57 protein-coding genes, 1 pseudogene and 2 riboswitches (1 of these 60 running past the window's edge) are annotated in these 57,671 nt (G+C 43.4%); of the genes and pseudogenes, 47 read left to right on the top strand and 11 right to left on the bottom strand.

The genetic code is table 11. The features are described 5' to 3' along the window. The 4 genes from moaC to tatC all read left to right on the top strand — a co-directional run. Positions 1 to 143 carry the end of a cyclic pyranopterin monophosphate synthase MoaC gene (gene moaC, locus D4N35_RS10940; RefSeq protein WP_120073455.1) on the top strand. The gene continues 343 nt to the left of window position 1, outside the view, so only the last 143 of its 486 coding nucleotides appear in the window; its start codon lies off the left edge, out of view; its stop codon occupies positions 141 to 143. Between the two features lie 93 nt (positions 144 to 236). Then, positions 237 to 917: a redox-sensing transcriptional repressor Rex gene (locus D4N35_RS10935; RefSeq protein WP_120073453.1), complete on the top strand. Its 681-nt coding sequence runs from the start codon at positions 237 to 239 to the stop codon at positions 915 to 917. 45 nt (positions 918 to 962) lie between these two features. After that, positions 963 to 1,142: a sec-independent protein translocase protein TatAY gene (gene tatAY, locus D4N35_RS10930; RefSeq protein ID WP_120073451.1), complete on the top strand. Its 180-nt coding sequence runs from the start codon at positions 963 to 965 to the stop codon at positions 1,140 to 1,142. A 13-nt stretch (positions 1,143 to 1,155) separates the two neighbouring features. Beyond that, a complete protein-coding gene (gene tatC, locus D4N35_RS10925; protein ID WP_120073449.1) occupies positions 1,156 to 1,914 on the top strand; it encodes a twin-arginine translocase subunit TatC in 759 nt (252 codons plus the stop codon). 396 nt (positions 1,915 to 2,310) lie between these two features. Here the strand turns inward: tatC and D4N35_RS10920 are convergent, their stop codons facing one another. The 6 genes from D4N35_RS10920 to D4N35_RS10895 form a co-directional block, all read right to left on the bottom strand. Further along, complete coding sequence (locus D4N35_RS10920) at positions 2,311 to 2,508, bottom strand: YdiK family protein (RefSeq protein ID WP_120073447.1); 198 nt, start codon at positions 2,506 to 2,508, stop codon at positions 2,311 to 2,313. Next, entirely contained in the window at positions 2,505 to 3,248 is a 744-nt protein-coding gene (locus D4N35_RS10915; protein ID WP_120073445.1) for a CPBP family intramembrane glutamic endopeptidase, read from the bottom strand. The genes D4N35_RS10920 and D4N35_RS10915 overlap by 4 nt, the downstream gene beginning before the upstream one ends. An 89-nt stretch (positions 3,249 to 3,337) precedes the next feature. Beyond that, positions 3,338 to 4,243, bottom strand: coding sequence for an AEC family transporter (locus D4N35_RS10910; protein ID WP_120073443.1), 906 nt, complete (start codon positions 4,241 to 4,243; stop codon positions 3,338 to 3,340). 119 nt (positions 4,244 to 4,362) lie between these two features. Beyond that, on the bottom strand, positions 4,363 to 5,085 hold the full coding sequence (locus D4N35_RS10905) for an amino acid ABC transporter ATP-binding protein (RefSeq protein WP_120073441.1): 723 nt from the start codon (positions 5,083 to 5,085) through the stop codon (positions 4,363 to 4,365). Beyond that, entirely contained in the window at positions 5,082 to 5,816 is a 735-nt protein-coding gene (locus D4N35_RS10900; RefSeq protein ID WP_235870366.1) for an amino acid ABC transporter permease, read from the bottom strand. The genes D4N35_RS10905 and D4N35_RS10900 overlap by 4 nt, the downstream gene beginning before the upstream one ends. Positions 5,817 to 5,866: 50 nt before the next feature. Continuing rightward, a complete protein-coding gene (locus D4N35_RS10895; RefSeq protein ID WP_120073439.1) occupies positions 5,867 to 6,670 on the bottom strand; it encodes a basic amino acid ABC transporter substrate-binding protein in 804 nt (267 codons plus the stop codon). A 413-nt stretch (positions 6,671 to 7,083) separates the two neighbouring features. Here D4N35_RS10895 and groES point away from each other — a divergent pair, with 413 nt between their 5' ends. The 13 genes and pseudogenes from groES to D4N35_RS10820 all read left to right on the top strand — a co-directional run bounded on the left by groES (position 7,084) and on the right by D4N35_RS10820 (position 24,643). After that, positions 7,084 to 7,368, top strand: coding sequence for a co-chaperone GroES (groES, locus tag D4N35_RS10890; protein WP_120073437.1), 285 nt, complete (start codon positions 7,084 to 7,086; stop codon positions 7,366 to 7,368). Between the two features lie 59 nt (positions 7,369 to 7,427). Continuing rightward, on the top strand, positions 7,428 to 9,059 hold the full coding sequence (gene groL, locus D4N35_RS10885; RefSeq protein ID WP_120073435.1) for a chaperonin GroEL: 1,632 nt from the start codon (positions 7,428 to 7,430) through the stop codon (positions 9,057 to 9,059). 379 nt (positions 9,060 to 9,438) lie between these two features. Then, positions 9,439 to 9,915 (top strand): cell wall hydrolase, encoded by a 477-nt coding sequence (locus tag D4N35_RS10875; protein WP_120073433.1) that lies wholly within the window; start codon positions 9,439 to 9,441, stop codon positions 9,913 to 9,915. Between the two features lie 23 nt (positions 9,916 to 9,938). Beyond that, complete coding sequence (gene gerQ / locus D4N35_RS10870) at positions 9,939 to 10,400, top strand: spore coat protein GerQ (protein WP_120073431.1); 462 nt, start codon at positions 9,939 to 9,941, stop codon at positions 10,398 to 10,400. 397 nt (positions 10,401 to 10,797) lie between these two features. Continuing rightward, entirely contained in the window at positions 10,798 to 11,700 is a 903-nt protein-coding gene (locus tag D4N35_RS10865) for an endonuclease/exonuclease/phosphatase family protein (protein WP_120073429.1), read from the top strand. Between the two features lie 160 nt (positions 11,701 to 11,860). Further along, on the top strand, positions 11,861 to 12,475 hold the full coding sequence (locus D4N35_RS10860; protein WP_235870364.1) for a Uma2 family endonuclease: 615 nt from the start codon (positions 11,861 to 11,863) through the stop codon (positions 12,473 to 12,475). A gap of 1,302 nt (positions 12,476 to 13,777) precedes the next feature. Then, the gene (locus D4N35_RS10850; protein ID WP_120073425.1) at positions 13,778 to 16,444 is read left to right on the top strand and encodes a DEAD/DEAH box helicase family protein; all 2,667 of its coding nucleotides are present in this window, start codon (positions 13,778 to 13,780) and stop codon (positions 16,442 to 16,444) included. 105 nt (positions 16,445 to 16,549) lie between these two features. Continuing rightward, positions 16,550 to 17,353: a MerR family transcriptional regulator gene (locus D4N35_RS10845; RefSeq protein WP_120073423.1), complete on the top strand. Its 804-nt coding sequence runs from the start codon at positions 16,550 to 16,552 to the stop codon at positions 17,351 to 17,353. A 544-nt stretch (positions 17,354 to 17,897) separates the two neighbouring features. Next, positions 17,898 to 18,755, top strand: a complete 858-nt coding sequence (locus tag D4N35_RS10840) for a MerR family transcriptional regulator (RefSeq protein ID WP_120073419.1) — start codon at positions 17,898 to 17,900, stop codon at positions 18,753 to 18,755. Positions 18,756 to 18,970: 215 nt separating this feature from the next. After that, a pseudogene (locus tag D4N35_RS10835) lies at positions 18,971 to 20,589 on the top strand (amidohydrolase). Positions 20,590 to 20,646: 57 nt separating this feature from the next. After that, entirely contained in the window at positions 20,647 to 21,993 is a 1,347-nt protein-coding gene (locus D4N35_RS10830; protein WP_120073416.1) for an APC family permease, read from the top strand. A 26-nt stretch (positions 21,994 to 22,019) separates the two neighbouring features. Beyond that, complete coding sequence (locus D4N35_RS10825; protein ID WP_120073414.1) at positions 22,020 to 23,651, top strand: amidohydrolase; 1,632 nt, start codon at positions 22,020 to 22,022, stop codon at positions 23,649 to 23,651. Between the two features lie 212 nt (positions 23,652 to 23,863). Continuing rightward, a complete protein-coding gene (locus D4N35_RS10820) occupies positions 23,864 to 24,643 on the top strand; it encodes a class I SAM-dependent methyltransferase (RefSeq protein WP_120073412.1) in 780 nt (259 codons plus the stop codon). A gap of 181 nt (positions 24,644 to 24,824) precedes the next feature. Here the strand turns inward: D4N35_RS10820 and D4N35_RS10815 are convergent, their stop codons facing one another. Continuing rightward, complete coding sequence (locus D4N35_RS10815; protein ID WP_120073410.1) at positions 24,825 to 25,397, bottom strand: NADPH-dependent FMN reductase; 573 nt, start codon at positions 25,395 to 25,397, stop codon at positions 24,825 to 24,827. Positions 25,398 to 25,538: 141 nt separating this feature from the next. Then, the gene (locus D4N35_RS10810; protein ID WP_120073408.1) at positions 25,539 to 26,381 is read right to left on the bottom strand and encodes a pirin family protein; all 843 of its coding nucleotides are present in this window, start codon (positions 26,379 to 26,381) and stop codon (positions 25,539 to 25,541) included. A 132-nt stretch (positions 26,382 to 26,513) separates the two neighbouring features. Here D4N35_RS10810 and D4N35_RS10805 point away from each other — a divergent pair, with 132 nt between their 5' ends. The 10 genes from D4N35_RS10805 (at position 26,514) to D4N35_RS10760 (ending at position 36,103) form a co-directional block, all read left to right on the top strand. Beyond that, a complete protein-coding gene (locus D4N35_RS10805; protein WP_120073406.1) occupies positions 26,514 to 26,867 on the top strand; it encodes a winged helix-turn-helix transcriptional regulator in 354 nt (117 codons plus the stop codon). A gap of 334 nt (positions 26,868 to 27,201) precedes the next feature. After that, a complete protein-coding gene (locus D4N35_RS10800) occupies positions 27,202 to 28,512 on the top strand; it encodes a C40 family peptidase (protein ID WP_120073404.1) in 1,311 nt (436 codons plus the stop codon). A gap of 90 nt (positions 28,513 to 28,602) precedes the next feature. Continuing rightward, on the top strand, positions 28,603 to 30,216 hold the full coding sequence (locus D4N35_RS10795) for a helix-turn-helix domain-containing protein (protein ID WP_120073402.1): 1,614 nt from the start codon (positions 28,603 to 28,605) through the stop codon (positions 30,214 to 30,216). A 79-nt stretch (positions 30,217 to 30,295) separates the two neighbouring features. After that, on the top strand, positions 30,296 to 31,747 hold the full coding sequence (locus tag D4N35_RS10790) for an aldehyde dehydrogenase family protein (protein WP_120073400.1): 1,452 nt from the start codon (positions 30,296 to 30,298) through the stop codon (positions 31,745 to 31,747). Positions 31,748 to 31,777: 30 nt separating this feature from the next. Next, entirely contained in the window at positions 31,778 to 32,713 is a 936-nt protein-coding gene (locus tag D4N35_RS10785) for an NAD(P)-dependent oxidoreductase (RefSeq protein WP_120073398.1), read from the top strand. Positions 32,714 to 32,760: 47 nt separating this feature from the next. Continuing rightward, positions 32,761 to 33,570, top strand: a complete 810-nt coding sequence (locus D4N35_RS10780; RefSeq protein ID WP_235870363.1) for a DUF3100 domain-containing protein — start codon at positions 32,761 to 32,763, stop codon at positions 33,568 to 33,570. Then, positions 33,567 to 34,007, top strand: coding sequence for a hypothetical protein (locus tag D4N35_RS10775; RefSeq protein ID WP_235870362.1), 441 nt, complete (start codon positions 33,567 to 33,569; stop codon positions 34,005 to 34,007). The genes D4N35_RS10780 and D4N35_RS10775 overlap by 4 nt, the downstream gene beginning before the upstream one ends. 245 nt (positions 34,008 to 34,252) lie before the next feature. Next, positions 34,253 to 34,753 carry a DUF1648 domain-containing protein gene (locus D4N35_RS10770; protein ID WP_120073396.1) on the top strand — a complete coding sequence of 167 codons (501 nt, stop codon included), beginning with the start codon at positions 34,253 to 34,255 and terminating at the stop codon, positions 34,751 to 34,753. Positions 34,754 to 34,907: 154 nt separating this feature from the next. Continuing rightward, positions 34,908 to 35,885, top strand: coding sequence for an RpnC/YadD family protein (locus D4N35_RS10765; protein WP_120073393.1), 978 nt, complete (start codon positions 34,908 to 34,910; stop codon positions 35,883 to 35,885). Between the two features lie 17 nt (positions 35,886 to 35,902). Further along, complete coding sequence (locus D4N35_RS10760; RefSeq protein ID WP_128205405.1) at positions 35,903 to 36,103, top strand: RpnC/YadD family protein; 201 nt, start codon at positions 35,903 to 35,905, stop codon at positions 36,101 to 36,103. A gap of 333 nt (positions 36,104 to 36,436) precedes the next feature. Here D4N35_RS10760 and D4N35_RS10755 read toward each other — a convergent pair whose 3' ends face one another. After that, complete coding sequence (locus tag D4N35_RS10755; protein ID WP_120073389.1) at positions 36,437 to 37,393, bottom strand: NAD(P)H-dependent flavin oxidoreductase; 957 nt, start codon at positions 37,391 to 37,393, stop codon at positions 36,437 to 36,439. 139 nt (positions 37,394 to 37,532) lie between these two features. Between D4N35_RS10755 and ltaE the strand changes: the two genes are divergently transcribed. From ltaE to D4N35_RS10655, 19 genes are all read left to right on the top strand, one after another. Further along, positions 37,533 to 38,579 carry a low-specificity L-threonine aldolase gene (gene ltaE, locus D4N35_RS10750; protein WP_120073387.1) on the top strand — a complete coding sequence of 349 codons (1,047 nt, stop codon included), beginning with the start codon at positions 37,533 to 37,535 and terminating at the stop codon, positions 38,577 to 38,579. A gap of 201 nt (positions 38,580 to 38,780) precedes the next feature. Beyond that, positions 38,781 to 39,419, top strand: a complete 639-nt coding sequence (locus D4N35_RS10740; RefSeq protein ID WP_120073385.1) for an O-methyltransferase — start codon at positions 38,781 to 38,783, stop codon at positions 39,417 to 39,419. Between the two features lie 56 nt (positions 39,420 to 39,475). Continuing rightward, complete coding sequence (locus D4N35_RS10735) at positions 39,476 to 40,705, top strand: MFS transporter (RefSeq protein ID WP_120073383.1); 1,230 nt, start codon at positions 39,476 to 39,478, stop codon at positions 40,703 to 40,705. Continuing rightward, a complete protein-coding gene (locus D4N35_RS10730) occupies positions 40,698 to 41,213 on the top strand; it encodes a hypothetical protein (protein ID WP_120073381.1) in 516 nt (171 codons plus the stop codon). Before D4N35_RS10735 ends, D4N35_RS10730 begins: the two co-directional genes overlap by 8 nt. Before the next feature lie 69 nt (positions 41,214 to 41,282). Further along, on the top strand, positions 41,283 to 41,534 hold the full coding sequence (locus D4N35_RS10725; RefSeq protein WP_120073378.1) for a hypothetical protein: 252 nt from the start codon (positions 41,283 to 41,285) through the stop codon (positions 41,532 to 41,534). After that, a complete protein-coding gene (locus D4N35_RS10720; RefSeq protein ID WP_120073376.1) occupies positions 41,535 to 41,810 on the top strand; it encodes a type II toxin-antitoxin system RelE/ParE family toxin in 276 nt (91 codons plus the stop codon). A 232-nt stretch (positions 41,811 to 42,042) separates the two neighbouring features. Next, positions 42,043 to 42,152: riboswitch (SAM riboswitch) on the top strand. 67 nt (positions 42,153 to 42,219) lie between these two features. Beyond that, a riboswitch (SAM riboswitch) is annotated at positions 42,220 to 42,334 on the top strand. Positions 42,335 to 42,407: 73 nt separating this feature from the next. Beyond that, a complete protein-coding gene (locus tag D4N35_RS10715) occupies positions 42,408 to 44,204 on the top strand; it encodes a PLP-dependent aspartate aminotransferase family protein (RefSeq protein ID WP_120073471.1) in 1,797 nt (598 codons plus the stop codon). 69 nt (positions 44,205 to 44,273) lie between these two features. Further along, positions 44,274 to 44,432, top strand: a complete 159-nt coding sequence (locus tag D4N35_RS10710) for a hypothetical protein (RefSeq protein ID WP_208646296.1) — start codon at positions 44,274 to 44,276, stop codon at positions 44,430 to 44,432. Positions 44,433 to 44,446: 14 nt separating this feature from the next. Next, positions 44,447 to 46,141: an acetate--CoA ligase gene (acsA, locus tag D4N35_RS10705; protein WP_120073374.1), complete on the top strand. Its 1,695-nt coding sequence runs from the start codon at positions 44,447 to 44,449 to the stop codon at positions 46,139 to 46,141. A 2-nt stretch (positions 46,142 to 46,143) separates the two neighbouring features. After that, positions 46,144 to 46,626, top strand: coding sequence for a free L-methionine (R)-S-oxide reductase MsrC (locus D4N35_RS10700; RefSeq protein ID WP_120073372.1), 483 nt, complete (start codon positions 46,144 to 46,146; stop codon positions 46,624 to 46,626). Positions 46,627 to 46,718: 92 nt separating this feature from the next. After that, positions 46,719 to 47,003 carry a hypothetical protein gene (locus D4N35_RS10695; protein ID WP_120073370.1) on the top strand — a complete coding sequence of 95 codons (285 nt, stop codon included), beginning with the start codon at positions 46,719 to 46,721 and terminating at the stop codon, positions 47,001 to 47,003. Positions 47,004 to 47,028: 25 nt separating this feature from the next. Next, on the top strand, positions 47,029 to 48,411 hold the full coding sequence (locus D4N35_RS10690) for an LLM class flavin-dependent oxidoreductase (RefSeq protein ID WP_120073368.1): 1,383 nt from the start codon (positions 47,029 to 47,031) through the stop codon (positions 48,409 to 48,411). A 197-nt stretch (positions 48,412 to 48,608) separates the two neighbouring features. Further along, positions 48,609 to 49,769 (top strand): MFS transporter, encoded by a 1,161-nt coding sequence (locus tag D4N35_RS10685; RefSeq protein ID WP_120073366.1) that lies wholly within the window; start codon positions 48,609 to 48,611, stop codon positions 49,767 to 49,769. Positions 49,770 to 50,211: 442 nt separating this feature from the next. Then, positions 50,212 to 50,892 (top strand): response regulator transcription factor, encoded by a 681-nt coding sequence (locus D4N35_RS10680; RefSeq protein ID WP_120073364.1) that lies wholly within the window; start codon positions 50,212 to 50,214, stop codon positions 50,890 to 50,892. Then, positions 50,885 to 52,291 (top strand): HAMP domain-containing sensor histidine kinase, encoded by a 1,407-nt coding sequence (locus D4N35_RS10675; RefSeq protein WP_164876343.1) that lies wholly within the window; start codon positions 50,885 to 50,887, stop codon positions 52,289 to 52,291. The genes D4N35_RS10680 and D4N35_RS10675 overlap by 8 nt, the downstream gene beginning before the upstream one ends. Before the next feature lie 109 nt (positions 52,292 to 52,400). Next, complete coding sequence (locus tag D4N35_RS10670) at positions 52,401 to 53,516, top strand: S1C family serine protease (RefSeq protein WP_235870361.1); 1,116 nt, start codon at positions 52,401 to 52,403, stop codon at positions 53,514 to 53,516. A gap of 124 nt (positions 53,517 to 53,640) precedes the next feature. After that, positions 53,641 to 54,045, top strand: coding sequence for a type VII toxin-antitoxin system MntA family adenylyltransferase antitoxin (gene mntA, locus D4N35_RS10665; protein ID WP_120073358.1), 405 nt, complete (start codon positions 53,641 to 53,643; stop codon positions 54,043 to 54,045). Next, a complete protein-coding gene (gene hepT / locus D4N35_RS10660; protein WP_120073469.1) occupies positions 54,041 to 54,448 on the top strand; it encodes a type VII toxin-antitoxin system HepT family RNase toxin in 408 nt (135 codons plus the stop codon). Before mntA ends, hepT begins: the two co-directional genes overlap by 5 nt. Before the next feature lie 86 nt (positions 54,449 to 54,534). After that, positions 54,535 to 55,869 carry a short-chain fatty acid transporter gene (locus D4N35_RS10655; protein ID WP_120073355.1) on the top strand — a complete coding sequence of 445 codons (1,335 nt, stop codon included), beginning with the start codon at positions 54,535 to 54,537 and terminating at the stop codon, positions 55,867 to 55,869. A 120-nt stretch (positions 55,870 to 55,989) separates the two neighbouring features. Here the strand turns inward: D4N35_RS10655 and D4N35_RS10650 are convergent, their stop codons facing one another. Both D4N35_RS10650 and D4N35_RS10645 read right to left on the bottom strand, forming a co-directional pair. After that, on the bottom strand, positions 55,990 to 56,304 hold the full coding sequence (locus tag D4N35_RS10650; RefSeq protein WP_120073353.1) for an AzlD domain-containing protein: 315 nt from the start codon (positions 56,302 to 56,304) through the stop codon (positions 55,990 to 55,992). After that, positions 56,297 to 56,989, bottom strand: coding sequence for an AzlC family ABC transporter permease (locus D4N35_RS10645; RefSeq protein ID WP_120073350.1), 693 nt, complete (start codon positions 56,987 to 56,989; stop codon positions 56,297 to 56,299). The genes D4N35_RS10650 and D4N35_RS10645 overlap by 8 nt, the downstream gene beginning before the upstream one ends. Before the next feature lie 105 nt (positions 56,990 to 57,094). On the opposite strand from D4N35_RS10645, the gene D4N35_RS10640 reads away from it, so the two are divergent. Further along, the gene (locus D4N35_RS10640) at positions 57,095 to 57,664 is read left to right on the top strand and encodes a helix-turn-helix domain-containing protein (protein ID WP_120073348.1); all 570 of its coding nucleotides are present in this window, start codon (positions 57,095 to 57,097) and stop codon (positions 57,662 to 57,664) included. The last annotated feature ends 7 nt before the right edge of the window (positions 57,665 to 57,671 follow it).

Raw genomic sequence — 57,671 nt, 5'->3', positions numbered from 1 at the left:
AGATGGAAGCTTTGACAGCAGTGTCCGCTGCTGCGCTCACTGTTTATGATATGTGCAAGGCCATTGATAAGGGAATGGTGATCGGACCGACTTTTTTAATAGAAAAAACAGGCGGAGTGTCCAGTAAAGATTATCGTCGCTAGTGCGATGCCAGTTTGTACTAGGCGCGTTTTGCTTTACCTTAATATGAACAGGCGCTTTCGCTTTTCTTACATCTAGTCTTGGAGGATTGGATAATGAACGAAGAAACAACAAAAATACCACAGGCAACAGCCAAACGGCTGCCGCTTTACTACAGGTTCTTGAAAAATTTGCATGCTTCGGGAAAACAAAGGGTTTCATCCGCTGAACTGAGTGAAGCGGTCAAGGTTGACTCCGCCACAATTCGAAGGGATTTTTCTTATTTTGGGGCGCTTGGGAAAAAGGGATATGGGTATAATGTAAACTATCTTCTCACTTTCTTCCGGAAAACATTGGATCAGGACGAGCTTTCGAAGGTCGCATTGATTGGCGTCGGCAATTTGGGAACGGCCTTTTTACATTATAATTTTCTAAAAAACAATAATACAAAGATTGAAATGGCATTCGATGTGGATAAAGAAAAGGTCGGAAAAGAAATTTGCGGTATCCGGATTTACGATATGGATGAGTTGGAGGAAAGGCTAAAGCAGGAAGATATTACGGTTGCCATTTTGACCGTTCCTGCAAGCGCTGCCCAGACGATTACCGACCGGATTAAAAAGACAAATGTAAAAGGCATTTTGAACTTTACGCCGGCACGGCTCAATGTCCCGCCTTCCATTCGGGTCCATCATATCGACTTGGCAGTTGAGCTTCAATCGCTCATCTATTTCTTGAAAAATTATCCTAACGATGACACGGAAAATTCACAGGATAAAACGAATTTAAATGGCTAAACGGACGAGTTTCCGTTAAAATAATAGTATGAGGAGGTGGACCCTATGGGAGTAGGTCCTGGAAGTTTGATTATTATCGCTTTTGTCGCTCTCTTGGTTTTTGGTCCAAAAAAACTGCCCGAATTAGGCAAAGCAGCAGGAAACACATTGCGCGAATTCAAGAATGCAACTAAAGGGCTGGCGGAAGACGATGAAAAGGACAAGAAGAAAGACACCGGCCAGTGATAGGATGAACGACATGGATCAGAAGAATATGACGATTCTTGATCATATAGAAGAATTAAGAAAACGGCTGGTCATTATAGTCGTTTTCTTTGTGCTGGCGGTTATTGTCAGCTTTTTTTTATCACAGCCGCTTATAAAATGGCTCCAGCATGCAAGCATCGTCCATGATATAACGATGAACGCCTTTCGGGTGACTGATCCGTTCAAGGTGTTTATGCAAATGGCGTTTGTGCTGGCTTTCATTATGACCTCTCCGGTCATTTTATACCAGCTGTGGGCATTTATCAGCCCTGGTTTATTAGAGAAGGAACGAAGAGTGACGCTCAGCTATATCCCCGTTTCTGTCACGTTATTTCTGGCGGGAGTGCTTTTTGCGTATTTCGTCCTTTTCCCGTTCGTCATTCGCTTCATGCTTGGCTTATCGGGCAATATGGACATTCAGACGACGATCGGAATCAATGAGTATTTCCATTTTCTGTTTCAGATCACGATACCATTTGGCGTGCTTTTTCAATTGCCGGTTGTAGTGTTGTTCCTGACGCGGCTCGGAATTGTAACGCCGGCATTTCTCCGGCAGGTCCGGAAATACGCCTATTTTATTTTGATCGTGGTAGCGGCATTCATTACGCCTCCAGACGTCATTTCACATATGATGGTGACGGTTCCCTTGCTTCTCCTGTATGAAATCAGCATATGGATTTCAAAAATAGGCTACAAAAAGGCGCAGGCTTCCCAAGCGGAGCAGGAGCGCGCAATAAATGAACCACAATAAAGAAAAGCGCAAGCGCCTTGCCCATCGACGTACAGACTGGAGTGCCTCCGACGAGATAAAGGATAAGGAAAGGCGGAGAGTGCCTGCTTATCGGCGACAAGCATAAGACGAGCGCTGAAGAAGGCGTAGTTTGCCTTCAGCAGCGATTGGCTTATGACCTCGAGCCGATGGCACTCGCAGCCGGACAACACGGCGAGGAACGAGCCGATGTTGACTTATCGTAGGAGGAGGTGCGAAGTTTGCTAGTCGATAGGCGCTGGAGCTAGACAACAAAAGGCTTTGTTCAAAATTTTAAAGCTAAAACATCTTATACTTTCTTACTTAGTGAAAAAAGCGCAAGCGCCCGTTTAGCTGCGGCATTTTGAAGAGAAAAGAGACATCGCCAGTGATGTCTCTTTATTTTCTTTGTTCATTTTTCAATCTAAAGTGGAGGAAGATCAGTCGAAAGCCTGCCCCGAAATCGAAGGTGGCCAAAATAATCAATAAGTAAACTATGAAACCCCACTCGTTTAATTTTACTTGTTGAACGGCAAAAAATGTGAATACAATTCCAAGCATAATATAGATCATGCCGGAAAACAACGGTGACCTCATGAAAAGAAACCTCCCATCCACTGCACCAAGTGTATAAAGCTTTGAATGTTTTTCTCCAGATCTTCAGGGATAAAGCGCTGTGCCACTACGACAAGTGTATTCATCATGACATGTGCGATGATGGGAACGATGATTCTTTTTGTCTGTACATACAAAAAAGCGAAAACAAATCCCATTGCCGTATATAAAATCAAGTGGATCGGCTCCATATGCGCAAAAGCAAAGATGACGGAACTGATCACTGCTGCCATTCCAAACGGGAGCCGGTTATAAAGCGTCCCGAAGATGACTTTTCTAAAAACGATCTCTTCCAGGATCGGCCCGATAATTGAGCTGATCAACACAATTGCAGGAAAAAGGTCGATAAGCTGCAATATCTCCTGTGTATTTTCAGAGCCCGGCTTTACGCCAATCATCTGTTCAATGCCCACTGCGATGATCTGTGCAAAAAAGGCCATGAAAATCCCGATTGCAGCCCAGACAAGGGACCACCCTAGTGGAAGGGGGGCAGCCCGGTCAATTTTATTATGTTTTTCATCTTTCCTAAGCAAAAACAATACAATGGCCAGTCCAACAAAAAAGCTGAACACAAGCCAATATCCTGTCGCTTGGATTTTCGCTTCCTGAGAAGGGAGATGCAAAAGTTTCGTTCCAATGGCATATAAAAGGGGCATGCCGATAAAAACGGATAATTGCATCGCAATATAGGTCAGTACAATATAGATATATCTTCTATTCATAAAGTTAAGTCCCTTTCAACGATATAAAAACCGCAAATCCCATTTTACTAATAAACAGAAGGGGATTCAAACAGGGAGACTTTCAGGCTTCATACTCCTATAAGGAACAGTACATATGGAATCGTCAGCAGGCTGACCATTGTCGTGATGAACGTGGTGAATGAAACCAGATCCGGCTCCGTATCAAATTGGATTGCGAGCAATGTCGTATTGGCTGCCGCCGGCATGGATGCTTGAATAAAAAGCACGGCTTTGATCAAATCATCCATAGGCAGGAAATATAAAATAAGCAGGGCAACCAAAGGCGACAATATCATCCGGATGCCGACAGTGGCCGAAACGAACCTGTAAGCGACGCGCTTCCTTTGCATCGCAGCCAGCTGCATGCCGAGCACAAGCATGACAGTCGGAATGGAAGCATCTGCAACAAGTCCAACCGCATTCATAATCGTCCCCGGCAGATCAATGGAAAGAAGCTGCAAAGCGAGACCGAGCACTGCTCCATAAATGACAGGCATCTTCACCACTTGCATGGCGGCATCCTTAACCGAAGCATTTTCCTTTCCGCCAATGGATGCCACCAGAATCCCAATTGAGTTCATCAAAAATGACTGAAAAACCATCATAATGACCGCATAATCAAACGCCACCGCACCGAGAGCAAACAATACAACCGGTGCTCCATAGTTTCCGCTGTTCATAAAAGCGCCACCCAAGATCATCGCCGAAAGCTTCGGCCGCCCTGCATGCATCACAAAGCCTGTAATCCATGTGGCCACGATCAGAATGAGCGATAAAAGACAGCAAAACAAGAAAATAAAAATATAGTCCATCGTCACTTCATTCGTATAAAACGTACGGAAGGCAAGAAAGGGCGACATCAAATAAAGCGCCACTTTCGAAATCGATTTGATGTCAAATCCGATCAGCTTTTGGCCAAGCCATCCTGCAAAAAATATTAAAAAAACGGGTAATACGATTAAAAATAAATCCACGGGTCGTTCATCTCCATCTGTTTCTCATACTCTATCATATCAAATACAAGGTCAGTAGACGGAGGATGGACACAAAAAAATCCAAACCATCCTTTCGATGGTTTGGATTTGACCCCATATTATAAAACTTTACTCAAAAATGCCTTTGTCCTATCACTTTTTGGAGAGCCGAAAATCTGCTCAGGAGGCCCCTCTTCGACAAGGTAGCCCTGGTCCATGAATAATACGCGGTCTCCCATTTCCCTCGCAAATCCCATTTCGTGTGTCACAACGACCATGGTCATTCCATCCATGGCCAGCTGCTTCATAACATCAAGCACTTCTTTGACCATCTCCGGGTCAAGAGCGGACGTAGGTTCGTCAAACAGCATGACTTTCGGTTTCATCGCCAGCGCCCTGGCAATGGCGACCCTTTGCATCTGCCCGCCCGACAATTGTTCCGGATAGGCATTCGCTTTGTCTCCAAGACCGACTTTTTGAAGCAGCTGATGCGCCAACTCCTCGGCATCACGAGGAGCCATTTTCCTGATTTTGATCGGTGAAATCGTGATATTATCGAGTACAGTCATGTGCGGGAAGAGATTGAACTGCTGAAAAACCATTCCCACTTCTTTCCTGATTTCGTTAATATCTGTTTTGGGGTCGTTTACTTTGACCCCGTTAATATAAATGGAACCATCCGTGATTTCTTCCAACAGGTTGATGCAGCGAAGGAAGGTACTTTTTCCCGATCCGCTCGGCCCGATGACACAAATCACTTCTTTTTCATTTACCTCGTAATCGATTCCTTTTAACACTTCCAGGTCTCCGAAAGATTTATGCAACCCTTGAATTTTAATCATTTGTTCACCTCTATTGCTGAGCGGCCAAATGTGAATACGCGTCTCCTCTGCCGCGGAATATAGCTATTGCTGAAACGTTTTTCCACATAGGCAATCACTTTTGTAAATAACCAGGTGAGGATTAGATATAAAATGGCTACTGTTATATATGGCTCCCAGAATCTTGCATAGGCACCTGCAACAACTTTTCCTGCGTACAACAGGTCATTTGCCGCTATAACAGTAACAAGAGATGAATCTTTCAATAAAGCGATCAATTCGTTTCCAAGAGGAGGGACCATCCGCCGGAACGCTTGTGGAAGGATAATATGTTTCATGGCCACGCTTCTTGGCATTCCCAGTGACCGGGCCGCTTCCATTTGCCCTTTTTCAATCGATTGGATCCCTGCCCGGATAATTTCCGCATTATAGGCCCCGCAGTTCAGCGCAAGGGCGATGGAGCCGGACACAAAGTAACCGAGGGAGTGCCCGAATACGCTCGGAATAAAGGCCAAGTGAATAAGCAGGATTTGCACCAGTAACGGTGTTCCCCGGAAAAAATCCACATAATATTTACAAGGATAATAGATCCATTTCCTTTTGGACAGCTTGCCCATTCCGATGAACAGACCCAAAATGATTCCGCTTACATAACCGACAGCGGTAAGGGCCAGGGTAACCCACAGCCCTCTAAGAAAAAGTTCCTTGTAGTTCCAAATCATATCAAAACGAATATCTAAAAATTCTATCATAACCACCTCCAGATTGAGTAGACGATGTTCATAGACTGAGAAGCGACTTCTTACTCAACATCAAAGCCGGTGATTTCTTTTAACTTTCCATTCTCTTTGATCTTTTGGATTCCTTCATTTAAAAGATCGACAACTTCAGAGTTTCCTTTTTTCACCATCAAGCCATAGTATTCTTTTTCGGCGCTGTCGTCTTCAACAATTTCAACTTCGACGTTCGGATTGTTTTTTATGTACTCATTAACAGTAGAGTTATCTCCGACAGCCGCGTCTGCATTTCCGTTCAGTAATTCTTCAATGGCAAGCGGCATTGTTTCGGCAGCTATGATTTTAGAGCTTGTGTTGCCCTGGATTTCTTTCATCATTGTGTGGCCAGTCGTGTTGATTTGAACAGAAACTTTCTTATCCTTTAAATCCTTAAAAGATTTGATATCCGATTCTTTTTTCACAAGAATGACCTGGTTCGCGATGTAGTATGGCTCAGTAAAATCAAAAGTCTCCTGGCGCTCTTTCGTAATCGTGATGGAAGAAACCGCAAAGTCTACTTCTCCATTTTCTACCGCAGGGAACAGAGGCTCCCAGCCGATGTTTTTAAATTCAACTTCGACACCTGCTTCTTTTGCAATCGCTTCCACAATATCGATGTCAATACCGACAATATTTCCGTTATTATCCATATACTCCATCGGTGCGTATGTAGCATCCGTTCCGACAACGAGCTTTTTCTTGCCGCCGCTGTCGCCGTCACTGCCGCTTGCAGGTTCTGCTTCATCTGAGCCTTTGCCGCAGCCAAATAATAGAACAGTCAGGCTTAAAAAGAGAAAGCCCAGTGACCAAAAGCGTGATACCTTTTTCATAATGCTTTTCCCCCTTGTTTTTTTCTGCATCATCTGAAGCCCACAACTTTTCCGCCACTTCTGATGATTACCACAATTATAAGCGAATTGATAGAGTGAATCAATACGACAATTATATTTGAAAAACGTGTTACAGGGGTTCTGATCAATGCTTTAACGCGCCACCGCGCCGAGAGGGCAGGCCCCGGAAGGATTAAAGTAGCGGTTATTTGTGTGCAATAATTTATTGGGCCAAAAATCGAATGACAATTTGCCTATCCAGGCAAACTCGAATTTTGAAGAAACTTTTTTAAAAAATAAGCGGTTAACGCTTGCAAATGGAAAACAAATTATTTAATATAATACTTGTGTTAGCACTCGGGCAGTCAGAGTGCTAATAAAAATCTACATATACTTTAAGGAGGTTGTTTCACTTGTTAAAACCACTTGGGGATCGCGTAGTTATTGAACTGGTGGAGTCGGAGGAGAAAACTGCGAGCGGCATCGTTCTTCCGGATTCCGCGAAGGAAAAGCCGCAGGAAGGGAAAGTAGTTGCTGTTGGAACAGGGCGTGTACTCGACAGCGGCGAGCGTGTTGCACCTGAAGTATCCGAAGGCGACAGCATCATCTTCTCTAAGTACGCTGGTACAGAAGTGAAATACCAAGGTACGGAATATTTAATTTTACGTGAGTCTGACATATTGGCTGTTATCGGCTGATAAAAAACGTTTTTTATATGAGAGAATTTAATTAAAACACGATAGGGAGGATATTATAAATGGCTAAAGACATTAAGTTTAACGAAGAAGCACGCCGTGCCTTGCTCCGCGGTGTTGACCAATTGGCTGATGCGGTAAAAGTTACTCTTGGGCCAAAAGGGCGCAACGTTGTACTTGAGAAAAAATTTGGTTCTCCGCTCATCACAAATGACGGTGTAACAATCGCTAAGGAAATCGAGCTTGAAGATGCGTTCGAAAACATGGGTGCAAAGCTTGTTTCTGAAGTTGCAAGCAAAACGAACGATGTAGCCGGTGACGGTACGACAACTGCTACAGTTCTTGCTCAAGCAATGATTCAAGAAGGCTTGAAAAACGTAACTGCAGGCGCGAACCCTGTAGGAGTCCGCAAAGGAATCGAAAAAGCGGTTGCGACTGCAGTTGAAGAGCTTCACAACATCTCTAAACAAATCGAAGACAAAGAGTCCATTGCCCAAGTTGCTTCCATCTCTTCCGGCGACGAAGAAGTAGGACAGCTTATCGCTGAAGCAATGGAGCGCGTTGGAAACGACGGCGTCATTACGGTTGAAGAATCAAAAGGATTCACAACTGAGCTTGACGTTGTGGAAGGTATGCAATTCGACCGCGGATATGCATCTCCTTACATGGTAACAGATTCCGATAAAATGGAAGCTGTTCTTGAAAATCCGTATATCTTGATCACTGACAAGAAGATTACAAACATCCAGGAAGTTCTTCCGCTTCTTGAGCAAGTCGTTCAGCAAAGCAAACCTTTGTTGATCATCGCTGAAGATGTTGAAGGTGAAGCATTGGCTACACTTGTTGTGAACAAACTTCGCGGAACATTTAACGCAGTTGCTGTTAAAGCTCCAGGATTTGGCGACCGCCGCAAAGCGATGCTTGAAGATATCGCCATCTTGACTGGCGGGGAAGTCATTACTGAAGATCTCGGACTTGACCTTAAAACAGCTTCTATCCAATCACTTGGACGCGCTGCTAAAGTTGTTGTATCCAAAGAAAATACAACAATCGTTGAAGGTGCCGGAGATTCCGCAAACATCTCAAGCCGCGTAAACCAAATCCGTGCGCAGCTGGAAGAAACAACTTCCGAATTCGACAAAGAAAAACTTCAAGAGCGCTTGGCTAAGCTTGCTGGCGGCGTAGCAGTCATCAAAGTCGGTGCTGCAACTGAAACAGAATTGAAAGAGCGCAAGCTTCGCATCGAAGACGCATTGAACGCTACTCGTGCGGCTGTTGAAGAAGGAATTGTTTCCGGTGGTGGAACAGCCCTTGTGAACGTCTACAACAAAGTGGCTGAAATCCAAGGTGAAGATGACGTGGCTACAGGTGTCAGAATCGTACTTCGTGCCCTCGAAGAGCCAGTACGTCAAATCGCCCAAAACGCTGGCCTTGAAGGATCCGTAATCGTTGACCGCTTGAAAAAAGAAGAAGTCGGCATCGGATTCAACGCTGCAAACGGCGAGTGGGTCAACATGATCGACGCTGGTATCGTCGACCCGACAAAAGTTACCCGCTATGCGCTTCAAAACGCTGCTTCCGTAGCGGCTATGCTCCTTACAACAGAAGCTGTTGTAGCTGACAAGCCGGAAGAAAACGCCGGCGGCGGCATGGGCATGCCTGACATGGGCGGCGGCATGGGCGGCATGATGTAATAACGCCGCTCAACCCTTAATATGACTGGGTTTTTGAGTAAGATGAAAGTAAAACGCCTAACATAGAGGATTTTAACGGAGGCTTCTCATAAGTTGAGCAAACTTTTGAGAAGCCTTTTTTTTCATTTATTTCGTAACATGAAGCTATACGTTTTTAGTCGTGCTATCGTCAGTGCGTCCCAACCCGTCCATGATCTGTTCCAATCCTACTCCAGCTTCGGCCAGTCTTTAAATGCAATGTTCGCCTTTTGGGGAAAACGGGCAAACGTATGTCCTAATATCATGACCTTTCGGAATCAAAGTAATTGGGCTGATAGGCAAGTTACCAAAACCAGCTTCAGGTAATAAGTTACTTGTATAAGCCGAAGGTGGTGAGAAAATGGGCAGACGAATAAAACATACCTCTCGTGACGTGGAGGAGTTAGCGAGGCTCATGCTGGCGGAAGCAATCGGTGAAGGCGCTCAAGGGATGAACATGGTAGGATCGGTTGTGGCTAATCGAGTCGAGGCTGATTGTGCTCCTGACTTCAAAGGATTGCGCAATATCAGACATGCGATCTATCAAACCATACCCGGAACCGATATTCCTCACTTCGAGCCTGTCTTAAATGGATCATTGTATACACAACGGCCCACAGAAGCTGACCTCCAGAGGGCTAGGAATTTGTTAAACGGTCATAGGGAACCTCGTGCAAAAATGAATTTGTGGTTTTTTAACCCCAGTCCGGGGAAAAAGTACCGAGCCCCTTGTACAGAAACGATGCCAAGATCCCCCATGACGAAGTTCGATTTTGCGCACAAGAATCATTGCTTCTATGTCGGGGTACCGGGCTATTGCCCAGAGTTTTATAGATAAATTAATAAGGAGCTGATCTTCCCATGACTTGTGGAGACTCTGGTTATTATCCAATGAATTATTATCCTGGTTATTATCCGGCTTCCATGATGCGGACCAGTCGAACACAACCTTCTGGTTCTCCGATGGCTATGCCTTCTGGCCCCTCGTATGCCGCCCCAGTGGTCCCGATCGGGACCACGCAGCAACTTCTGGCAGGCACGTTGGAAGAATCATTTATCGAAAATATCATACGCTTCAACAAAGGTAAGGTAGGTACATTCTACTTTACTTATCAAGGTAACAAAAGGTGGAATGCAATGGTTTACCACGGGCGCATAGAAACGGCTGGGCGTGACCACATCATCATCAGCGACCCATCCAGCGGCAAACGCTACCTGCTAATGATGGCAAATCTCGACTGGGTGGAATTTGATGAAAAAATTAACTATCCTTACCCGAAAATCAGTCCGGAAGTCCAGGCGTCCCTGACGACATCGGATTGAGTTATAGAACGCTTTAAACCCGCTTACTTCTTTTGGAGGATGAGCGGTTTTTTTTAGTTTGACCATATATAGATGTGTTAACAAGTGAAGATTGGGAACTGGAGAAAAATGCCTGCTGTATGGGAAACTTATTTAGCTTGGGGAGAAATGGCATAATACTGGGCGTTATCCTAAAACAAAAGATAGGCGCTCATTTCCATTTTGGGGCCATTTATTCGAATAAGACTTTCGAACAAAAGAGATAATAAATGACACATCACATTATGCGGGGGTTCTGATGATGGATAAAAGAAAAGTTTTATCATTTAGTACATTAGTTATTCCCTGGTTAACTACCCATTAATGGAGAAATTGTTCGCTTTCCTTCAGTCACATAATTTAACGAGGAGGATTTAGATTGAAGAAAGTTTTGAAATCCCAATTTTTAATGGCAGCCGGTATACTCATTATCCTAAGTGGTTTGTTCCCGGGGACTTCACCAGTGTTTGCTGCAGAAAACAAAAACCAATGGGCGTCGATTGATGTAAAAGCGATGACTTTTAATCTTAGATTCAAAAATAACAATGATTCCTCGCCGCACACCTGGAATGAAAGGGTTCCTGCAATTAGAAGACTGATTAACATGAAGAAGCCTGATATCATTGGGGCACAAGAAGTGTCACATACGCAACTACAAGATTTAAAAGATAATTTACCTAATTATAGTTGGGTTGGCGGAAATCGCAGAGAATACTCTGCTATTTTTTATAAAGAAAAAGAATACAGTGTACTGGAATATGACCATTTTTGGTTATCCGATACACCCGAAGTAATTGGTTCAAAAACATGGGGCAATAAAATTCCAAGAATGGTTGCTTGGGCAAAGTTTCTTGATAAAAAAAGCAATAAACAGTTCTATTTCGTTAATACACACTTTGATCATCAATCCGCCAAGGCAAGAAAAAAAAGTGCAGAGTTAATTCTTAAATTTACAAACAAATTTGATCCGGAGTTACCCGTTATTTTAACAGGTGATTTCAATGCTGAACCAGATAGTCTTCCACATCAAATTTTAACAAGTGGTGGGGAGTTTGATGATTTATGGGAAACAGCTGAGATAAGAATTAATGAAGACTTAGGAACATTTAATGGTTTTCATGATCCTACTGGTGAAGGACCTAATAAACGCATTGACTGGATTCTCGGGAAAGGAAACCTTACATCTAATGAAATTGAGATTGTTAACTATCATAAGAATGGCCAATTTCCAAGTGATCATTTCCCGGTGCTGGCTGACATATCCTTAACTTACAACAAATAAGATAATTTCAAAAAGAGCCAAGACCATTGACATAAATGGTGCTTGGCTTTTATAATTGGCAAAAATTAGCTCCACAACCTGGCGCCCGGTTGTGGAGCAACGCTGTTAGAAAATGATCAAACCTTTTGAATAAATGGTACTAACGGAAAGGATAGGTGATTTGGGAGGGGATTGGCATGCATTTATATCACAGGGCACATTCTCATTGGAAGAGTATTGGAAAATCCGTGAAAATAATGATGCATTATTCGAGTATATCGATAGATTTATTTACATATCCCCATCACCTTCAACGAAACATCAACGGGTATCCGGAAAAATTTACCGTGGACTGGGTAATTTCTTTGAGGGAAGTCCGTGTGAAGCTTTTTCTGCTCCCTTTGACATCGAATTGAAAAATGAAAACATAGAAGGAACGAAAATTGTCATCCCTGACATCAGCGTTATTTGCGATCCAAATGGTTTTACGGATGCAAGATATGCAGGTGTTCCAATTTTGATTGTGGAAATTCTTAGTCCCTCTAACCAGTCGCACGAACTGGTAACGAAACTTAATCTTTATATGAACTATGGAGTCAAAGAATATTGGATTGTCAATCCGATGCTTGACACGATCACTGTTTATGCCTTGAATGAGGATGAGATGTATGAGCAGCATGACCTGAAACCTCTCCCCATTAAAATGGGGAGGTTCCCGGACCCTAAAGGGTCACGGTTCCATTACGACAAATCGCAATGGCGCGTGTGTACTTTGTGCTTTTCCCTTTCCGGATGAGGTTCTGGCTGCGGACTGGAGCTTTTCCACACGACGTTCGCGCACAAATCGTTCTGTCGAACGAGTGGACCCGTTCGAGGCTTCCCTTGCGGTCGGCTCTCACAACTTAACGTACGCATCCGGTGTTTGACCTATACAACACCAATAGACATTTGCACCCACTGTCTCACGACAGGAGATATGCCTATCTTTCGTGGGTTTCATCACGACAAAGGTTATATCTTTCTCATTTAGAATCCAATACTGGAAATGTGTTTTTCACCTAAAGAGCGCATTTTTTCTTCAAACGATTGATACATCTCATAAAACGTATTAAGCTCATTCAAGCATTTTTACCGATCTACTTTATCGAGCGTTTCGTTTATATTCTTAATGAGCCAGGGATACGAACATATATTCTGTATTAATGTTATAATATTTAAAAGATAAAAGCAAGCGCTTTTTCATCTTTATTTGAATCTATGCCGCTGGCATTCATCCCGGCATTGAAATACCGGGCCTTCTGCCAGTTGTTCGTAAAAACGAGTACTGGCCTCATTACTTCCAAACTTTTCGATGGTTTTCAGATGAATTTGACAGATATTTTTTTAATGGAAAAGCGTTATGGTTAGAGGTGAAGTGAAGAATTTTTGCCCACTTTTGTTTTCAAGGCCCGGTTTATTGAAGCCCAAATTATAGCGCTGCATTGTCGGGGAAGGAGTTGATATACATCGCCATTTTTGTTGAGGTTTTAAGGGTAATGGCAAGCGTATTGCTTATCTTTAGTTCAGCTTTTTATTTACGGGATTTGGATAGAACCAGAAAGCAAAGAAAACTTTCAGCCTCTGAACTCACAATGTACATAGTCATACAGATTGCATTTGGTTTCTTTACAATCAGTTTACTGATTTCAGTATTTATTTTATGATAATTGCGTTGGTGATTAGGAATGAATACACGAATAAACCCTCTTTATTCCACAATCCGGGGCTTTTCCCTAATAGGGATTAGTCCCAATAAAAGCCACATTGTTGAGATAAACCACCATCACAAGGCGTCATGAATCTTTTCATAAGATAATTCAGTTATTATCACAGGCGTTTTAGGCAAGAGAATCTATCGCGTGAAAATCGCAAACATATCGTTGTCAAGGATGCCGGTCATTATATCCACTTGGATCAACCGGAAGCAGTCATAGAGTTGTTGAAATGCCGGAGAATCTATCATAATACTAATATACGTATGGAAATCTGTGTCTATGAACGGACTTTCCATATTTGCTAAAATGATAGGCAGCAGATTGCACTTAGGTTGGTGAAGAAAATGAAGCAATTTCCCGCAGGGATCAAATTTTGTTATCCGTGGCGCAGTTATCAACGCGAGGTATTGGAACATCTGGAAACACATTTGGAAAACGATCATTTACATCTTGTTGCTCCGCCGGGGTCAGGAAAAACGGTACTTGGCCTGGAGGTCATGCTGCGGTTGAATAAACCGACGCTCATTGTGTCCCCGACACTTGCCATTCGAAATCAGTGGGTCGATCGCTTTACGGAGCTGTTCCTGCAAAAGCCGGAGCAGCCTGAATGGATTTCGACGGATTTGAGGAATCCGGCTTTTGTGACGGTGACCACTTATCAAGGGCTGCATGCTTTATTGGACAGCAAGGAAAAAGAGGCAGGCAGCGATTCGGATCTGGATGATTTCGAACGGGAACAGAATGAAATTGAGGCTTCTGTGAAAGATGAGGCATTGGAAAAGCTGCTTCGGCAAAATTTTCAAACGCTGATCCTGGACGAAGCGCATCATCTGAGAACAAGCTGGTGGAAAACGACTATGAAGTTTCGTGATCAGTTGGATCATCCGGCAGTCGTTGCATTGACTGCCACGCCGCCATACGATGTAAATTCGGCAGAATGGGATAAATATATTGAATTGTGCGGGCCCATTGATGAGGAAATCGATATTGCAGCATTGGTCAGGGAAGGCGATCTGTGTCCCCACCAGGACTATGTTTGGATGTCTGTTCCCACCCCGAAGGAAGAGGGGCCGATCCGTACATATCGCGATGAAGTAACGCAGTTTATCCAAGAGCTGAAAGAAAATGAAGAGTTGGTAAGGCTCCTGGAAAATCATCCGTGGGTTGAATCGGAAGAATATATCGAAGAGAAGTTGGCGAATTATGGGTATTTTATTTCCATTATTTTATTTTTAAAAGAGGTTGGCAGCGACCGTTGGCAATCGCCTTTTCAACAAATGGAAGAAAAACTGACAGACTTGCCGGCGTTTACCGTAGAGTGGATGGAAGAATTGCTTGGCGGGCTCCTCTATCGCGATCCACATGTGGATGTGAAAAACGAGCCGGTAAAAAGCATCAGAAAAAGGTTATCCGGAATCGGGGCGCTTGACCGGAGGAATGTCCGTTTGACAGCAACGAAAGCGATGGAGCGGACTTTATTGCAAAGTGCTTCGAAGCTGCAAAGCATAACGGACATCGTTTCGTTTGAAAAGCAAGCGCAAGGGGATGGACTCCGGCTCGTTGTGCTGGCTGACTATATCTATAAAGACGACTTGCCAAAAGCGGATCAAGATCTGAAAACCCTCAATCGGCTGGGTGTCATTCCAATTTTTGAAACCCTGAGAAGGCAATTGAAAAATCGTTGCCGGCTCGGTGTTCTAACCGGATCGATCGTGATCATTCCAACCCAAGCAGTCCCCCAATTGCATTCATTCGGCTTGGATTTTTCGGCACAGCCATTGCAGATCGATCCGGCATATAGCGAAGTGATTGTTACAGGGGTGTCCAGGCAAGAGGCTGTCAAAGTCATCACGGCCATCTTTTCAGAAGGACACATTGATACGCTTGTGGGCACGACAGCTCTGCTGGGGGAAGGGTGGGATGCGCCCAGCGTAAACACGCTCGTTTTGGCCTCCTATGTCGGATCATTCATGTTGACCAATCAAATGAGGGGGAGGGCAATCCGATCGGACAAGTCCGATCCTCAAAAATGCGCCAATATTTGGCACCTGGTATGTGTTGATCCAATCACGTTTGATGGAGGATACGATTATACCTCATTGAACAGGCGGTTTAAATCATTGAGCGGATTGGATGAGGAATTTCCGATTATCGTTTCGGGGATAGAGCGCCTTAGGTTTCCGTCGCCGCCATATTCAACCAAAAAAACAAAGAAGGTCAATCATCTCATGATGAAGCGGGCAACGAACAAGTCGGCTTTATTTGAAAGGTGGCAGAAAGCGACCAATCTGGGTGAAAAGAAAAGGGAACAAGTGGATGTGGGAAGGGACTCTGTTCCGAGACCATTTTTATACCAGCATACATTGAGAACGTTGCAGATCATCACGGCATCTATCATCATAGGCACATTGTACGAAGCCGCCGTGGCAACCGCTAATAGAGGGTCTGACAACCTGTTGCCAATGCTGGGTATTGCCTTTGCTGCGGGAGTCATATTTTCTGCACCTTATTGGTGGAAGGCTGTCCGGATTTTGGCCGATAATGCAACGATCGAATCAAGTTTACAAACCGCAGGCCGGATCATTTATGAAGTCCTGTATGAGATCGGCAGCATCGAAACACCGCCGGATCAAAATAAAGTAGTGGCGGAGGAATTGCCAAACGGCATGATCAGTTGTTCCCTTGAAAGAGGGACACCCTACGAACAAAAGCTATTTTTGCAATCCCTGCAGCAGTTTCTTGATCCTATAGAAAATCCCAGATATATCCTTCACCGGACGTCGGGGAATAAGAGGGTTGTCCGCCATGATTACCACGCCATCCCAGATGAAATTGGGCGCAAAAAGGAGTATGTGGAGCTTTTTGTAAAGAAGTGGGAAAAGAAAATCGGACGGGCATGCGCCATTTTCACAAGAAATGTGGAAGGCAGAAAGCTATTGTTAAAAGCGCGGGTCAAAGCGATGTCCGGGAAGTTTGTCAAGCGGTCGGAACGAAAGAGTGTCTGGAAATGACAGGGTGTATGTATTGCAGAACTCCGGTGTATCGTTTTCCGGCTTGCTCCCTCCGTTACGTCATATGCTAATCTAAAATTATGATCAGTACGGAGGGGTGGCTTTATGGAAAGTAATGAACCAATGTTTACAATTGGAGAGTTTGGAAGAAGAGCAAGGATAACAGTAAGAACATTACGGTTTTATGAGGAATTAGGATTACTCGTACCATCGCGGAAAAATAGCTCCGGCCATAGATTGTATGGATTAGCGGAGCTGGCGAAACTGCAACAAATTCAGTCATTAAAATTTTTAGGGTACTCTTTGCAGGAAATCAAAAATCTAATCGGGAATGATACAAATGCATTTAACCAATTGGAAAAGTCTTTACCTCTGCAACATAAGCTTCTGACAAAAAAGAGAGACGAATTAAATCGAGCCATTGAAGCAGTAGAACATGTGCAACGCTTAATGAACGAAGAAAAACTAGTTACATGGCCAGTCTTAAGCTCTTTGCTTTTTCAGATAGAACACGAAGAAGATCAGAAGGAATGGGTGAAAGAATACTTTTCAGATGATGAGACAGCTAATCAATTCTTTTCTCTTTCGAAAAAACATCGCCAACAGCTTGACGCAGAAATGTTGGAATGGCTGGCTTCTCTAAAAAAGCTGATGAAAGAAGGTGCTTCACCGCAATCACCTGAAGCTTTTGATATTCTAATAAAACTGACTGAAATGGCAACAAGGCATGTCGATGATAAAGAAGAACTGGCAGAGCAACTTGAAAAAGCCCAAGAGTTAATGGAGTCAGATGTGATAAATTTTCAATTTCCTACTTTTTTAACACCGGAAGAAGAGTCTTTTATCGAAGAAATAGGAAAAGGAATGGAAGCATTATACAATCAAAATAATAAAATCGGGAATGATTGAAGGGAATCCATTTGTTAAAGAATCGGGCGCTTTTCCCTCCACGGAGTCTAAATTAATTTGTACAATTGGAATTTTCTTTCAGCAGCTGGGGCAATACTTCTAACAAGCTCTTGCCCATTGGGGGATAGGGCAATGCTTGGAGCAACCCGGGCACCTAATGGGATTCTGCCAAAAAGGGAGGGACAATGTGTTCCTCTTTTTTGTTTGCTTTTTGGGAGATCCATTGTAGCCAAATAGATAATCTTCTTTAGGGACTCATCAGTTGGATAAGCTGTTTTCGTTTCAGTTACTTTTCTAAGCTATCTGTGATAGCCTTTTATCGTATTGGTTGCAACATTTTCCGTTGGGATCTTTATTTTTATCCCGCATTAACGGGCAGTAAGACTCCCACCTCAAAACTCTAGAGGAATCGGAGTAGATTAGGTGGGAAATCAACTGCCCGTAAAAGCCCGATTCGTTCATTTAACAATCAGTGGGGGATGAAGAAAACCCCCACTGATTGAAGTTTCACTTTATCGCTAATCAATTAAAAGGGGAAAAAGCAATGCAAAAAAAGTTGAGTATAGGAGAGATGGCCAAGCTGAGAAACGTAACGGTAGATACGTTGCGTCATTACGATAAAATTGGCCTGCTAAAGCCATATCATATTGACCCTAAAACTGGCTATCGATATTATTCCATCTATCAATATGAAGTTCTCGGTACGATAAAAGAATTAAGGAAAATCGGTTTTTCCTTAGATGAAATCAAGCAGTTTCTAACCAATCGCAATGTTAAAAAATCAGTTCAATTACTTCAAAAATCAATGGACAATATCCAGGAAAAAATAAAAGAACTGCAAAATGTACATGATATTTTGAAGAACCGGATAAATAATATTCAATATTTCAGCGATAGTTACAGGGATTCGGATATTATAATCCGACAATTTGAGGAAAGGGAATATATTCAGCTGGATAGACCTGTAAATTGGGATGATAAGGAAAACCTTTATCTTGGATTCTTGGAACTCGAAAAAATGGCCGGTGGAATCATACCGGTTATAGCAAGCAATAAATTTGGTGATTTTATCAAGAAGGAATATTTTGATGAAATACGCCAAACTTCTGATTTTTCCCAGAACCTCAGCAAATATCAATCGAAATTATTTATCCTTGTGGAGGATGAAAAATCAGAGAAGCCGACTCAAAAGTTAGAAAAAGGATTATATGTATGCTCCTACTATGGTGGGATCGTTAGAGAGAAGATGATGGCAAAGCTGACAAAGCTGCTGGATTATTGCGATACTTATAACTATGTCATAACCGGCGACGCCGTTAGAATTATGCAGGTTGATGTTTCTTTGACAGACCAATACGACGAAGCTTTTTATGAAATACAAATTCCTATTCAAAGCATGTGAGCCAAAAACAGCCCTCAAAATGACAGCATTATCATTTCGGGGGGTGTTTTTGTGCTTTTTTTACTGTGATAAGAGGACGCCTTGCGCTTTTCTTCTTGACTCTCGGGTAAGACGAGACTTTATGATATATACATAGAAATCGTTGATAGCGCTTCCTTGCATTGAAGGAATTTTGCTTCAAGGAAATGCAATTAAAATGAAAGGAATGGCAGATGATGAATAAAGCATCAGCCGAAATAATTATTTCGGGCAATAAAATTTTTACCGGACTTTCCAACCAACCTGAATCCGCTTCAATCGCGATTAAGGGAAACAAATAATTGCGGTTGGTTCTAAAGAGGAAATTATACAGTATGCAGACAGCCATACGAAAATATATCAATTTAAAGATCAATTGATTATGCCGGGATTCCATGACTTCCACCTTCATATAATGCAGGGGGCGGTTGCCCTGAATAGTGTCGACCTGTTCTCAGTGCGTTCGGAAGATGAAGCAGTAAAAATGATTCGGGAGTTTGCCGAATCAAAACCGGAAACCCAATGGGTAATCGGATTTACATGGGATGCGGGTTACTGGGATACACAGCAGCTGCCTACCCGCCACTCGTTGGACCGTATCCTTCCTGACCGCCCGGCACTCATGTTTCACGCGGAAGGCCATTATGCATGGGTGAATACGAAAGCGCTGGAGATTGCCAATATCACTCGTCATACGGAAAATCCTCCATACGGCATAATTGGTAAAGATGAAAATGGAGAACCGAATGGTATTTTATATGAAAGAGCAATGGATGCGGTGATCCGTCATGCATTTGATTTTTCAGATGTACAAAAAAGAGAGATGTTCTCAAATTTCTTGAAACACGCTGCAAGCTTGGGGATAACTGCCGTCCATGACTTGCATGGGTTAAAAACAATAGAAGCGCTTCATGTTTTCAAAGAATTTGAAGACAAAGAGGAATTGACAACACGCATTCATTTATGGCCTGTATTAAATGACAACCTGGAACATGCCAAACAACTGAGGGATACGTATCAATCGGATAAACTCCGGGTGTCGGGGCTGAAACAATTTATCGATGGTGTCATAACCCCTCGCACGGCTTATTTACTCGAGCCTTATGCGGATCAGCCGGAAACACGCGGAGAGACGTCCTTCCCTCCTGATACGATCAAAAAATGGGTTGTCGATGCGGATAAAGAAGGATTCAGCATCCGCTTTCACGCGATTGGGGATGGAGCGATCCGTCTCGCACTGGATGCCTACGAAGAAGCACAAAAGACAAACGGCAAGCGGGATTCCCGCCATTCTGTGGAGCATGTAGAAGTGGTTCATCCTGATGATATTCCCCGTTTTAAAAAGCTTGGTGTCACTGTTTCCATGCAGCCTGATCACTTTGCCATGTCAGAAAGGGATGTTTACACAGACCGGATCGGCCCCGAGCGGGAAAAATACGTTTTTCCGATTCGTACATTGCAAGAAACAGGAGCAAATTTGGCATTCGGAACGGATTTCCCCATTGATGTACTGAATCCGCTTCTCCAAATTTATCGGGCGGTAACAAGAATCGACAGCAGTGGGGATACGGTATGGCATCCGCATGAGCGAATCACACTTGCCGAAGCGCTGAAAGCCTATACAGCCGGCCCCGCCTACGGTACATTCCGAGAACACGAGCTGGGGACATTGGAAGCAGGCATGCTTGCGGATATCGTTGTCTTGGAACGCAACCTCTTTGAAATGCCTGTGGAAGAAATACCCGATACAAAGGTACAGTTGACGATTGTTGATGGGAAAGTCGTTTATGATCATGCTAAGGTACCTTCAAAATAATAACCGGCACTCCGGGTGATAACATCAATAGAAAATTGCAGCATGGGGGAATGACAAATGAATGATACAAACACACCAACCCTTAAACGGTCGCTTTCATTAAAATATGTTGTGTTTTTTGGATTAGCCTTTATGGCGCCAACAACTTTGTTTTCAACATATGGTGTCGCCGCGGATATCACGAATGGAATGGTCGCAACCGCTTATCTTGTTGCCTTAATCGTTATGTTATTTACGGCCTACAGCTATACGCAAATGGTGAAAGCCTTCCCGAATGCAGGTGCGGCCTATACATTTACACAAAAGTCTCTAAACCCTCACGTGGGTTTTCTCGTAGGTTGGACAATCATACTGGATTATGTGTTCAGTCCAATGATTAGTGCTTTACTGTTAGGAATAGCAATGAAGGCCTATTTCCCTTCAATCCCTATATGGATTTGGATCATTCTCTTTATCATTATAGTTACTATTATCAATATACTTGGCATAACAGTAGCGGCAAAATTTAATACAGCTCTTTTGGTCCTGCAATTCTGTACGCTGACGCTATTCGTTGTCTTCTCAATTAAGGGGCTTCTAAACGGTCAAGGTGCAGGGACACTGCTTTCCATCTTCCCGTTTATTGATTCAAATGTGGAAGCGTCTAATTTCATGTCGGTAATTCCGATTTTATGCTTTTCCTTTTTAGGGTTTGATGCGGTAACGACACTCTCTGAAGAAACGAAAAACCCTCGAAAGAATCTGCCAAGAGCTATTTATCTCGTTACAATCATTGGCGGAGTATATTATATTATTGGTTCGTATTTCTTACAGCTTATTTGGCCGGAATACCAATCATTTAATAATCCGGAAGCTGCCTATATGGAAATTGCCATGTTTATCGGGGGCAACCTTTTGACAAGTTATGTTCTTGCTGAAGGAATCATGGCAGGATTTTCGTCAGCTGTCGCGTCAGGAGCAAGCGCTTCTCGTGTTCTATATGCAATGGGACGTGAAGGTGTCCTTCCCACAAAAATATTTGGATATCTTTCACCTAAATATCGCACACCTGTCTTTAACATAATCATTATTGGAGCCATTGCTTTAAGCTCTCTATTCTTAAGTCTTACGACTGCTGTATCTCTTATCAATTTTGGTGCATTATTTGCTTTTACGATGGTAAATATTTCGGTGATCGCTCTCTATTTCTTCCGAAAAAAACAGAGATCCATTATGGGAACCATTCGATATTTTATTATTCCATTGATTGGTGCTTTACTTACGGGTTCAATTATGGTCATGTTGGACATCCATTCGCTGATGCTGGGAGGAAGTTGGCTTACGCTTGGATTCTTATACCTGTTATACCTTACAAAAATGTTTAGACAACCGCCCCCGGAACTTTCTTTTGAAGAAGCAAATTAATCTAATATTGAGAGGATTGATGAGAAATGAGTCAACAATCAGCGGATATGGTACTTTCAAGCAATGCTGTTTTTACAGGGCTTTCAAACCAACCGGAGCCAGCGTCCATAGCAATTAAAGATAATAAAATAGTAGCGGTTGGTTCCGATGAGGAGATTAAGCCTTATATAGGCGAGAATACGAAAATCCATCAATTTCATGACGAATTGATTATGCCAGGATTTCACGATTTCCACCTTCACCTGATGGATGGAGCAGTTACGATGAACAGCGCCGATTTATTCCCTGCCCGATCAGAGGAAGAAGCGTTGGAGATCATTCGTGAATTTGCCGAATCACGGCCAGAAGCACCCTGGATCATCGGTTCTACATGGGATGCGGGGTACTGGGACACTCAAGAATTGCCGACCCGCCATTCATTGGATCGCATACTTCCGGACCGTCCAGCCCTTCTGTATCATGCGGAAGGACATTATGTATGGGTCAATTCGAAAGCACTGGAGATTGCCAATATCACTCGCCATACGGAGAATCCTCCCTACGGCATAATTGGAAGAGATGAAAACGGAGAACCAAATGGTATTTTATATGAAAAAGCAATGGATGCGGTGATCCGGCATGCGTATGATTTTACTAAAGAACAAAAGAGAGAACTCTTTAAGGATTTCTCCACTCATGCTGCAAGTTTAGGGATCACCTCTGTCCATGACTTATTTGCAACAGAATCCATGGAAATGCTTTATGATTATGAGCTTTTCAAGGAATTTGAAGATAAAGAAGAATTGACAACACGCATTCATGTATGGCCTGCATTAAACGGTGATCTGGAACGCGCCAAAAAATTGCGGGATACGTATCAATCGGACAAACTCCGTATGTCAGGATTGAAACAGTTTATCGATGGGGTCATTACCGCCCGTACGGCTTACTTGCTCGAACCTTATGCAGATCAGCCGGAAACACGCGGAGAGACATCCTTCCCTGCTGATACGATCAAAAAATGGGTTGTTGATGCGGATAAAGAAGGTTTCAGCATCCGCTTCCATGCCATTGGGGATGGAGCGATTCGTCTAGCCCTCGATGCTTACGAAGAAGCACAAAAGGTCAACGGCAAGCGGGATTCCCGCCATTCCGTCGAGCATGTGGAAGTGATTCATCCCGATGACATTCCTCGGTTCCAAGAGCTCGGTGTCACAGTATCGATGCAGCCGGATCACTTTGCCATGTCTGAGCGGGGTGTCTATACCGACCGAATTGGCCCGGAGCGGGAGAAATATGTATTCCCGATTCGTACATTGCAAGAAACCGGCGCAAATCTGGCGTTCGGAACAGATTTCCCAATTGATGTGCTGGATCCGCTTGTGCAAATCCATCGGGCGGTTACGAGAATTGACAGCAGCGGAGAAGAAGTGTGGCATCCGCATGAGCGCATCACTCTAGCCGATGCATTGAAAGCTTATACAGCCGGATCCGCCTACGGTTCATTCAGAGAGCACGAGCTGGGTACACTGGAAGCAGGGAAGCTTGCGGATATCGTTGTATTGGACCGGAATTTGTTTGAAATACCTACTGAGGAAATACCGGACGCAAAGGTTCAATTAACGGTCTTTGATGGAAAAATTATTTTTTCCAATACAGGAGTGGAAAAGAAAAAGTAGTTTTTCCTCTTTAAAATTGGCGATACAGGCATGGGTTATGTTAATTATTCCTTAGACACTGATATAAAAATAAGCAGCTTTCAAGCTTCTCACAGATATTTATATTTGTGGGAAGCTTTTTTTACTGTAAAAGGTAAACTAATTATATGAATCCCTGTCTTTTGACAGGAGTTTTTGCATTCGTGATGAATACTGAAAGTGGAGGTGATAAAATGGATAACAAAAAAATGGTTATTAATCAATTCGGATCCAATGCAAGGAACTATGTTATAAGTCAAATCCATGCCAAGGGCAAAGACCTTGATTTCATTAGGGAAGTAGTAAAGGGTGGGAAAGATAAGGTTTTGCTTGATGTCGCGACAGGCGGCGGTCACGTGGCAAATGCATTGGCCCCTTTTGTTAAGACTGTCACAGCTCTAGACTTAACTCCAAAAATGTTGGCCCAGGCTAAGGAATTTATTGAGTCAAATGGACACGATAACGTTGTATTTGTACAAGGAGATGCTGAAGATTTACCGTTTGGGGACAAAAGTTATGACGTGGTTACATGCAGAGTGGCTCCCCATCATTTTCCGAATGTTAAACGGTTTATCGGTGAATCCTTTCGGGTTCTAACCGATGGGGGTATGTTCATCTTAGTCGATAATGTATCACCGGAATTAGATGATTTTGACCAATTTTATAATGAGGTTGAAAAAAAGAGAGATCCCAGTCATTACCGGGCATATAAAAAATCAGAATGGATTTCCTGGATAGAGGAAAAAGGATTTTCTATTCAAACGTTTCTTACCTTTAAGAAGCGCTTTGTATTTGATGAATGGTGTAAAACAATGAATCTTTCTTCCGAAGCCAAAGAGGAATTAAACAACTACATGATAGCCTCACCCAGAGAAGTTATCAATTTTTTCTCAATTGAAATGGAAAATAATCAAATTCATTCTTTTCAGGGAGAAGCGATGATACTTATAGCATTAAAAACTATTAATGCTTAATCTTTTGTTCAAGCCAAAATTAAGATTATTGTTAAATTATCCGAAAAGCCGGGCTTAACCGGTCATCTCAACGAGATTTCCGCCCCACCGATTTAATAAGGCCTAAAGGATGTATAATGACATGAAAAACGGACCAGTCCTTTGATCTGGTCCGTTTTTTTTTATTTTAAACTCCTGTTTTTTAAACAAGAGCGGCCGCTTTATTATTATTTTTATGATAAAATTCTATGAAATTATTGACAACCTGATCCAAGAAGCCGATCGTACCTTGGTCAATGAGTTCTCCGGCTTCGTTTAGTTTTTCATGAACCGATCCGATATACACTTCATTGCCCGGCAATAAAACAGGTGACAGGGCCGGGTTTGAAAGGATTTCCCTCAAGTGGATCTGTGCACGCACACTGCCCAACACTCCCATGGAAGAACCAATGATAAAAGCGGGCTTGTCTTTGATCGTGAAATCTCCGCCGCGTGATAACCAGTCAATTGCATTTTTCAAAGCGCCAGGAATGGAGAAATTATATTCAGGAACTGCAAATAAAACAGCATCCGAATCTTTTACATTATCTTTAAACTCCTTGACATTGGCTGGTACATTGCCTTCCAAATCAACTGAAAACATCTCAAGTTCATTAATGAATACAGGTGTGATGTCCAGTTGGTCCGCATAACGGCTTTTCATAAATTCAACCAGCTTCAGGTTATATGAAGTGGAGCTTGTGCTCCCAATGATTGCTTTAACTTTAATTCTCATGATGTACAGCTCCTTATGTGAATGGTGATGATTTTTTGAAAATCCAAGTATATTATAGAGCATATAAATTAAAATAAATAGTACGCACTTACAAGTGGCATAGTATATAAAAAGATACTAATAGAAGATGAGCCCGGTTTTTTACTCGAATTTTCCTTCCCTGTAATCTTGATATGCCTGTACAATCTCTTCTTCCGTATTCATCACGAATGGCCCGCGTGCTACAACTGTTTCTCCAATCGGTTGTCCGGCGTATAAAAGGACATGCAATTTTTCATTGGCGCGAACCTTCACTTCGCTCGGACAAGTAGCATCCCCGCGTTCAAGCCAAAGAACCTGTCCTTTCTTCCCTTCCGTGTTCCCGCTGCCGAATGTTCCTTTTCCTTCCAGTATATAAAGGAAACCATTATAGCTGCCGGGAAGATCCTGTATGACTGTACTGTCAGGTTCAAGTATCATCTCAACCATTGTAACCGGAACGTGATTTTTCGTGTCTGCCTTGACTCCCTTTGATGCTCCGGAAAAGACTCGAATGATGGCCCCCTCTTCATGTCGGACCGGCATATCCTGCGCTCGCATATTCTGGTAACGTGGTTCAGTCATTTTTTTATCGCCTGGAAGGTTTACCCATAGCTGGAGTGAATGAACAGTTTCTCCAACTGCCGGTTCTTCGGAATGGATAATTCCTCTTCCTGCTGTCATCCATTGAACATCTCCTGGCATTAATACCCCGCCTTCAGTTTTATTGTCACGATGTTCAAGTTTTCCACTAATCACGTACGTTACTGTTTCTATTCCGCGGTGCGGATGCATTCCGAATGTACCCCGTTGGAAAAAGTCTTCTGCCATCAACAAAAACGGATCATATTCTTCCCAATTTCCAGGTTCAATTATTAATCCCGCTTTATGAGTCGGTGAATTTTTCCGGTAAAAGATATCTTTAACACTCCTGATACCTCTTGATAAGATATTTTTTCTTTCCATCTTGATTCCTCCCTTCCGTTTTCAACCGGAGATTATATAGGCTATTATTAAATAAACTAAATATAAATAGAAGTACGCACTTAAAAGTGCTATAGTATATAAAAAGATACTAATTAAGGGGCTGCTAAAAAGATGAAAACAGAGTTCTGTAAAGTTGACGAAGCTTTAAGTATTTTAGTGGGAAAATGGAAACCGATTATTTTACTGCATCTGTTCAATGAAGGAACTTTGCGATTCAGTGAATTGAAGAGATTAATGCCGGACATCACGCAAAAAATGCTGACGAAACAGTTGAGAGAATTGGAAACGGAAGATATTATCGACAGAGTGGTATATCCACAAGTACCGCCAAAAGTGGAATATTCGATTTCCGAGTACGGCAAAAGCCTTCAGCCTGTCTTGAATGTGATGCACGAATGGGGAAGCGCCCACACCAAACATATGCAAGAAAAAAGGAATAGAAAAAACCTGGAGCAATCGTCTTAACGCCTAGTTCCAGGTTTTTTTTGTCAATTTGCCCACAATTCTTTTGAAACCAAAACACCCGAGTAACAAGTTGAAGGGAAAGGCCCAAAATATCGGATTTCTGTTCATTTCCAGGTGGGCAGCCGCTGTATGGGTATAAAGGAAATATTTGTAACATGTTTGAAACAATAATGAAAGGTGATTGTAAAGTCACTCTGTCGAAATTTGATGTTATAATCTATCTGGATTATCAATAGTTGTCGGATATATTTATTTTTAACAAAAAAGGAATTTTTTATCGTACAAAGATTACTAGATACATAGTTGGAACGATTTCACAGGGGGAAAAATAAAATTGAAAAAAAGATTACTAGTATCCGTGCTTGGTACAAGTCTGTTATTTGCGTCTTTTCCGAACAGTGGAGCATTTGCCAATGAGAATTTGGATCAAGAGATTTCGGCGAAAAAGCAGGAGATTTCTTCTTTGCAGGCAAAAGAACGGGAAATCAATGATGTTTTGGGAAAATTAAATGACAAAGTAAATGAAACGAATAACAAAATAGCTGGGGCCGAAAAAAATATTTCCAAAACGAAAGAAGAAGTGAAGCAGCTGGAAAAGAATATTGCCGAAGTAAAAGAGCGTCTTGAGAAGCGCTTTGAGGTATTGCAAAAACGGGCCCGCGCCGTCCAACAAAACGAAGGCTCGACCAACTACCTTGATGTAGTGCTTGAGGCCGAAAGCTTCGGTGATTTGGTTGACCGGACGATGGCATTGACCAAGATTATTAACGCTGATAAAAAGATCCTCGAAGAGCAGAAGAAAGACCAACAAACATTGGAAGCTTCTGAAGCGGAATTAAAAAAGAAATTGGAAAAGATCCAGAGCGAACTGGCTGAAATAAAAGAACTTAAAGAACAGCTTACATATCAGGTAAACGATAAAAACAGCATGCTTGCCGCTATGAAAGAGCAGCAAAGTGAAGCCAGCAAAGAATTGGTGGATCTTGAGAACCAAAAAGCTGCCATAATTGCAGCAGAAGCAAAGAAAGCGGAAGAAGAAAAAGCTGCTGTTGCAGCGGCGGAAGAAACGCAAGAATCGCAAGAAATGCAAGAAACGGGAGCAACTGGTGAAGCAGGTAACGCAGGGCCGGCAGAAAAAGCTGGTGCACCGGCAACTGCAGCCGGACATAAAGCAAAACCAAAATCTGTTGCATCATCCAACAGCGGAACAGTCCAAAAAAGCCAGCCATCAGCACCTACAGTGAAAAAAGGATCATCCGCTATTGAAACTGCCATCAGCACGGGCTCTTCCATTGTCGGCCGTTCTCCGTATAAATGGGGAGGAGGCAGATCTGCAGCCGATATCCAAAACAGGCGATTTGACTGTTCTTCGTTTGTCCATTGGGCCTATGCGTCGGCTGGTGTGAATCTTGGCTGGACAACAAGCCAGCTTGTCAATCAGGGAAGAGCTGTCAGCGCTTCTGAAATGAAACGAGGCGACCTTGTCTTCTTTGATACCTACAAGACAAACGGCCATGTCGGCATTTATCTTGGCAATGGAACTTTCTTGAACGACAACAGCTCTCATGGCGTGTCTATTGACTCCATGAACAATTCGTATTGGAAAGCTGCCTTTAAAGGCGTTGTCAGACGTGTAGTTGAATAAAGATGATCAAAAGCAGGGGGAATCATTCCTCCTGCTTTTCGTCTTAATCAGGCATTAACTGGCTAAAGGAGAGGGGAGGGGCACAATATCATGAACATTTATAAAACAAAAAAGCTGCTGGAAATAAACAAGATGTTGACCCAGTCTTTAAAGTTAGAGGAAATTTTGCATCGTGTCATTGTTGCGGCGAGAGCATTGATCGATGTGTCTGATGTCCTTATTATTTATTTGTATGATAAAAAGGCAAACAAATTGAAATTTGCGAAAGGAGAGGGGGTTGACAAAGAACAATTAAAAAAGGTCGCGTTTTCTCCTGGTGAGTCGATTACGGGTAAAATTTTTATCGAAAAAAAGTCAAAATTATTCACTTCCGAGCAAGAAATAGATGAATATATGGAGAATATGACGGATGAAAATTACCGTCATTATTATGAAGGGGTAAGAAGAAGGAAAATCAGGAGCATGTTTTGTGTACCGATTATCAATAAAGACCGTTGTTTAGGTGTAGTGGCCGTCAACAATTACAATCAAAATGGTGTTTTTACGGAAGAGGATATGCAGGTCATTAAGGTGGTGGCCGATCAGAGCGCCATCGCCATAGATAACGCAAATGTATATAAAAATTTAAAAGAGAAGAATACACTGCTGAAGCGCTCCATCGCCATACACAACCAATTTTATCAGTTGATTATAGAGGGACGGGGAATCAAGAATATTATCTCTTTGTTGGAAAGAATGATTTCATCCCCCGTGGTATTTTATACACACGTAAATGAAAGGGACGAGGCCAATGCTTTTCCGATCAGAAGGGGAGACGATATACTAGGTGTATTAATGTTGGGCAGGCCGTTTCCATCTTTTTCAGAAATGGATCAAATTGCCATTGAACAAGCAAGTCTTTCAATTGCTTTAGAGCTTATTAAAGATAATGCTATTTATGAAAAAGAAATACATTTCCGCGAGCAGGTTTTTAATCAATTATTGGAAGGGAAATCAGGCAGCGACCTGCAGCACGCATTGCGATATGTCAAGTGGGATGAGGATTGGATTGTTCAATGCATGATTTTGGAGGGAAGAGACCATCCGCTATGGGAAGCGGAACGGTTGATTGACAAAGAGAGGTTTGTCAAATCGATTGAACGGATTTCATCTTCTGTCGGTCTCCACAGTTTAATTTTTACTCGCGCGTTTCAATTAATTATGATTATTCCCAAGTTCAAGCAGAAAAACATAAAAGAGTTGATCAATGGCATCCAAACGCTGTGGAAAAACGAGAAAGATATATATTACGGCGTCGGCAGAGAAACGACAATTCATGATTTATCCATATCCTATAAAGAAGCGCTCCGTTCCATCGGCTACGCCAAACTGCATAATGTTCAAATAGTCGAATACGCAAAATTGGGAATAGAGCGCCTCTTATATGAAGTAGATAAAGATATATTGGATATGTTCATGAATGATCAATTGCAGCAACTTTATAATCTTGATGAAAGTTTCATTGATACATTGCGAATTTTCATTGAATTGAACAAGAACCATAAGAAAACGGCTGAAATGTTGCATATTCATTCCAACACTCTTTACTATCGTTTGAAAAAAATAGAAGAAGTATTGCAAATTGAATTTAACAATGAAAAAGACTGGATCGATTTAGTGATTGCCTTTCGATTGTATGTGGCAAGCAACAAAAAAGATGAATGATTTTTGTTGCTTGCCACATTTATTTTGTGAATTTTAAGATTTATGATGTTATAGAAAACAACTATAAGGAGGAGACCCTGTGGGCAATATTTATTTTAATTATATAAACGGCAAATGGGTGCCGTCCTGTACAAATGAGACGTATGCAAGCATCAATCCGGCCAATACAGAGGAAGTATTGGGATATTTCCAGCAATCCAATGAAGAGGATGTGGAGTCAGCGATTACCTCTGCTGAAAACGCATTCAAAGAATGGGCAAATACCGCTGCCCCAACAAGAGGAGATGTGCTATTTAAATTAATTCAGTTACTGGAAGAAAAAAGAGAAGAGCTGGCCATTCTCATTACGAAAGAAGTTGGAAAGTCTCTCCGGGAAGCCAGGGGTGAAGTGCAAAAAACAATCGAAGCGATGAAACAGTTCAGTGGTGAAGCGACAAGGCTGACAGGTGAAACAATTCCTTCGCACAACAGTGATATTTTTGCCTATACGGTCCGTGAGCCGCTTGGCGTCGTGGGTGTGATTGCTCCATACAATTTCCCGCTTGGTATAGGAATTTGGAAAATCGCTCCGGCGATCATCGCGGGAAATACTGTCGTTTTCAAGCCGGCAAGCAATACGTCGCTTATCAGTGTGAAAATTATCGAATTGTTCGAAGAGGCAGGCGTCCCGGCAGGTGTCATTAACATGGTGACCGGTCCGGGCGGTGTGATTGGCAATGCAATCGGGAACCATCCAAAAATTAAAGCTGTGTCGTTTACCGGTTCTACAGATGTAGGTCTGGCATTAGGGAGAGCGGTCAGTACAAGAGGAGCTAAAATGCAGGCGGAAATGGGCGGCAAAAACCCTTCCATTATTTTGGAAGATGCCAACATTGATGAAACAGTTGAAAATCTGGTCATCAGCGGCTTTTTGGATAATGGGCAGCGCTGTACAGGAACGAGCCGGGTCATCGTCCTTAAATCAATCGCAAAGGAATTAACGGAAAAATTAGTTGCCAGGGCAAAAAAGTTGGTGATCGCCGACGGATTTGAGGAAAATGTTGATAATGGCCCTGTCGTAGATGAAGGGCAATTAAATACCTATTTACATTACGTAAATTCTGCCATTGAGGAGGGGGCTGTCCTTGAATATGGCGGTAAGAGATTAACAGAAAATGGATTGGACAAGGGGTATTTTGTCGCTCCCACCATATTCAGCAATGTCACAAAGGATATGACCATATTCCGGGAAGAAATTTTTGGTCCTGTAATAGGCATCACTACGGTGGATTCGTACGAAGAAGCGTTGGAATTGGCGAATGAAAGCGATTTTGGGCTTTCGTCCACAATCTATACAAATGATTTGAATAAGGCGTTTCATTTTGTTCGAAATATTGAATCAGGTGTCACACATGTAAATATTCCTTCCAATTATTTTGAAAACCAATATCCATTCGGTGGAAAGAAGGCTTCAAGCATTGGCCCGCGGGAACAAGGTTCGACCGCATTGGATTTTTGGACAGATTACAAAACGGTCTATATCAAACCGTAATTTTTTCTAAAAAGAAGGGGAGAGCTGCGCATGAGGTACGCAGCTCTGTTCCAAGAAAGGGAGATCTTTGTGAGAAGCATCGGAGTGGCCGGCTGTGGTTTGATGGGATCAGGGATTGCCAAAAATTTGTTGAAAAACGATTATAGCGTGTCTGTATACGATATTAACGAAGCGCCCGTGCAAAAGTTAGTCAGTATGGGTGCAAAGGCAAAAAGAGATGTCAGAACAATGGCAAAAGAAGTGGATGTCCTGCTCTTGTCCTTACCCTCGCCCCAGTTAATAGAAAAGCTAATGACGGATCCGGAGGAAGGGGCGTTTGGCGCTTTAAAAAAGGGAGCTTTCATTTTAGATATGAGTACCAATGACGTAGCTTTGACAAGAAGTTTGTCTAAAAAGGCAAAAGAATATGGCTTGGAATATTTTGATTGCCCTTTGAGCGGAGGACCTGCCGGAGCAGATGAAGGTACACTAACCATCATGGTAGGCGGGTGTAAAGCAAAGTTTCCTACCATTTTGCCTATTTTAAAAGCCGTCGGAACGAGTATAGATTATGTTGGCCCCAGCGGATCCGGACAAGTTGTAAAACTATGCAATAATATGATTGTTGGAGGCGTCATTTCATTAATAAGTGAAGCGTTTTTGACCGGGGAAAGAGCCGGGATTTCGAAACAAAAAATGGCTGCCATCATTCAAAAAGGTTCCGGACAAACAAAAGTGATGGAGGTGTTTGGGCCTAATATATTAAAGAATACTCCAGAAGAAGTGAAATTTTCTCTTTTTAATATGAAGAAGGATTTGAATCTATATCGAAATTTAGCCGAAAACACGGGCATTCCAACAATGGCAAGTGAATCAGCCCGCCAGTTATACCAAATAGCGGAGTATTTGCAAAAGGGACAGCAAGATGCTACCGCGATATTTGATGTCATTGCCCAATTGGGAATAGAAGAGAAAACCCGTGTCTAGCGGATATTTTGTTCTTAAACAATATGTATACAAGGAGGGGTATTGGGGTGAGAAAAAATATTAAGCTTCATTTGATCGTTTTGGCGTTTGTGGCGGCAGGTGAATGGATCGGTTCCAAGCAATTCAACGTCGGCGTCGGAACGATCGCTTTATTTCCCATGTTGTATGTATTGGTTTGGGGAGGGATTGTCAGCTGGCCAAAATTCAAAATATTGACCCAAAAGCAAATGAAAAACGCAGCAACGATTCTTGGGATTTCCTTCATGTTGTTTGTTGCCAAGCTCGGTACAATGTTAGGGCCATCTTTGCCTAAAATTTTCGAGGCAGGCCTGTCCCTGGCATTTCAAGAAGTCGGACACGTCATCGGCACCATTATTATCGGATTGCCAATCGCCCTGTTGTTAGGAATGAAACGGGAATCTATAGGAGCGACGTTTTCCATCGACCGTGAACCGAATCTTGCCCTCATTGCCGAGAAATATGGCGCAGATTCGCCGGAAGGAAGGGGAGCGCTCGGCGTCTATGTATGTGGTACAGTGTTCGGAGCCGTCTACTTGGCATTGCTGGCCGGTTTCCTTGGAAGTCTCGGTTTCCTTCATCCCATCTCATTGGCAATGGGAGCGGGGGTTGGATCGGGCAGCATGATGGCAGCAGCATCCGGTGCTCTTGCTGTTACATTTCCGAATGATGCTGCCGATATCGCATTATTCGCTGCTGCAGCAAATTTGATTACGACAATACTGGGGACTTATATATGTGTATTTTTCTCCCTTCCAGTCACCGCCCGGTTGTATAACTGGTTGGAGCCGAAGCTTGGCCGCCATAAGCTCTCTATTGACAAGGGGGCAGCAAAATGATTGAAAAAATAAAAATCCTGTCATTGATTGGCATCATCGCCATCATTGGGAACTGGGTAGGTTATAAGGTCAACCCGATTGAAGCACTGCCGGGAATGTTAATTATCGTTATCATAACAATCATCGGACTGGCGCTTACCAACTATCTGCCCATTAAAATTCCGGCAGTCGTCTGGATTTCACTTGTTGCGCTCATTACTACAACACCTATTTTTCCTGGCAACGGATGGATTGTCGAACAAACATCTAAGATTGACTTCATGGCCATCGCCACACCGATTCTTGCCTATGCAGGTTTATCACTAGGCAAAGACATAGACGCATTCAAGAAATTGGGTTGGCGCATTGTAATCATATCGATTGTTGTCTATACGGGCACCTTTTTATTCGCCTCCCTATTTGCAGAAATTGTGTTCAAAATTCAAGGGAGATTTTAAAGACAGGAAAACAGTCTCCTAACAAACTCTATTAAACAGCCTGACTCCTATACTAATATGGAATCAGGCTGTTTTATTCTAGTATGGAAACGATTTTCCGAAAACACCGCTGGATAACAGCGTAGTATAAAGATATTTTCTCGGGGGATATCAGAAAATTTTCTGGCAAAAAAGAGAAGGCACGCTTTAAAAAAGCGATGAAACCAACTATGGGTACATCCGTAATTAGAAAAGAGGTGTCAATCATGCAAAGTTATAATCGTCCAAAACTCGACATTCCAAAATCTGCTTTTGAAAAAATACTCGATTGGGTTGGCGCATTCGTCTTCGGCGGATGGGTCATTTATTTGCTGGTGACCTGGAACGATCTGCCTGCTAAAGTGCCTGGACACTATGACGGAGCCGGAAATATCACCCGCATGGGATCGAAATGGGAGTTGATCATACTGCCGGTGATTGCCGGCTTGCTGACCGTTTTTATGAGCTTTCTGGAAAAACATCCGGAGTGGCATAATTACTTGAATCTCAATGAAAACAATATTGAATTCCAGTATAAAAACTCAAGAATGATGCTGAATGTCCTCAAAAATATCATGATCTTTCTATTTGCTGCTATCAGTTGGAATATGATTCAGGTCGGGCGCGGAAAGGCAGAATCGCTCGGAATCTGGTTTCTGCCCGTCTTTTTGGCGGTCGTTTTTATACCGATGATTTTCTTTATCGTTCGTTCAGTTCGTCATAAATGACAATGTGTTAATGAGCTAACATGATATAAAGTGGAAGAGGATGATGAAAATTCTCCCAGGAAATAGGCGGCGATATCATTTTAATTTAATGAAGGATTCACAGGAAGAATGTCGAATTATAACATCAACAACTATTAGAAAGGTGTTGGTGTTATTGAGGGGTCAACAACCAAATTATGACCAGTTATGGAAAGATGTCATTACCGAACTGTTTGATGAGTTTCTTCTGTTTTTCTCCCCAGAACTGTTTGAGCTTGTAGACTTTACCATTCCGCCTCAATTCCTGGAACAGGAACTTCAAACCATTTTACCCGAGTCTGACAGCAATCAGCGTGTCGCCGACAAGTTAGTAAAACTTCAGTTGAAAAATGGCGAAGAACAATGGGTGTATGTCCACATTGAAGTTCAGGGCGACTACAAAAAGATTTTTCCAAAGCGGATGTTCCAGTCTTTTTACCGGATTATGGACCTATACGATCAAAGGATTTATGCCCTTGCCCTGTTCACCGGCGAAGACGCCAAGTACAACGCCAATCTATTCCACTATGAATTCCTGGGTACTGAGCTGACCTACAACTATAACACCTACCGCATTGCCTCACAATCCGAAACCACACTCTTAGAATCTGAAAATCCCTTTGCATTGGCCGTTTTGGGCGGGCTGTACGTGATAAAAAGCAAAAAGAATGTTGATATTAAGTACCAATACAAACGGAAATTGATGAGATTGCTATTACAGGATAAAATGATAAATAAAGAAATGAAACGGGAATTTATACAGAAGCTGTTCGTATTCATTGACCATATTCTTAGGCTGCCGGAGGAAACGGAATTGAAACTGGTCAACGAAATGAAACCAATCATTCAAAAGGAGGCCGTACAGATGGGACTTTCTATGAAGGATACGTTTTTAGCAAGGTACTACATGAAGGAAGGGGAGAAGAAGGGAATCGAAGTAGGTATCAAAGAAGGCATTAAAGAAGGCATTAAAGAGGGAATCAAGGAAGGTAAGGTTGAAATCGCTGTCAGGCTTCTGGGGAGAGGGGAATCAGCGGATGATGTGGCGGAAATTACGGGTCTTACACTCGAGGAGGTAAAACGGATTAAGGACAGGAAATGGAGCCAACCTTGAAAAAGGAGGCCGTACAGATGGGACTTTCTATGAAGGATACGTTTTTAGCAAGGTACTACATGAAGGAAGGGGAGAAGAAGGGAATCGAAGTAGGTATCAAAGAAGGCAAGGTTGAAATCGCTGTCAGGCTTCTGGGGAGAGGGGAATCAGCGGATGATGTGGCGGAAATTACGGGTCTTACACTCGAGGAGGTAGAGCGGATTAAGGATAGAAATTGAAATCGACCTCACAAAGCATGTTCCCTAAGTGAGGTTTTCCAAAAGACTTGTTAACCAAAGCGGGCATAAGACTTACCTTGATGCCCAGGCCGTGAGTCGGATCAATCGAAATATAGACAAGGTTCACCGGCAGCGAATGAAGCAACAAAAGATGTAATAACAGCCGTGTAAAAGGTCGTTCAAAAAATCATAATGCAAAGCAAAAGGATGATTCCCCAAGGTATGTTTTACCTTCGGACCAGCCTTTTGCTTTGTTTCACTGACATCTCCGACCGCCCCACAATAGTGATATATCGTACCCAATCAGGCTTTTTTAATAAACTGAATGACCAATCATTCAGTTTTTTCGTTTGCTTTTCCCTGCAATAATTCTTTTCTCGCTTGGTTATATGACTCCCTCAGCCCAGCCACAATTTCCTTCACCGGCTGTATTTTTTGAATGGTGTTCACTCCCTGACCCGCCGACCATATATCTTTCCAGGCTTTTGACCCGGTTGTGTTCATTTTTGAAAAATCAGCATGTTCCTTGCTCTCCAGTTTGTCGGGATCAAGTCCTGCTTTCCTGATGCTCGGCTTTAAATAGTTGGCCTTCACACCGCTGAAGGCATCTGTATAGATCAAGTCATCGAGCGTAGAGTCAATCACCATCTCTTTATAATCTACCGAAGCGAAACTTTCCTCTGCCGTAATAAATCTGGTCCCCATGTAGGCAAAATCAGCTCCCATTGCCTCCGCTGCCAGGATATCCCTTCCGCTTGAAATTGCCCCCGACAAAATCGTGATTCCATTCCAAAATTCTTTCACCGCACCCAAAAAGGCAAAGGGGTTGATGGTTCCGGCATGGCCGCCCGCTCCGCTGCAGACAAGAACAAGTCCGTCCACCCCTTTTTCAGCTGCTTTTTTTGCATGAAAAATGGAAATCACATCAGAGAATATAAGACCTCCGTATTCATGTACGATACGAACGACAGGACTCGGGTCTCCCAGTGAAGTAATGACAATCGGCGGCTGATGTTTCTTGATGAGTGCCAAGTCTTCCTCATAACGCTTGTTTGTATGATGTACGATGAAATTCACCGCCCATGGAGCTGCTTTTATCCCCTGCAACTCCTGCTTAATTTCTTCCATCCATTGATCAAGCACGTCCGCCGTACGGGCATTCAACAATGGAAAAGAGCCGATGATTCCTGATTTGCAGCCATTAATGACCATTTGCGGGCTGGATACTAAAAACATCGGGGCCATAATGACGGGCAATGCACTATTTTCTTTAAGAGCTCGCATCTGCATCAATATTCCTCTCTCTCCTTTCAAGACTATATAATCATTTCGCCGGCACTTATGTAAAAACCTTCAAAAAATTACATGTGAAAAAATTCAGTTTTTGTTACTATTGATTTATGAACTCAATTTGGAAGGAGCCCGGCAAATGCCAATTGATTTGAGAAGTGATACAGTGACAACGCCGACTGAAAAAATGAGAGACGCCATCCGCGATGCAGCTGTTGGAGATGATGTTTATGGTGAAGATCCAACAATCAATCATCTGGAACAGCTTGCTGCTGAAATCGTTGGAAAAGAGGCTGCCCTGTTTGTAACGAGCGGGACCCAGGGAAATCAAGTGGCTGTTTTATCCCATACACAACGTGGTGATGAAGTGATTTTAGAAGAATACTCCCATATTTTCGGCTATGAGACGGCAGGGCTTTCCACCATCGCCGGCGTTCAGGCAAGAACGATCAAAGGTGTGAATGGCCAGATGCCGATTCCGGATATTGTTGCGGCTATCCGGGAAGATGATATTCACTGTCCCAAGACCGCTTTAATCTGTCTGGAAAATACCCATGGGGATTCGGGAGGACGCATTCTGCCGTTAAATTATATGGAAGAAGTTTACGAGATCTCAAGACAGCATCAAATTCCTGTCCATCTGGATGGAGCCCGATTATTCAACGCAGCGGTTGGTTTAGGTGTTGATCCCAAGGAAATTACAAAACTTGTAGATACTGTTCAGTTTTGCTTATCCAAAGGCTTAAGTGCCCCCATGGGGTCGATTTTGGCAGGTCCAAAGAATTTTATTGAAAAAGCCAGAAAGTGGCGGAAAATGTTGGGTGGCGGCATGCGCCAGGCTGGAATTGCGGGAGCGGCCGGCATTGTTGCATTGGAAGAAATGGTTGGCCGATTGGAAGAAGACCATGTTCATGCAAAAAAACTCGCACAAAGGTTAGCCCTTATAGAAGGTATCGATATCGACGCAGAAGGCGTCGAAACGAATATAATCATGTTTTCCATTGAAGGGCTCGGAATGGATTCAGAGGAATTTATTGAAAAGCTAAATGAACATCAGATTCTGGCTAACTCTGCAGGCCCATACAGAATCAGGTTTGTTACACACAGGGGGATAACTAAAGAGGATATAGGCACGGCTGTAGAAGTGGTAAATAGAATTGCCGCTGGGGCTAAAACTAGGTTGTAAAACATTATACAGCCCATCCCAAAGCGTTCAACCATTAAGCAGCAGTTGGCTGAACCGGAGTTTGAATCCATTCGCCAGGTTTTGGCCGGTGAATTAAAAGCCATTGATATGGACCATCAACGAATTCGTTCAGATGTTTCGAAATCCAGGAAAGCGAAATGATGGACAGCGCTATGAACAACGGGAAAGGACTGGAGCCCAATGAAACAAATTAACCAATACATAGATGCAGTTTTTCACGATTCAGATCCAATTTTAAAAGAGGTCATTTCGTCCATAAAGGAAAACGGAATGCCTTCGATATCGGTATCTCCCTCTTCCGGTAAGCTTCTAACTATGCTTGTTTCGATAGCAGGAGCTAAAAATATCCTCGAAATCGGAGCTCTTGGGGGCTATAGCGGAATTTGCCTGGCCAGGGGATTCGGCGAGGGAGGAATGCTGACTTCTTTGGAATTGGAAGAAAAATATGCTGAATTGGCCCGCAGCAATCTGACTAAAGCCGGATTTGGCGACCAGGTTTCATATATGACGGGGCCTGCTTTGGAAAGCCTAGAAACATTGACCGCGGACCAGAAGCGGTTTGACTTCTTCTTTATCGATGCTGATAAAGCAAACTATAACAGTTATTTGGAATACTGCATCAAACTGGCCGAACCGGGTGCGTTGATTGTTGCCGATAATGTGCTTGCCGGAGGAAGTGTGGCAGACCCCGGAGCAAAGCCAAAACGCTATACTGAATTTATGAAAAACTTTAATGAAACGGCAGCCAATCATCCCCGATTGGAATCGCTTCTCCTCCCGATCGGAGATGGAATGACCATATCCAGACTCCGAGAATAAATGTTTTACAAAGCGAAGCTATTCCTCCATTATAGAAATAAAACAGCAGGAACCGGATGATGACAATGAATGAAGATAATCAAACAAAAGAATACATCCAGCAGGGCACACGGGCATTTAAGAAAGCGAATCTTGCTTTATTCGCCGCAGCTTTCATCACATTTGCCAATTTATATATGACACAGCCCATCATGCCTGTTTTTACAAAGGAGTTTGATGTCACACCGACGATGGCAAGCCTGTCCTTGTCGTTAACCACGCTCTCCCTTGCATTCGGGCTGCTAATTTTTGGCTCTCTTTCCGAATCTTGGGGGCGAAAAAACATCATGTCTGTCTCCATTATCATTACATCTGTTTTAACGGTGATCATTGCTTTCTCGCCAACATTCGAGCTCCACCTAATATTGAGGGTAATACAAGGTATAGCTTTTGCAGGCATCCCTTCGATTGCCATGGCTTATTTGGGTGAGGAGATAGAAGGAAACAGTGTCGGTGCGGCGATGGGGCTGTATATCGGAGGGAATACGGTTGGAGGACTTTCCGGAAGGGTCATCATGGGAACGATGACAGATTTATTTTCATGGCAAACAGGAATGGTCTTTTTGGGAGTGATCAGCCTGATTGCCGGCATCTATTTTATATGGGCTCTCCCGCCATCAAAACATTTTCATCCGCAGCCTTTAAAATTGAAAAGCCTATTCGGCACCCTTGTTTCCCATTTGAAAAGTCCGGTTTTGGTATCGCTGTTCCTGATCGCTTTTTTCTTAATGGGAGGTTTTGTGACGATCTATAATTATCTGGGATTTAAGCTTGCGGAGCCTCCATATCTTTTGAGCATGACGATCATTGGATGGATGTTTATCGTTTATTTGGTTGGAACCTTCAGCTCTGCCTGGTTTGGGGTGCTGGGTGATAAATTCGGGCGCCCGTTGTTTATTATCCTGGGTGCGATGCTCATGCTATTGGGTGTTGTATTAACACTTCCGGTGTCTTTATTTTATAAAATCATCGGCATTATCGTGCTGACGTTCGGTTTTTTCGGCGCTCATTCCGTGGCAAGCGGATTGGTCAGCCGCCATGCCACACACGATATTGCCCAGGCATCCTCACTCTATTTATTTGCCTATTATATGGGATCGAGCTTCGGAGGATCGGCCGGGGGCATCTTTTGGTCCCGCTACGGCTGGCTCGGGGTAGTGAGTTTCACCATCGGCCTGCTGATTGTTTCGGTTTTCCTGGCGCTGAAAGTGAAAAAATTATCTGGAAGGAATACGGCAGATGTATGATCCGACTCATTTTGAAAATTTAAAAGTGGCATTCGAAAACCGCATATACGATCTGGATAATATCGATGGCTTGATTACGATTGTCAACAGGGCAGACCTTACTGATTATGCCGTTCTTTCCAGGGAGCTGTCAATGAAATTCACCTTAACCGGCCAGCCGGATGTAACGGCGGAAGTCGTGTTGGCTGCTTCCCTGGAAGATTTGGCAGGGGAGATTCTTGAAATCCCGGATGCGACCCCTGGCTGCTCCATTGGGCTGCGATTTTACAAGCGTGTTCACGATATAACTGTACAATGCGGACAGATTAGGGAGGCCCTTTACGCAGTCTGGGAAAATGATATTGAGCTGACACAAACACTGAGCTTCGAATATGGAGAAGAAGCTTCTGGTTACCTGAATTGCATAGAGGTGAAATTCAAGACAAAAATCAGCGAGGATAACATGAAAGAGGTCGTTCCTTTCCTGGACCATGTCTTAAAAAGCCTGGAGCTTTTGAATGATATATAAATTGACTAACAATTTGCCGGATGTGTGATAAAATACTGGTAATAAACCATTTTGAATGGAGGGATATCATTGAAAAAGATTGAGGGATATGCTGCCGAATTAATGAAAGACATTATTTATGACGGAGAATCAGTTCTCGAAATAGAGGGAAAGAGATATCATATTACTTTCTTTGAAGAGCCTGAAACCACAGTTAACGAAGATATAGAAACCGATCCTGAATTAAAAGGAAAATTAATCCAAGCTAAAAGAGAGATCAAGGATGGCCATGTATTTTCTACAGTTGATGTATTGAAAATGATTGATCGCGGTGAAATATAAATGGAAGTGAAATGGACGAGACAGGCTTTGAATGCATTTAACAATATCCGCAGCAAGCATTTTACCTATATCGAGACTCGCAAATATAAAAAAGAATTGGTTAAAAAAATAGAAAAAAAGATCAATCTGCTGGGAACAAGCATACCAGCTGACAACCCACGTTGGGAAGGAACCTATAAATTAATTGTTGATAAGTACGTAGTCTACTATTCAATGTCAAATAATAAAAAAGTATGTTATATAGAGTACTTTAAACATTTTAGAGAAAATCGATAGATCATCTTAATTGACGGCTTGCCGTTAACTAACACTGCCCCCATTATTTACTTCCTTGATTTCCCCATAGACCCCCAGACTAATCATAATTCGTTCGTCTGTTTGGACAACATCATTAAAAGGTTAAAAAACAATCAAACAATCAAAAAATAAAATCCAAAAAAAGCATTTGACAATGAAAAAATGGCGTGCTAGACTTCTATTTAACGATTAAGCCAACCAATTAAATCATTTCTTATCAAGAGCGGTGGAAGGATCTGGCCTGATGACACCCGGCAACCTTAAGTTTGATACTTAAACGGTGCTAAATCCAGCTGAGCATTTTGCTCGGAAAGATAAGAGGAAATTAAAGACGCACCCTCTCATCTTCCATGAGAGGTTTTTTATTTTTAAAAATTAAATATGCAGATTCTTATCAAGAGAGGCGGAGGGACTGGCCCGATGATGCCCGGCAACCATTAAGCTAAATTGTCAGCTTAATAAGGTGCTAATTCCTGCGGGAGGCAACTCCTGGAAGATAAGAAGAGAATGAACTCTAAAACAGGCTCTCTTCTTATGAAGAGGGCTTTTTTATTTATTGAACAGGGGGAACTGGAAATGACAGCAACAAAAAATTCTACGTATGATCTTGAAACATTGGCACTACATGGAGGGCAGGCTCCGGATCCGACTACGGGTTCCAGGGCGGTTCCCATTTATCAGACGACTTCCTTTGTTTTTCATGATACCGAGCATGCTGAACGGTTATTCGCTTTGGATGAGCCGGGAAACATCTATTCCCGCATTGGAAATCCGACAGTGGATGTATTCGAAAAAAGATTGGCACTGCTTGAAGATGGGGTAGCGGCAGTGGCCACTTCTTCCGGAATGTCAGCCATTACGTTATCCATCCTGAGCCTGGCAAGCGCCGGTGATGAGATTGTAGCGGGAACAAACCTTTATGGAGGTACATATAACCTGTTCGCCGTTACACTTCCGCGCTATGGGATCAATGTTAAGTTTGTCGATCCGACTGATCCGGAAAACTTCAAAGCTGCCATCACTGATAAAACAAAAGCCGTTTACGGTGAAATCATCGGAAATCCCGGCCTGCAGGTGCTGGATGTTGAAGCCGTGGCCGAAATTGCCCATAAAGCAGGGGTGCCTTTAATCATTGATAATACATTTGCAACTCCGCATGTGTGCAAACCGCTTCAGCTTGGGGCTGACATCGTTGTGCACTCGGCAACAAAGTGGATCGGCGGACACGGTACATCCATCGGGGGCGTCATTGTTGACGGAGGCCGCTTCAACTGGAATACAGAAAAGTTCCCTGAATTCACAGAGCCTGATCCAAGTTATAACGGGATTCGTTATGCGGTTGATTTCGGAACATTGGCGTTTATTACAAAAGTAAGGGTTCAATTGCTTCGCGATTTCGGCGCTGCATTGAGTCCGCAAAATGCCTTCCAGCTTATACAGGGATTGGAAACATTGCATATCCGAGTAGAACGCCATAACGAGAATGCCGCCAAGCTGGCGGAATACCTTGAAAGTCATCCGGCAGTAGAATGGATCTCCTACCCGGGACTTGAAAGCCACCCTTCACACGACCTGGCGAAAAAGATATTCAATAACGGTTTTGGCTCCATCATTGTCTTTGGCATCAAAGGCGGAAAAGAAGCCGGAAAAGATTTGATCAACAACGTCTCGCTGTGGTCACATGTAGCCAATGTCGGTGATGCGAAATCACTTATCATCCATCCGGCTTCCACAACACACCAGCAGCTGACAAAAGAACAGCTGGAAGAAACAGGCGTGACCGAATCGCTTGTCCGGTTGTCGGTCGGAATTGAATCCCTTCGCGATATTCAGAACGATCTTGATCAGGCATTGGCAAAAGCAACCGGTATTGGCGATAAAGGAGGCCAGTCCATCGTGATCAATGATGAGGGGGTTATCCGCTGGGCATTAAACTCCGCGACTGAAAGAGTATTGGAAAATGGAGAGGAAATCACCCGCCCAAAAACATTGGCCATTGTCGGATTAAGCGGAAAAGAAGAAAGGCCCAGCTATCGTTTGGCCCGCAAAATGCAGCGGTTGGGCTACAAAATTGTTCCTGTCAATCCAAGGGAAACAGAAATATTGGGTGAAAAAGCCTATCCTGATTTAAAAAGCATCCCATTCCCGATCGATGTTGTTCAAGTGTTCAGAAGTCCGGAAGCGGCGATTGGCGTCGCAAAAGAGGCGGTGGAAGTGAAGCCGAAAATTTTCTGGCTCCAGGAAGGCGTCATATCTCCCGAGGCTGCGGAAATTGCAAGAGATGCTGGAATACCGGTCGTCCACAACAGATGTACGTACAAAGAAGCCCAAAGATTACGCGGAACGATCTCAACATATGCGTGTGAGATTTAAAGGGTTTAAGAAAAGGAGAAACGACAATGAGAAAAGTAACATCATTATTGGCCTTCAGTATTTTGGGATTTGTTTTATTCATCACATCCGGGAGAAATCGCCAGGGAACTGACTGTTGATGAAAGCAGGCCCAGATCAAGGGGAAGCAACGTATTGGCGGAACTGAAGACGGAAGTTTTGGAAAGCCTTGATTTGAATAAAGCAGGCAAGGCTCTGATCTCATCGTAATGGGGGAATAGATGATGGCAGTTTTAGAAAGGGAGATTATCGCGCCGATTTCGGGGACGTACAATCTGGAAAACTATGATGCGATACGACATACATTTTCGTGGGATGACGCTGCAAAGGAATTAAGTTTCGCAAGGACCGGAAAAGTCAACGCGGCGTATGAAACAATTGACCGGCATGTTGAAGAAGGCTTCGGCGAAAAGGCGGCCCTTCATTATGTCAACGGTGATGAAAGGCGAACACTGACTTTTAAAGAAGTAAAAGAAAAGACGGATCATTATGCGAGAGTTTTAAAGAATCATGGAGTTAAAAAGGGAGACAGGGTTTTTGTCTTTCTTCCGAAAACACCTGAATGCTATATTTCCATTTTGGCCATTATCAAGATCGGTGCCATTGCCGGCCCTTTGTTTGAAGCTTTTATGGAAGAGGCTGTCAAAGACCGGATCAATGACTGTAAGGGGACGGTACTGATTACGGATAATGAGATGGTCAAACGTGTTCCGCAGAAGGAAATACCTTCCCTTCATACGATTTTGGATGTTGAAGATATTGAAAATACGGCTTTTGATGGTAAAAACGATGATGATCTGGTTGAGTGGGTGGATCTTGAGGACGGAATGCTCATTCATTATACGAGCGGATCAACCGGCAAGCCAAAGGGTGTATTGCACGCACATCGTGTTGTGAGCCATCATCATGCATCGGGCAAGTGGGTGCTTGATATAAAAGACGATGATGTCTATTGGTGCACATCCCATCCCGGATGGGTGACCGGCAGCGTATACGGCCTGTTTGCGCCATGGCTGAACCGGGCGACGATCGTCATTCAAGGCGGCCGCTTCAAAGCTGAAAACTGGTACCAGCTCATCCATGAATTGAAGGTAACGATCTGGTACAGCGCACCGACTGCTTTTCGGATGCTGCTTTCACAAGGAGACGTCATTAAAAACTATGATCTTTCCTCATTGCGCCATGTGCTTAGTGTCGGCGAGCCTTTAAATCCTGAAGTGATTTACTGGGCATGGGAGCAGTTGGGTGTCCGCATCCATGACACGTGGTGGATGACCGAAACCGGCGGACACTTGATCGTCAATTTACCGGCTGAAACGATCAAGCCCGGTTCTATGGGACGGCCATTCCCCGGCATTACGGTCGGTATTTTGGATGAAGACGGCCGGGAACTTCCGCGGGGCTCCGTAGGGCAGCTGGCAATTCGCACGCCGTGGCCCGGATTGATGAAGGAAATCTGGGGCAACAAGGATAGATTTGACGCTTATTTCAAATATGAAGGATGGTATGTTTCCGGCGACCTGGCTTATCAGGATGAAGACGGATATGTGTTTTTCCAAAGCCGGGATGATGACATGATCAATTCTGCTGGTGAACGGATCGGGCCTTTTGAAGTCGAAAGCAAATTAATCGAGCATCCAGCGGTCGCTGAAGCAGGGGTGATCGGAAAGCCTGACCCTATTCGCGGTGAATTGGTGAAAGCTTTTATTACATTAAGGCCTGGGTTTTCGGAATCGAAGGAGCTGCTTGAGGAAATCCGTGTCTTTGTCAGGAACAACCTGGCAGCACATGCAGCACCAAGGGAAATAGAAGTATTGGATGAACTGCCCAAAACAGTGATCAGCGGAAAAATTTTGCGAAGGCAATTGAAAGAGATGGAGATTAATAGAATGAAGCTTAGTGGAAAGGAGGCTGAATGACTATGTTTCAAACTAAGGCATATTCCGGAAATAAACAGGAGGACTATCAACTGCTTCTCAAGCAATTAAAAGCTCTTCTTGACGGAGAAACGGATGAAACAGCTTTATTGGCCAATGCATCCGCACTGTTGAATCAATTTTTGGATGAAGTGAATTGGGTAGGCTTTTATGTGTGGAAAAATAATGAGCTCGTACTTGGTCCCTTCCAGGGATTGCCGGCCTGTACGCGAATCGCATACGGGAAAGGCGTATGCGGGACGGCTTTAAAAGAACGGAAAACGCAGCGCGTGGCCGATGTCCATCAATTTCCCGGCCATATCGCATGTGATGCAGCTAGCAATTCGGAAATTGTGGTTCCTATTGTTGTGAATGGAAATATTTACGGAGTGCTTGATATCGACAGCCCGATCAAAGATCGTTTTGATGAGACAGATCAGAAATATATTGAAGAATTCGTAACGGTCATTGAGGAGCATTTAAAATAAAATTATTAAACTAAGAGCTGACTAGATAACTAGAGGCACTTTGTTTCATTTTGATAGATGGAACGAAGTGCCTTTTTATTTGAGGTGATAGAGTGACAGTTGCATTTTCAAACAAGGAAGCATTCAGTTTACCTGATTTGCAATTTTACAAGTGGTGCGGCTTAAAGTATGGGATCAATCGTGGAATTTACAATACGATCGATGCGCTTCTTTTTGAAAAGGGCTATATAGACGTGTATGAACGCCGTTTCGCTTTGATCAGGTTTCTTGAATATTCGTTACAGGAGGACCTGTACGACAAAAAAGCCAAAGCGATAAAGTTTGGCCGGGGAAATTTAACGGTGATGGTAAATGAATTTGTGAATGCGCATGTCTAATAAAATGCAAAGGAGAGGAACCTTTATGGCCAAAAAAAGAATATATTTGAATGCTTTTGAAATGAATTGCGTCGGGCATCAGTCACCCGGCTTATGGAGACATCCAGAAGATCAATCAGATCGGTATAAAGACCTTGATTATTGGGTTGATCTTGCAAAAACCTTGGAAAAGGGGCGCTTCGACGGAATCTTTATAGCAGATGTCATCGGAATTTATGATGTGTATGGCGATGATAAGGCGACGACGCTCAGGGAAGCGACGCAGGTTCCGGTGAACGACCCGATGATGCTTGTTTCGGCAATGGCCCATGCGACGGAACACCTAGGCTTCGGTATTACCTGCTCTACGACATTCGAACATCCCTATACGTTCGCCCGGAGGATGTCGACGCTGGATCATTTGACAAAAGGGCGGATTGCATGGAATATCGTCACGTCCTATTTGGAAAGCGGCACGAAAAATATTGAAATTGGAGATAAGTTCCAGCATAGCGAACGGTATGCCATCGCAGATGAGTATATGGAGGTTTGCTATAAATTATGGGAGGGGAGCTGGGAAGAAGATGCGGTCAAAAGGGACAAGGAAAGTGGGGTTTTTACTGATCCGGAAAAAGTCCACGGAATAGGTCATCATGGAAAATACTTTGATGTGCCCGGCATCCATTTATGCGAACCGTCTCCTCAGAGGACACCCGTTTTATACCAGGCAGGCGGTTCGCCCACCGGCAGGAGATTTGCAGCAAAGCACGCGGAATGCACCTTTGTTTCGGGGCCTGCCAAAGGCCCGATTGCTTCTTATGTAAAAAATTTGAGGGAGCTGGCTGAAGAGGAAGGCAGAGATCCGCAAAGTGTAAAAATATTCGCCTTGATGACACCGATTGTGGGCAGGACGGAAGAAGAGGCTTGGAGCAAATACGAAGAGCTGACAAAATATATCAGCTATGACGGCGCATTGGCATTAGTAGGAGGCTGGACCGGTCTCGACTTTTCGGGATATCATCCTGATGACGAAATAGAATACATCGAAACAAACGCCATTAAGTCATGGCTAAAAATGCTGACTTCATCAAGATCCGAGAAAAAATGGACGGTCCGAGAGCTTGCTAATTTTGTGGGAGTTGGCGGAATGGGCCCCGTTGCTGTAGGAACACCAGAACAAATTGCGGATACATTGGAAGAATGGGTAGAAGAAACAGATATTGATGGCTTCAACCTTGCTTACGCTCTGGCACCTGGAACCTTCAAAGATTTTGTTGAGCTAGTCACCCCTGAATTGCAAAAGCGCGGAATTTTAAAGAAGGAATATACGGAAGGGACCTTCAGGGAAAAACTATTCGGCAAAGGAAATGCGCGTTTGCCGGAAGAACATCAGGGAGCGGGTTACCGCAGGGCAGTTTTGAATGTTTAATTGTGGGGAAAATCCAAACATCGGCAATCGCGTAATATTCATGATTGGGTCAGGCATCCGTCTGTTCCAATGCCCAAATGAGGCTTCGCATACGTGAAGCTTCTTTTTTTTGCGGAGTCTTTCAAAAAAATTGACTATGCCATGCCTGACAGATTATATTGGTTCTTATACATCTCCAAATAAGAAGGAGAAGGCCTATGAAAAAAAGTAACATGACGTTAACCATTTTACTTACAAATCTGTTTATTGCTTTTTTAGGGATTGGGCTGGTTATCCCGGTGCTGCCGACCATCATGAACGAATTAAATTTATCGGGATCTGTTGTGGGCAATCTTGTTGCAGCTTTCGCAGTCATGCAGCTGATCACGTCCCCGATCGCCGGCCGCTGGGCAGACAAGTTTGGGCGGAAAAAAATGATTGTTTCCGGTTTGTTCATATTCAGTCTATCTGAATTGTTATTCGGGCTTGGCAAAACAGTGGAAGTTCTCTTTGCTTCACGTTTACTTGGCGGTATAAGCGCAGCTTTTATCATGCCTGCTGTTACGGCATTTATTGCAGACATTACAACGATGGAAACGAGGCCGAAAGCGCTCGGCTATATGTCAGCCGCCATATCTACGGGCTTTATTATCGGGCCCGGCCTGGGCGGATTTTTAGCTGAAATCTGGACGCGGCTGCCGTTCTTTACAGCTGCAGTATTTGCATTGATATCGGCGGTTTTATCAATGATTACTCTTCGGGAGCCTGAGCGGAATGAGGTAGAAGCGGCAATTGATCGAAAAGCGGGGATCAAGCGCATTTTTATCCCGATGTATTTCTACGCTTTTATGATCATTTTAATTACGGCTTTCGGTTTGGCTGCCTTTGAATCGTTATTTTCCCTGTTTGTCGACCATAAATTCTCCTTCACACCCAAGGACATTGCCATTGTCATTACGGGCGGAGCCATTGTCGGGGCAGTTGCACAGGTTGCATTTTTTGACCGGTTAACGAAATATTTGGGGGAAATCGGCCTGATCCGTTACTGCCTGATTCTATCAGTCATACTCGTATTTCTCATGACAATAGTCAATTCATATATGCATATCCTGATTGTCACATTTATCATCTTTGTCGGCTTTGATCTGATCCGCCCGGCTGTTACATCTTATTTATCCAAAATTGCCGGCGATGAGCAGGGATTTGTGGGCGGGATGAACTCGATGTTCACAAGTATCGGAAATGTATTGGGACCTGTTGTGGGTGGACTCTTATTTGACATTGATTTAGACTTTCCGTTTTATTTTTCATCCATCTTCTTATTGATCGGTTTCGGGATTTCACTTGTCTGGAAAAAGCCGGCCCAATTGAAAGGTTGATTGGATTCATTATCAAATGATCCGGTCAGCCTTTTGTTTTTGTTTAGGAAATTAAAAAGCGCTTAAGTTGTTGGAAACTCATTATCTTTTTGTGCGACGTCCGGCTCCAGCGCCTATCGACTAGCAGACTTCACGCTTCTTCCTACGATAAGTCAACATCGCTCCGCTGCGCGTGTTGTCCGGCTGCGAGTGCCATCGGCTCGAGGTCATAAGCCAATCGCTGCTGAAGGCAAACCACGCCTTCTTCAGCGCTCGTCTTATGCTTGTCGCCGATAAGCAGGCACTCTCCGCCTTTCCTTATCCTTTATCTCGTCAGAAGCGCTCAGTCTGTACGTCGATAAACAGGCGCTTCCGCCTTTGTTTTTAAGCCTTGACATCTTCCTGACATCTTTTCATGATAAAGTGAATGGATTAGCAGCATAATTCTCAAAGGGTGACGAAAATGAACACTATTTTAATCGTCGAAGATGAATTTCCCATTAATCAAGTGCTGAAAGTTTATTTAAGAAAGGCCGGTTTTCAAACCGAATCCGTTTCAAACGGAACGGATGCATTGGAAAAATTTGAAGCAGTCAAGCCTGCTCTTGTATTGCTGGATGTCATGCTGCCAGGCTTGAGCGGCTGGGAAGTTTTACAGGAAATCAGGAAGAAAAGTGATTGTCCCGTCATTATGTTGACGGCTCTCGGAGAAGTGAATTACAGGCTGGACGGTTTAAATAAAGGAGCCGATGATTATATTTCCAAGCCGTTTGTAGGGGAGGAAGTTGTTGCGAGGGTAAAGGCTGTACTGCGCAGGACTGAAAAAAATGACCATCCCGTCAAACGGTACGGAGGATTGGAAATTGATTTACAAGGCCACCGTGTGAAGTTGAATGGAGAAGAGATCCGTTTGGCCCCACGCGACTTGTCTCTGCTGCTTTTTCTTGCAGAGCATCCCAATCAAACATTCACAAGGGAACAGCTCATAGAGAAGATTTGGGGATGGGAGTATGAAGGCAGTGACCGTGCGGTGGACCTGTCGATCAAGAGGCTAAGGAAATCGCTGAAGGATTGGCCTATACAAGACGGGGAAATCAGGACACTCCGGGGATTGGGGTATCAGCTCAGTGTCCGGGATGCCTAAGAAAAAAATATCGCTGCAGCGTTATTGGACAACACGGTATTTGCTCACCATTATCATCGGGCTGGTGATAATGGCCATCGTTTCAGCTTTATGGATTCGCCATACGACATTGGAAAACCGGCTTCATATGCTGGAATTCATGGCTGAAGAGACAGCGAACCGGTTGGTGGCTAACGAAGAGCCGGCTATCCCCCCGTTGAATGAAGTTCCCGGCTTGTTTTCCGAGCGTGGAGATCTGTTGAATATGGAGAGCAATCCTAGTATTTATATTACTGATTCAAGAGGGGCCATCCTGGCCAATAACCGCCCGCAAAGCCCTTTGAAACGGTTTGATCCAACCTTGCTTAATAACCCGAAAGAAGTGATTAAGCTTTCGGAAAAAGGGTACGAACCTTTTTATATGGTGAAAAAGCCGATTGAATTTGATTCCGTGCTCCTGGGTTGGGTTGTGATCACTGAAACCCAAGCTAACCTGTCAAAAGTAAATCAGGAATATCAACAGCTTACCATTATGATTGTCAGTCTCGCGCTGATTGGCTGGGCAGCTGTCTATATTTTATCAAGGAAGTTATCCAAACCGATCAAGGAAGTGTCAAAAGCTGCCGAACAGGTGCGGAAAGGCAACTATGAAGTAGATCTTCCCAGTGACGCAAAGGCGGAAGAAGTAGATGAATTGATCCATTCTTTTAAAGAGATGTCGCAGCAGCTGCAGAAACTCGAATCCCTTCGTACAGAATTGCTTGCAGGGGTCACCCACGAATTGAAGACGCCGGTCACTTCCATCAGCGGTCTTTTGCAGGCCATTGATGAAGAAGTTGTCAGCGGCGAAGAAGCGAAGGAGTTTTTGGAAATTTCATTAAAAGAAACAGCCAAAATGAGGACGATGGTGGAAGATTTATTGGCTTTCAATTCGTTTGCGGCCAACGCTGTTCCTTTAACAATGGAGGAACACTCAATCAATGAGCTGGTAAAAGAGTCGGTTTATCAATGGGAGGCTGGGAAGCCGGTTGCAGGGCTTACTGTCGAAGTAAAACCGCTTCAAGATGATGCCAGCGTCCGGGTAGATGGCGTCCGGCTGCAGCAAATCATGACAAACCTTCTGAATAACGCCGGGCAGGCGATGGCTCTTCCCGGAAAAATTGAAGTTATAATGAACGAGTCACAAAGCAAGGTTATGATTGATATAAAAGATACAGGGACGGGGATACCTCAAGAGGAGCAGTCTTTTATTTTTGAACGGTTTTATCGAGGTCAGGAGAAAAAATATAAAGTTGGAGGCCTTGGGCTTGGATTGCCTTACAGCAAAATGATGGCCCAGGCAATGAATGGAGATCTGGAATTGATCGAAAGTACTTCTTCCGGGACGACCTTCCGGATCAGCCTGCCGAAAACTGATTAGCTGCCGTTTCGTTTGCGGCAGTATTTTTTATGGAAAAAATTAACCTGACATCTTCCTGACACAGAGGTCTTTTATAGTTGCATTAAGAAGGTGATGAAAGGATGGAGGAATGATGTTCAAGCGTTTCTTATCAATGTTCACTGCGAGTCTTATTGGTTCGGCCATTACTTTGGCTTCGGTCCAGTATTTTGATTCCAATCAAGTTGATCAGCCGGTTGAAACTACGGAAAATGTCAATGTCGAAAAGGCTGCCGCAAGCTCAAATTCAATTTCCGACATCGTTGAGCATTCATCTAAGGCGATTGTGGGGGTTGTCAATAAAAAAAATCAACCTGACGGGTTTCAGCCTTCAAAGGAAGTCACGTCGGGAACAGGATCTGGCGTCATTTATAAAAAAACGGATAAAGAAGCCTTTATCCTGACAAACAATCATGTGATTGAAGGAGCCGGACAGATTGATATTTCTTTATATAATGGAAAAGTGGCCGAAGCAGAACTGATTGGAACAGATCCGCTAACAGACATCGCTGTGTTAAAGATTAAAGGAAACTATGATATCGCCCCCCTGAAGGTCGGTGATTCCGACGCGCTGCGTGCCGGTGATCAGGTCATTGCAATTGGAAATCCGCTGGGACTCGACCTTTCAAGAACAGTGACACAAGGAATCGTCAGTGCGGTCAATCGTACGATTAAGGTGACAACTTCAGCGGGCGATTGGGATCTTGATGTGATCCAGACAGATGCCGCAATCAATCCGGGAAACAGCGGCGGGGCACTGATCAATGCTTCCGGTGAGCTTGTAGGGATCAACAGCCTGAAAATTTCAGAAAATGGAGTGGAAGGATTGGGATTTGCCATCCCAAGCAATGAGGTTACAACGATTGCCGAAGAAATCATTAAAAACGGCCAGGTTGTCCGGCCGTACTTGGGAGTGAGTGTCGTTGGCCTGGATAAAGTCCTGCCTTTTTATTTGCAGGATCTTCCGGATGCAGTCAAAGAAGGTGTGATGGTCGCTTCAATTGACGAAAACTCGGAAATCGCAAAAGCAGGGTTAAAAGTCCAGGATGTCATCGTATCCATCAATGGAAAATCCATTAAGGATGAAGGAGAACTGCGGAAGTTTTTATACACAAAACTTTCAGTTGGTGATCAGGTAACGTTGGAAGTGTACCGAGGAAGTGAAAAACATACTTTTACCGTGAAACTGGCCAGCAATAAGAGATAGCGGAGAAGCCGGGAAAGTGTCCGACGCAGCACTATCCCGGCTTCTTATATTCGTAACTGGTGTATAATTTTCAGATAAGTTGTATAATAAATCGTAAGTATCTGGATAATTGGGGGTGTGACGGTTGCTTCAGCCGAACTTGAAACAATCGATAGTAAAAATGTTAATAGATCGGCTGCAGCCGGAATTCATACTCTTATTTGGCTCGTATGCAAAAGGGACAGCCAGTGCAGACAGTGATCTGGATATTGCTTATTATTCGCAAAAGAAACTTTCCCATTATGAGCGCTTTTTACTGGCTGGGGACCTTGCGGATTTATGCAATGTTGAGGTTGATCTTGCAGACATAAGACAAGTGGATACCGTATTTGCAGCTCAAATTTTTTCAACTGGTGAATTGATTTATTGTGCAAATAAAAATATTTTTGTAAAGGAGCGTATGAAGGCCTTATCAATGTACGTGACGTTGAACGAACAGCGGGCTGAAATCTTGCGGGGTATAAGGGAAAGAGGGAGTATTTATGATTGACGGCGATATCGTGCTTAACAAAATAAATACGATTGAACGTTGTTTAATGCGAATTCAGGAGGAATATGAAAATAACCCGGAAAATTTAAAGAATTTCACGAAGCAAGACAGCATCATCTTGAATATTCAGCGTGCGTGTGAGGCAAGCATTGATCTGGCGATGCATATAATAAGTGAAAAAAAACTAGGTTTACCAAAGACAAGCCGGGAAGCGTTCAAGCTGCTGGAGGAAGCAAAGATCATTGACACTAGCTTAGCGAAAACCCTAATGAATATGGTGGGCTTCCGCAATATTGCCGTCCATGATTACCGGGCCATTCGTCTTGATATTCTTCAGGCGATCATTGAGCGGCACCTACAGGACTTTAAGGATTATTCACGAATTATTTTAAGTTTGAAATAGGTTGGCCCACCAACTGCATTGCAGCCTGGTGGGCCAACTCTCGTATAATCGTTCCCCCTCCTGAATAGTAATTAAAAAGGGAGGGGATGACGATTTTAAAATCACTCACTAACTTTTTTGACCGGATGGTGCAGCGCTTTTTGCCTGATGCGTTTTTATTCGCTGTTATTTTGACACTTGCCGTCTTTTTGATGGGAATTGTTTTTACAAGCAGTACACCCATTCAAATGGTTGAATATTGGGGGAATGGTTTTTGGGATTTGCTCGGTTTTTCCATGCAGATGTCGCTGATTGTTGTGACAGGCTATGTTTTAGCTAACACGCCAATCATAAAGAAGTGGTTAGTGAAAATAAGCACGCTCGCTAAAACGCCCGGACAAGCGATTATGCTGGTTACATTTATTGCCACAGTTGCTTCATTGATTAATTATGGATTCGGGCTTGTCGTCGGCGCTTTGATTGCGATACAGGTTGCCAAACGGGTGCAGTCTCTTGACTATCGATTGCTCGTTGCGAGCGCCTATAGCGGATTTTTAGTATGGCATGGCGGTTTATCAGGATCGATTCCGTTACTCATTGCAACTCCCGATCATTTTTTGGAAGATTCGATGGGGATCATTCCGGTTTCAGAAACGATGTTTAGCGGCTTTAACTTGTTTATTGTTTTTGTATTGGTAATCACATTGCCCTTTCTCAACCGGCTGATGTTGAAATCAAGGGAAGGCCTGGAAATTACGTCTGCCAAGAACTGGGAAGCTGATTCCTTTGAAGATAAAGTGGAGGAACCGGCGGAAAGCTTAACACCGTCAGACAGATTAGAAAACAGCCAAATCATTTCGTTATTAATTGGCTTGCTCGGAATTGCTTTTATTGTTTATCATTTTGTAACCAATGGCTTTGACTTAAATATTAATATCGTAAACTTTACGATGCTTTTCTTGGGGGTTATTTTACATCGGACCCCGAGGCGTTTTTTGGCAAGTGTCAATAATGCAGTGAAAAATGTTGGCGGCATTATCGTGCAATTTCCCTTTTATGCCGGGATTATGGGCATGATGGTCGCTTCAGGGTTATCTGAAAGCATGTCGTTATGGTTTGTCAATATTTCCACGGAATTCACTTATCCGCTATTTACATTTATCAGTGCAGGCATCGTGAACTTTTTTGTACCGTCCGGCGGCGGTCAATGGGCAGTGCAAGGCCCCATTATGATACCAGCGGGAATTGAAATCGGTGTGGATTCGGCCAAGACAGCGATGGCGGTCGCATGGGGCGACGCTTGGACAAACATGATCCAGCCGTTTTGGGCGCTGCCATTGCTCGCGATAGCCGGGCTTAAAGTCCGGGACATCATGGGGTTTTGTGTCATCATATTACTTTACAGCTTTTTCCCGATCGCTATCGGTCTACTATTCTTTTAACTTTAATGTAAAATTATTAGTCCTTAAAATCATCATAGAAAGTTTTGATTTTCCGCATCGGCCATTTCATTAGTGTTGGGGTGGTATAATTTCAACAGTATCAATTCTTGATTTTTTTTATCAAAAGAAATAACGGGTCAATAATCCGGCCACAATCCCCATAATGATTGAGGGAAGAAACATTTTTGATAGCTTCATAACAGCTACGGCCGCCAGGCATCCCAAAAGGACAGGAAATGAAACGAAGAGATGTCCGTCCGACGTTGTTAACACTTGGTTGATGATTAGTGCTGTCATAATGGCAACCGGAACATAGCTGAAATATAAACGCAATGTCGGGTTCATTTCTCTTCCTGCCATAACCTCGAGTCCGATAATTCTTGATAAAAATGTGGAGACAGCCAGTAAGATGATGATTATCCAATGGTTAGGCATGCTGCGTCCTCCTAGCTGCATATAGGCCTGCCAACGGCGCTAAAACACCTGTCACAACAACTATTAGGTCATTGCCGGGCCAAAAATACTCAAGTAAAAACACAATAACTGCAGCCGTGACAGCAGTGGCGATGACCGGCTTTCCTTTTAGAGAAGGAATGAGCAGGGCTGTAAAAGTGACCGGGAAAGCCAAGTCCAGACCAAACATCAAAGGGTCAATCTTGTCGCCAATAAAAGCCCCGAAATAGGATGAGAGAATCCAGGCCGAATAAAATGTGGCGGCGACTGCTCCAAAATAGAGGGGGTCGGGTCCGTATTTTTTAAATCTGGCACTCCCCAATACGAAGGGTTCATCCGACACGCCGAAAGATAAGAGCCATCGCCACTTCCTTTTGGCAGGGGCAAGTCCTTCCGCGAGGGCTGCCCCGTATAATAAGTTACGCAAGTTTAATAAGATAGAAGTGAAAAGAACGCTTGGCATCGTTGTACCTGATGCCAGCATGGCAACTGTCACCAATTGGACTGATCCTGAAAACACCAGCATGGACATGGCCACAGCGGCTGTAAGACTAAAATTTGCTTGTTTGGCGAGCACCCCGTAAGATAATCCATACGCCCCAATGGCGATGGCCAGCGGAAGAGCCTCAATGAAACCGGTTTTGATTGTATGTTTAAATTCGCCCAAATCCCTTTCCCCCCTTGCTGAACAGAATACTAAAAAGTATAATTTAATTAACTTGTAGTATATTATAATATAAAAAGGTGTAAAAGGAAGGCTGGAGGAGAAAAAATGGGTAAAAATTATCCCGGAGATGCAGGAAAGAAAATAGGAGCAAACTTGCGGCAGTTTCGGTTGAGCAAGGGAATGAGCATAGAAGCTTTGGCGAAACAAGTCGGTGTCAGCAAATTGACGTTACTCAAAATAGAACAAGGGGAGGCCAATCCAACGCTGTCTGTTATTTGGAAAATTGCAGATGGCTTAAAAGTTCCGATTACTTCCCTCTTGGACATTGAATCGGATGTTGCTGTTGCCAGAACTACGGATGGGCTGAAATTAAAAAGTTCAGACGAAGTGTTTATCGCTGAACCTTTGTTTCGTTCTCATGGGTTTGAATTATATCGGGGATACTTGAAGCCCTACGGTGAATATGTGTCGGAAGCGCACCAGGCAGGTGTGATGGAATTTGTTACGGTGATGTCCGGCCAACTCACGGTGGGAGTGGACGGCGATACATTTCATTTGGGTGAATACGATGCAATCCGTTTTAAAGGGGATCGTCTTCATAAGTACACGAATCCTTCTCCCGACTTAACGATTTTGCATTTTGTCATTTCCTATCATCCTGAATTACGAAAGTAAAATCTAG

The sequence above is a fragment of the Siminovitchia fortis genome, assembly GCF_003605365.2.
Lineage (GTDB): Bacteria > Bacillota > Bacilli > Bacillales > Bacillaceae_C > Siminovitchia > Siminovitchia fortis.
This window is presented reverse-complemented; position numbering and strand designations above follow the sequence as displayed.

Bases quoted from the DNA above. Each gene is read 5' to 3' on its own strand.
- D4N35_RS10935 (WP_120073453.1), top strand. From the start codon at position 237: ATGAACGAAGAAACAACAAAAATACCACAGGCAACAGCCAAACGGCTG.
- tatAY (WP_120073451.1), top strand. From the start codon at position 963: ATGGGAGTAGGTCCTGGAAGTTTGATTATTATCGCTTTTGTCGCTCTC.
- tatC (WP_120073449.1), top strand. From the start codon at position 1,156: ATGGATCAGAAGAATATGACGATTCTTGATCATATAGAAGAATTAAGA.
- D4N35_RS10920 (WP_120073447.1), bottom strand. From the start codon at position 2,508: ATGAGGTCACCGTTGTTTTCCGGCATGATCTATATTATGCTTGGAATT.
- D4N35_RS10915 (WP_120073445.1), bottom strand. From the start codon at position 3,248: ATGAATAGAAGATATATCTATATTGTACTGACCTATATTGCGATGCAA.
- D4N35_RS10905 (WP_120073441.1), bottom strand. From the start codon at position 5,085: ATGATTAAAATTCAAGGGTTGCATAAATCTTTCGGAGACCTGGAAGTG.
- D4N35_RS10900 (WP_235870366.1), bottom strand. From the start codon at position 5,816: ATGATAGAATTTTTAGATATTCGTTTTGATATGATTTGGAACTACAAG.
- D4N35_RS10895 (WP_120073439.1), bottom strand. From the start codon at position 6,670: ATGAAAAAGGTATCACGCTTTTGGTCACTGGGCTTTCTCTTTTTAAGC.
- groL (WP_120073435.1), top strand. From the start codon at position 7,428: ATGGCTAAAGACATTAAGTTTAACGAAGAAGCACGCCGTGCCTTGCTC.
- D4N35_RS10875 (WP_120073433.1), top strand. From the start codon at position 9,439: ATGGGCAGACGAATAAAACATACCTCTCGTGACGTGGAGGAGTTAGCG.
- gerQ (WP_120073431.1), top strand. From the start codon at position 9,939: ATGACTTGTGGAGACTCTGGTTATTATCCAATGAATTATTATCCTGGT.
- D4N35_RS10850 (WP_120073425.1), top strand. From the start codon at position 13,778: ATGAAGCAATTTCCCGCAGGGATCAAATTTTGTTATCCGTGGCGCAGT.
- D4N35_RS10845 (WP_120073423.1), top strand. From the start codon at position 16,550: ATGGAAAGTAATGAACCAATGTTTACAATTGGAGAGTTTGGAAGAAGA.
- D4N35_RS10840 (WP_120073419.1), top strand. From the start codon at position 17,898: ATGCAAAAAAAGTTGAGTATAGGAGAGATGGCCAAGCTGAGAAACGTA.
- D4N35_RS10830 (WP_120073416.1), top strand. From the start codon at position 20,647: ATGAATGATACAAACACACCAACCCTTAAACGGTCGCTTTCATTAAAA.
- D4N35_RS10825 (WP_120073414.1), top strand. From the start codon at position 22,020: ATGAGTCAACAATCAGCGGATATGGTACTTTCAAGCAATGCTGTTTTT.
- D4N35_RS10820 (WP_120073412.1), top strand. From the start codon at position 23,864: ATGGATAACAAAAAAATGGTTATTAATCAATTCGGATCCAATGCAAGG.
- D4N35_RS10815 (WP_120073410.1), bottom strand. From the start codon at position 25,397: ATGAGAATTAAAGTTAAAGCAATCATTGGGAGCACAAGCTCCACTTCA.
- D4N35_RS10810 (WP_120073408.1), bottom strand. From the start codon at position 26,381: ATGGAAAGAAAAAATATCTTATCAAGAGGTATCAGGAGTGTTAAAGAT.
- D4N35_RS10805 (WP_120073406.1), top strand. From the start codon at position 26,514: ATGAAAACAGAGTTCTGTAAAGTTGACGAAGCTTTAAGTATTTTAGTG.
- D4N35_RS10795 (WP_120073402.1), top strand. From the start codon at position 28,603: ATGAACATTTATAAAACAAAAAAGCTGCTGGAAATAAACAAGATGTTG.
- D4N35_RS10785 (WP_120073398.1), top strand. From the start codon at position 31,778: ATGAGGTACGCAGCTCTGTTCCAAGAAAGGGAGATCTTTGTGAGAAGC.
- D4N35_RS10775 (WP_235870362.1), top strand. From the start codon at position 33,567: ATGATTGAAAAAATAAAAATCCTGTCATTGATTGGCATCATCGCCATC.
- D4N35_RS10770 (WP_120073396.1), top strand. From the start codon at position 34,253: ATGCAAAGTTATAATCGTCCAAAACTCGACATTCCAAAATCTGCTTTT.
- D4N35_RS10760 (WP_128205405.1), top strand. From the start codon at position 35,903: ATGGGACTTTCTATGAAGGATACGTTTTTAGCAAGGTACTACATGAAG.
- D4N35_RS10755 (WP_120073389.1), bottom strand. From the start codon at position 37,393: ATGCAGATGCGAGCTCTTAAAGAAAATAGTGCATTGCCCGTCATTATG.
- ltaE (WP_120073387.1), top strand. From the start codon at position 37,533: ATGCCAATTGATTTGAGAAGTGATACAGTGACAACGCCGACTGAAAAA.
- D4N35_RS10740 (WP_120073385.1), top strand. From the start codon at position 38,781: ATGAAACAAATTAACCAATACATAGATGCAGTTTTTCACGATTCAGAT.
- D4N35_RS10735 (WP_120073383.1), top strand. From the start codon at position 39,476: ATGATGACAATGAATGAAGATAATCAAACAAAAGAATACATCCAGCAG.
- D4N35_RS10730 (WP_120073381.1), top strand. From the start codon at position 40,698: ATGTATGATCCGACTCATTTTGAAAATTTAAAAGTGGCATTCGAAAAC.
- D4N35_RS10720 (WP_120073376.1), top strand. From the start codon at position 41,535: ATGGAAGTGAAATGGACGAGACAGGCTTTGAATGCATTTAACAATATC.
- D4N35_RS10715 (WP_120073471.1), top strand. From the start codon at position 42,408: ATGACAGCAACAAAAAATTCTACGTATGATCTTGAAACATTGGCACTA.
- acsA (WP_120073374.1), top strand. From the start codon at position 44,447: ATGGCAGTTTTAGAAAGGGAGATTATCGCGCCGATTTCGGGGACGTAC.
- D4N35_RS10700 (WP_120073372.1), top strand. From the start codon at position 46,144: ATGTTTCAAACTAAGGCATATTCCGGAAATAAACAGGAGGACTATCAA.
- D4N35_RS10690 (WP_120073368.1), top strand. From the start codon at position 47,029: ATGGCCAAAAAAAGAATATATTTGAATGCTTTTGAAATGAATTGCGTC.
- D4N35_RS10685 (WP_120073366.1), top strand. From the start codon at position 48,609: ATGAAAAAAAGTAACATGACGTTAACCATTTTACTTACAAATCTGTTT.
- D4N35_RS10680 (WP_120073364.1), top strand. From the start codon at position 50,212: ATGAACACTATTTTAATCGTCGAAGATGAATTTCCCATTAATCAAGTG.
- D4N35_RS10675 (WP_164876343.1), top strand. From the start codon at position 50,885: ATGCCTAAGAAAAAAATATCGCTGCAGCGTTATTGGACAACACGGTAT.
- D4N35_RS10670 (WP_235870361.1), top strand. From the start codon at position 52,401: ATGATGTTCAAGCGTTTCTTATCAATGTTCACTGCGAGTCTTATTGGT.
- D4N35_RS10655 (WP_120073355.1), top strand. From the start codon at position 54,535: ATGACGATTTTAAAATCACTCACTAACTTTTTTGACCGGATGGTGCAG.
- D4N35_RS10650 (WP_120073353.1), bottom strand. From the start codon at position 56,304: ATGCCTAACCATTGGATAATCATCATCTTACTGGCTGTCTCCACATTT.
- D4N35_RS10640 (WP_120073348.1), top strand. From the start codon at position 57,095: ATGGGTAAAAATTATCCCGGAGATGCAGGAAAGAAAATAGGAGCAAAC.